The organism is Pseudomonas sp. REB1044 (assembly GCF_038813925.1).
GTDB classification, from domain to species: domain Bacteria; phylum Pseudomonadota; class Gammaproteobacteria; order Pseudomonadales; family Pseudomonadaceae; genus Aquipseudomonas; species Aquipseudomonas boreofloridensis.
In genome coordinates this window covers 2,464,703-2,522,373 of sequence record NZ_CP046139.1, presented here as the reverse complement: position 1 = coordinate 2,522,373, position 57,671 = coordinate 2,464,703, and the positions used below count along the sequence as shown (strand labels likewise).

Here is a 57,671-nt window from a genome sequence, read left to right as displayed (position 1 = left end):
ATCGAGAAAGGTCATGCTGACGACAGTGCTGGTGAGCAGGGCGAGTATCGAGGCGATGCCACTGCCCATACCGTGCGCCACAACATGGAAAGGCCCAAGCCCCAGGCGATCGACCAATGCCAGAACATCTTCGGCATGCTCCCAGAGGTAGTACCCGCTGTCTTCGCGTCGATGATCGGAGCGACCGTGCCCAATCAGGTCAGGGGCCACGATGAAACAGTCCTCCATGAGCGGCGCCAGGCGCTCGAACGAGGCCGCGTTATCCAGCCAGCCGTGCAGCGCGAGCACCGGAATGGCTCCCTGCTCTCCCCACGTGCGGACTGCCATCTCGATACCGTTGAGGTCCAGCAGGTAATCCTTGGGCATGGACTGTGTAGGCATGGCGCGCTCCCTGGCATGGCCCGACGTCCGAAACAACGCGGGCGAGGGAACCACCTTGGACCATCAGGGCACTGGCCAAAAGCCCGAACGCGACCGTCACTTAGGCAGACGCGACGCCTCCAACTAGCTATTTACCGCTCAGGCGCACGCTGCGCGGTGTTCACTGCCGCCTCCTTCGAGGAGAACCGCCATGAACCCACCCCTGCACCAACGACAAATACTCACTGCCTTGCCGCACTGGAGCACCCAACTGCATGCCGACCACGCCCGGCAACTGATGGGCAGTCAGCGCAAGCCTTATCTCGATGCGCAGGGTCAGCCTCTGGCCTGGTATGCCGCCGCGCCAGACAGCGATCAGCGCGCCCTGGACAACGCCCTTGAGCAGCGCGACGGCAGCCTGCGCGAACTGCAGGCAGCGCTGGCGGGGCTACAGGGCGTCACCGAGTTCTGCCGACCGCTGCTGCAAGCGCGTGTGCCCCGCAACGTTTCAGTGGATCGCACGTACTATCGCAGCCAAGCGGCGCGGGTAGAGCAGCCAGGGAGCTCACCGCAGCACATGGAGCACTCGCCGACTGGCAAACCGAGGCTTTTGAGCCTGCTGGAAGCGGCCCTGCACAATTTCGCCGGCCCGCTGGACACCCCGACATTTTCCACCCTGCAGATCGGCGACGATCCACGCCAGGCCCCGCCACTGAGCCTGCGCGAATTCATCACGATCTGTCGCGAGGTCGACCTGGGCCAGCGCTATCAGCAGCACCTGGCCTCGGTCTATGACGCGGCCGATGCCCAACTCATCCAGCGCTTGTCCATTCAGGCCCGACAGGATGAATTGCGCGTGCAAACACGCATTGCGCGTTTGCAAAACCACATAAGCCAGCGGGAATCGGTGGCTTTGCACGCCTTCTGCGTGGCGACTGCGCCATCGAACTGCGGCTTCACGCGGATCAGTTGCCAGCGCTTGGAACTGTTCGGCATCCCCCTGCATGAACTCCTCCTGCTCACCCTGCATGGCCCGGCTGGAAACCGGCATATCCTCTATCTGCCAGGTATCCAGACGGCTGCGCTCAGGAGTTTTGCCTCGCTGCCCGAGGCCCATGCCGACCTGGTCTGTCGGCTCAAGCAGGCGACCCAGCGCCGCGCGCTGCTCGGTCTGGCCCCACTGAGCCTGCAACCTGAGTTGGCCACTCATCTGCGTAGGGCCCTGTACAGCAACCCAAACGTCAGCGACGACAGCGCGCTGCAGCCACGTGATCAAGTGCATCTGCAGGCGCAGCTCAAGGACCTGCCGAACATGCCCTGGACACACCTGCAGCAGTTGCACCTGCAGCGGATCAAGGGCGATGCACGCTGCGTCGCCGTACCGACCGCCGACGTGGATGCTCAGGCGCGCCTGCGGCGCTTGGCGTTCTGGGAGGACATTGGCCTCAGCGTCCTCAATGTGGCGGCGGCCTTCATTCCCGCCCTCAATCCGTTGATGCTGTGGATTGCCGGATCGCAGTTGGTGGGCGGGCTGTTCTATGCCATCCAGTCCTGGGAGGCTGGCGATACCGCACAGGCCCTGGCCCAGGTCGAATCGCTGCTGGTCAACGTGGCCATCGCCGGGGTCAGCGTGGGGGCCGCCAAGGTCGTGGGTTCACGCCTGGTCGATGACCTGCAACCGATCGAGGTCAATGAGCGACCGCTGTTGTGGCGACCCGACCTGGAGGAGTACCGCAGCGCTGCGACGTTGCCGCAAACCCTTGCCCCCGACGCCCAGGGTCTGTACTGGCAGCAGGGCCGCAGCTACATCCGTCTGCAGCAGTCCATGCATGAGGTGGTGTCAGACACACAAGGCCAGTGGTACGTACGTCATCCCAGCGATGAAGGGGCCTATCGACCGCCGCTGCAACATAATGGTCGCGGCGCCTGGCGCTTGGCCTACGACAACCCCTTGGAATGGGACACCGACCAACTGCTCGCGCGCCAGGGACCGGTGGGTGAGTCACTGAGTGCCGCCCAGCGAAACGCAGCCCTGCAAATCACGGGTTTTTCGGCCGACGTGCTACGACGTCAGTTGATCGAAGGGGCCGCGCTGCCCTCCCCCTGGAAGATCTGCTGCGGCGTCTTGAGGGGCGCGAAACTACGCTGCCACAGGGCACGTCCGCCGCCGCACGGCTGAGCGCACAATTCCCGGAACTGCCCGCATGTGCATTGGACGAATTGCTCGACCACGCCAGTCCAGCCGAACGCCAGCGCATGGCTCCGAGCGACGGCAGGATGCCCCTGCGGGTGCTCGAAGAAGCACGCCTGCTGCAAGCGACGATACGCTTGAACAGGGCCATCCTTGGGCTGTTCCAACCGCACCTGGCGACCGGCGATACCGCCTTGCTGCGCAGCGGGCTCTCAGGTGGCGCAGTAACGAGCGATGCCGAGCTGTTCGCTGTCGCGGTAAACGACCGCACACGCGCAAGCCAGGTCCTAGGCCAGCAAAGGCGTCCTGGAGCGTTCCGCTCGCCGCTGCGCTTGAGTGAGGGTCGTCTCGGCTACCCGTTGAGCGGTCGAGGCACACCACTCGAGCAGTCCACCGCCGCCCAGCGGCGACTGGCGCATCTGTTTCCGGCCGCGTCACATAGCCAACTGCAGGATTTGCAGAAAACCCTGAGCGCCGCAGGCGATCTTGGTCAAGGCCTGCTCGACCTGGAGCGTCAGTGGCAAGACTTGCACCAGACCCTGCTGCGCTGGAAACACAGTGAGGCTGGCCTCTTGGAGAACGATGCCCGTATCGAGTGCGCCAGACGACTGTACCGTGCCTGGCGTCGGGAGACCGACGGCGAGCTGGTGCTGGACCGGATGACACTCGATGAGCTGCCCGAACTGACGACGGTCTTCCCGACTATCCGCCACGTGCGCATCGACAGCCTGGGCCTGTTGCGCCTGCCGGCGAAGCTGTTCGAGTGCTTCCCGGCACTTGAGTCTCTCTCGATCACCGGTAACTTCGAGATCGACAGCGCCGCATTGGCCGAGGCGCTGAAACAGGCGGTGGGCGTGCGCAAGCTGGACCTCTCCAGCAACGCCCTGACTGACCTCGGCACACTGGCGCCGGCGCTGCGTGCCATGCCGCACCTGCGTCACCTGGTGCTCAGCCGCAACGCGCTGACATTGAGCGTGGCGGACGTGGAAATGCTCGCCCAGCGACGGTTGGACAGCCTGGATCTGCACAACAACCGGATCCAGCTCGATGCCGCGACCGCCGAAGCGTTCCAAGGACTGATCGACCTGCGCGAGCTGAATTTGAGTATCAACCCACTGACGGTGGCACCCGACGTCAGCTACATGGCACGCCTGTCACGCCTCGACCTTTCCCGTGCCAATCTCGATCGCTGGCCCGATGGCCTGATCCTGCTCATGAGTCAATTGCAGTACCAACTGCGCCAAGTCGATCTCTCCTTCAATAATCTGCACAGTCTTGAGGCGCTCGACACGGTGCTGGCCACGCCCTTTGTGCGTGATGTCGCCCAGCAACGGCCAGGGCTGCGCCTGAGCCTGCACTACAACCTGATGGATGAAGCCCAACTGAGCCGTCTGCGCCGCAGCGGCCTGACGATCTACGAGCACGATGAGGTTCGGGCGTCGAATTGGCAGCAGTTCTACCTTGACGGACGTACGGATGAGCGCATCCAACTGTGGCACGAGTTGCACGGCATGCCAGAAAACCAGGCGCTGTTCGAGCAGTTGCAGATCGTGACCGACTCGGCCCAGGCGCAACGTCAGCCGCAGGCCATGAGTGCCCGTGCCTGGGCGATACTCGACCAAGCGGCCGCCGACACTCGATTGCGAGACCAACTGAACGCGGTGGCCGAGAGTTACCCAGTCACCTGTGGGGACGCCGGCACCGATGCGCTCAGCGCTCTGGAAACCGAGCTCTACCTGCATCGACTGGCCAACGACCCCACACCGCTACACAGCAAATGGCAGGCGCTGTGCAAGGTGTATCGACGCAGCCTGGTCAATCAGTTGGCCGACCGGATCGCCCTGGCGCGGACCTTACGCAAAGCGGCCCTGCAAGCCGTCGAACCTCAGGCGTCGATCCCTTCGCTCGATCCACTGGACGATCCCGAAGCGGTTCCCGATACCTGGCTGCGCCACGGCCTGGTCGATGATATCGAGATACGTCTGGCGCTGCGCCAGAGTCTGGCGGTGGTACTCGACTATCCGGAGCCTGAGGCCGGCATGCTGTACGAAAGCACTGCCAACCTCACGCCCACCGTCAGGAACAAAGTGGTCAAAGAAGTGCGGCGCCTTGAAGAAAGCTCGAGTCTACGGCGCGCTTGGCTGCTGGAACAGCCGACATGGCGGTACAGTGTGCGACGCACCCATGAGCAGGCTTTCAGCACAAGCACGGACTTCTGGCAGCCGGGTCTGGACTACCTCGACAGTTGCGTGGATGCGCTAGCGCCCAGGGTGGACCACCTATCGGCCTCGGTGAAGGCCTGTCTCGAACAGGCCCTTGGCCTGGTCTTGCCGCAAACAGGGGGACGCTTGAGCCCGGTGTCGCTCACCGATGCTCAGTACACCCAGGCCGCCAATGCGCTGCTGGCCGAGCAGCAGCGCGTGGAGCTGGGCTTGTTCGACAGCTTTACGCGTGAGGTGGAACAGGCGTGATGCATGCCCCGTTCAGCCTCGCAGATCGTCGAAACAGGGCAGCCGAGCATCGACCCTCCGCGCAGCGCTAGGCAGCGTCCTGGCCTCGCCATCTGGCCGCTCCACGTACCAATAGCAGTGCCTGATCGCCCTGGTGACGCCGACGTAGGCCAGGCGCTGCACTTCATCTTTCTGCGCAGTGTCGTAGCCTTGCGCATCGCCATCGCGAGCCAAGCCTGCCAGACGGTACAGCTGGTTCTTGTGGGGTGAGCGAGTGAGGTACTGGCAATCGCCAAGCATGAAGACGGTATCGGCTTGCAGCCCCTTGGCACTGTGATAGGTCAGCAGGCGGATTCGCCGGCAGTCATTCGACAGTTCAGACTCCACCTTAAGTAATTGCTCAATGCTCTTTAGAATCAATGTCTTATCTGATGATTTTCGAAACAGGATGAGGATACTTTCACCTTGTTCGTAATGCTCGGCCACGGTGCGGGCCATGGCCTCGTCGTCGCGCTCGAATACCTTCACGGCCGACAGCGGCAGCTCGGCAGCGGCGCCGCTGGCCCTGGCTTTTTTGCCTCCGATCGCCGGCGCACCACGCACCAAGTGCTCGGCGGCGTCGATGATGTACTGCTGGCTGCGGTAATTCTCGACCATCAACACACGGGTGTTGGCAGGTGATGGAAAGGTCTGGGTGAAGCCGATGAAGTAGTCGGGCGAGCTGCCGCGCCAGCCATAGATCGACTGCCAGTCGTCGCCCACGCACAGCAAGGAAGAATGCGCCGCCGTACGCCCCGTAGTCAGACTCGGACCGCGCCGGCGGATTTCAGCCAGTGTGGCGCGCAGCCAACTGACGATCTGTGGCGAGACGTCCTGGAACTCGTCGAGCATCAAGTGTGCCATCGGACGCAGCAGCGTATCAGGCAGCAGTCGGAGATTCTGCGGGTTGAGCTCGCCGAACAGCGCGAACATGCGGTTATAGGTCATGACCGGCGGCGACATCCCCAGCAGATGGTTTTCGAACGCCTTCCAATACAGCGCCAACGCTTCGAAAAATGACGCATCGGCATCGCCTGACGGGAAGCTCAGGTCCGCTACCGCACGCCCTACATCGAGGCCCAGGTTTTCGATGAAACCGGCAGCGGAGACGAACGCGTCGAGCAAAGGGGCCGCTGCCAGCTCACCCTTGACCTTGAACTCGAACCCCGGCCCGGCAACGGCATCCCCGGCAAGGGTGCCGGCCAGGCGTCTGGCGCTGTCGTAGTTATCCAGCCAAATCAACGGCTTGTCGCAGAAAGCTTGAAGTAACGTGCGCTTGACCGACCATTCTGCCCGCACCGACAGCTTGGCGCCGGGTCGCTGATACTGAGCACTCTCGCCGGGGTCGAAGCCCAACACGACCCAGGTGTCCTGCACTGCGAGGCGCCCATGCACGTGAAAGCGTTGCCCACGTATCTGCACGGTCTCACGGCACGGCTCGATGCCCTTGATGGGCCAAGCGCCGGCCGCGAACCACAGGTCTTCGATCACATCGCACAGCTCTTCGTCCCGCTGCGCAGCCAATTGGGTGACCTGCACGCGCTTCTGCACATCCGGATGGTCCGGATCCAACGGTTTGAGCAGCAGCGCCTCGCGACGCAAGGAGGCCACCAGTTCAGCGAAGCGTGGGCTTTCAGCGAGCAGATCGCGGTAGCACAGGTTCATGGCCTGGCGCTGGGCGTCATTCAGGCGCAGGTCGAACGCGGTACTTTCTGCCAACGCCTCGCTGCCTGCCGGCAGGTCATTGCCCAGCGTCTCGAACGCCCGCAGTTGGGAAAAGCCCGGCAGGCTGCGCACCAGCGGCAGGATGCGTGAGTGGAAGGTGCGCACCAACTCGCGGGCAGTGGCCGGTGACATCTCGACGTGCCACAGCCCGAACACCTGCACCAAGCGCTTGATAAAGTCCCTGCGCGACTCCCGGGTGAAGGTCACCACGGTCATGGCATCGAGTTCGAAGCCCAGGTAATGACGCAGCAGCAGGATGCGCAGCACCAGGGACGTGGACTTGCCCGCCCCCGCACCGGCCACCACGCAGGTGCTGGGCGTGTCGCTGAAGATCAGCTTCCACTGCGCCGCACTGGGCTGGGCGGTGGCCGGCAGGCGCTGGGCGACGTCGGCCTTGAAGCGCTTTTTCAGGTCGGCGGTGAGCGGCAGACGCCAATCGTCGAACAGGTTGTTGTCCTGCCCCGGCACGGCAGGCGTGTCATCGCGACAGTCACGAATCACCAGCACCTGACGCCCGGCTTCATAGCCTTCGGCCCGCCCACGCTCGTAGCCATCGCGCACACCGTCGGTGTGTCCGCTGCGCTGGCCAATGGCGTGACCCAGGAACCAGGAATCGCGATGCTGCGCCTGTAATCGGCTCAGTCCGCGACCCAACAGGCGCGCAGCCAGGCGGCGTAGCCACGGCAACTGCGCGGGCGGGGTCAGGTCGGGCGGCGACGATGGCGGCTGCTCGTGGGACACGGTCACTCCAGGGCTAAACGAATCAGGCGAGCATGTTCCAACGATCCGCCGAAAAGTACCAGCTTCGGCTTGCAGATCAGGCTATTAGGCGATGAAACGTAGAAAGCACAGCACATTGATCAATCAACTCAGCCGATCAATCTGAGTCGATATTTACGCTTAATTTCGATATTCAATCGGCGCATCATGGCTCCATCACGAATTAACGAGGACTCCACCATGCTGCAACTGCGCCCCTTCGAGAGCCTGGGCCACGCCAATCATGGCTGGCTCGACGCCCACCATCACTTTTCCTTCGCCGAGTACTACAACCCGCAGCGTATGAACTGGGGCAACCTGCGGGTGTGGAACGACGACCTGATCGCGGCCGGCAGTGGATTCCCACCCCATCCTCATCGGGACATGGAAATCATCACTTACGTGCGTGAGGGGGCAATCAGTCACCAGGACAACCTGGGCAACAAGGGCCGTACCGAAGCCGGGGACGTTCAGGTGATGAGTGCCGGGACCGGTATCGTTCACGGCGAATACAACCGGGAGCCGGTCGACACGCGTATTTTCCAGATCTGGATCGTGCCGGAGAACGTCGGTGGAGCGCCGTCCTGGGGCACTCGTCCATTTCCCAAAGGCGAGCGCGGCGAAGGCTTCGTCACCTTGGCCAGCGGCCGTGAGGAACCCGGCGATACCCTGCGCATCCGTGCCGATGCGCGCTTGGTGGCGGCCACCCTGCACGCTGGCGAAAGTGCCGAGTACCGATTCGATGAGGGGCGCCGTGGCTACCTGGTGCCAGCCAAGGGTGTGATCGAAGTCAATGGCGTGCGCGCCCATGCACGGGATGGCGTCGCCGTCGAAGATGAACGTGTCGTGCGGGTCACGGCCATCGAAGACAGCGAGATCGTGCTGGTGGACGTCGCCTGAGGTTCAATTCCCCCTGAATGCATGAATCCGAGGGCTGCCAGGCAGTCCTCGGATTCTTGTTGACGCTCATGCATCAGCGGCTTCAGCGGATCGCGGCATCCACCAAGACCTGCGCTTCCTGTACCAGTCGCTGCAGGTGCGCTTCGTCGATAAAGCTTTCGGCGTAGATCTTGTAGATGTCCTCGGTGCCCGATGGCCGTGCGGCGAACCAGCCATTGGCGGTCATCACCTTCAGACCACCGATGGCCTGACCGTTGCCAGGCGCGTGGCTGAGAATCTGCTCGATGGCTTCGCCTGCCAGCTCGGTGGACGTGACCTGCTCGGGCGCCAGCTTGCTCAGCAGCGCTTTTTGCCGGGCATCGGCCTTGGCCTCTACACGGGTGGCATAGGGTTTGCCCAGGGTGGCGGTGAGGTCAGCGTAGGCCTGGCTCGGGTTGCGTCCGGTGCGGGCGGTCATCTCGGCCGCCAGCAGTGCTGGAATCAGGCCGTCCTTGTCGGTGGCCCAGACGCTGCCGTCCAGGCGCAGGAACGAGGCGCCGGCACTTTCCTCGCCGCCAAAGCCGAGCGTACCTCCAAAGAGGCCTTGGGCGAAGTACTTGAAGCCCACTGGCACTTCGTAGAGCTCACGGCCCAGTTGTGCGGTGACCCGGTCGATCATCCCACTGCTCACCACGGTCTTGCCGACGGCTGCGTCCTGACGCCAGTGCGGGCGATGACGGAACAGATAGTCGATGGCCACGGCCAGGTAGTTGTTCGGCTGCAGCAGCCCGTCAGCAGTGACGATGCCATGGCGGTCGTGGTCCGGGTCGCAGGCGAACGCCACGTCGAAGCGCTCGCGCAAGCCGATCAGGCCTTGCATGGCGTGGGGCGAGGATGGGTCCATGCGGATCTGCCCGTCCCAGTCGACGCTCATGAAGCGGAAGGTTGGATCGACCTCGGTGTTGACCACTTCCAGATCCAGGCCATAGCGCTCGGCGATGGCCGACCAGTAGCGCACGCCAGCGCCACCCAATGGGTCGACGCCCAGGCGCAGCTTGGCGTTGCGAATCACCTCGAAGTCGATGACGTTTTCCAGGTCGGCGACGTAGTTGCCAAGGTAGTCATGGCGCTCGGTGGTCGCAGCCTGCAACGCCTGGGCGTAGGGCATACGTTTGACGCCGGCCAGCTCGGCCGCCAGCAGTTCATTGGCCTTGGCCTCGATCCACTTGGTCACATCGCTGTCGGCCGGCCCGCCGTTGGGCGGGTTGTACTTGAAGCCGCCGCTCTGGGGCGGATTGTGCGACGGGGTGATGACGATACCGTCGGCCAGCCCCTGCTGGCGCCCGCGGTTGTAGCAGAGAATGGCGTGGGACACCGCCGGTGTCGGGGTGTATTCGTCATCTTTGGACAGCCGCACCTGCACGCCATTGGCCGCCAAGACTTCGAGCGCGCTGGCGGCAGCCGGGGCTGACAAGGCGTGGGTGTCGGCGCCGATGAACAGCGGGCCATCAATGCCTTTTTCCTGGCGATACAGACAGATCGCCTGGGTGATGGCCAACACATGGTGCTCGTTGAAGCTCAGCTCGAACGAAGTGCCACGGTGCCCCGAGGTGCCGAAGGCCACGCGCTGGGCGGCGATGGAGGCGTCCGGGCGACCGGTGTAGTAGGCCGTCAACAGGCGGGGAATATCGACCAGCACGCTGGCGGGAGCCGGCTTGCCTGCCAAAGGACTGAGCGTCATGCAAAACCTCGAGTTCTACGGATGTAGGTGTTGGAACGCGCAGTGTACTGGGAGTTGCACGGCGGCGCGATGGCCACACGCCGCTCACTCGGCGATCTGCCACCAGGCGGGAAACATCTGCTGCACGCGCGGTTCGCTGAAGCGCTCGTCGATCAGAAACAACACGCCGCGATCCTGTTCCCCGCGAATCACCCGACCGGCCGCCTGGATCACCTTGCGTACGCCCGGGTACAGGTAGGTGTAATCGAAGCCGGCACCGAACTGACGCCCTAGGCGCGCCTTGAACTGTTCGTTGACCGGATTGACCTGCGGTAAGCCCAAGGTGGCGACGAAGGCGCCGATCAGACGCGTACCGGGCAGGTCCACACCTTCACCGAACGCACCGCCGAGCACCGCGAAGCCGACACCCTGCCCCTGCTCGACGAAGCGCGCCAGGAAAGCTTCCCGCGCCGCCTCGTCCATACCCGGGGCCTGACACCATTGCGTCACCTCGGGGTGCCGCTCGGCGAACAGCGAAGCGACCTGCTGCAGATACTCGAAACTGCTGAAGAACGCCAGATAGTTGCCGGGTTGACGATGATATTGCCCGGCGATCAGCTCGACGATGGGGGCCAGGGAGCGCTGCCGTTGCTGGTAGCGGGTCGACACTTGGCTGACGATGTGCACCTCTAGCTGCTCGGCACGAAACGGCGCGGCGACCTCCAGCCAGCCGGTGTCGGCGGGCATGCCCAGTAGATCGGCATAGAACCGTCGCGGGCCGAGGGTCGCCGAGAACAGCGTGACGCTGCGCGCGGCGGCCATGCGCGGTGCGAGCAAGCGCGCAGGCACCACATTGCGCAGCGTCAGCGTCGCCAGCCGCCGGCGCCGGGGGCCGTTGCGCAATTGAATGTCGAACAGGAAGTGTTCATCGAACAGCTCCGCCACTCGGGTGAACTGCAGGAGCTGGAAATAGAACTGCAGCACCTGCGGATCGACTTGCGCAGGCATCTGTTCCAGGTGCTCCTGGATCACCCCGGTACACTGCTGCAATGCCCTGATGAAGGCGTCGGGGACCGGCTCGCTGGCGTGATACGGGGCCTGTTGCTCTTTGTACAGGGCGTTCCATTGACGATTGAGGCGCTCCAGCACAGTGGTCAATCCGGCCGGTTTGCGTTGACGCAGCGCCATCAACTGACCCTGATCGAGACTGGCGCTGTACATGGCCCTACCGCGCTCGACCAAGTTGTGCGCTTCGTCCACCAGCACTGCCACGCGCCACTGGTTGAGCTGGGTCAGGCCGAACAGCAGCGCGTGGGCATCGAAATAGTAGTTGTAGTCGGCAACCACCACGTCAACCCAGCGCGCCATCTCCTGCCCCAGGTAGTAAGGACAGACCTCATAGGCCAGGGCCACCTCGCGCAGCGCGGCGCGATCGAGCAGCGGCACGTGCGACGCCGCCTCGCGCGCCGCCGGCAGACGATCGTAAAAGCCCTTGGCCAGTGGGCAGGACTCGCCGTGGCAAGCGCGGTCGGGATACTCGCAAGCTTTGTCCCGGGCAATCAATTCCAGCGCTCGCAGCCCAGGTTGCGCGGTGGCGGCGCTGATCTGGCGCAGTGCATCGAGCGCCAAAGCCCGGCCCGGGGTCTTGGCCGTGAGGAAGAACAGTTTGTCCAGTTGCTGCGGGACCATGGCCTTGAGCAGCGGGAACAGCGTACCGAGTGTCTTGCCGATGCCGGTGCTGGCCTGGGCCATCAGGCAGCGCCCGGTGGCGACCGCCTTGTACAGGGTTTCGGCCAACTGGCGCTGGCCCTGGCGAAACTGCGGGTAAGGAAACGCCAGGCGCTGCAAGTCGCGGTTGCGTTCGGCCTGACGCAGGCGCTGGGCCTGGGCCCAGCCAATGTAGCGCTGGCACAGCGTCTCGAAGAAACGCTGCAGATCGTCGGCCTGCTGCCGCTCGCTGAACAGCGTCTGGCGGTCGCTGTCGATGTCCAGGTAGACCAGGGTGACCTCCATCTGCGCCAGCCCTCGCGACTGACACAACAGCCAGGCATAGACCCTGGCCTGGGCCCAGTGCAGTTGACGGTGGTTGTCCGGCTGACGGGCCAAGTCGCCACGGTGGGTCTTGATCTCTTCGACGCGATTGCGCACCGGATCGTAGCCGTCGGCGCGGCCACGCACACGCAAACCTTGGTACTCGCTTTCGAGCGACACCTCCGACTGATAGCCGGGGTCGCGGCGTGCAACCACCTGTCGATGGCCTTCCATGCCTTGCTGGGCGGTGGGCGACGGGGTGAAACGCAGATCCAGATCGCCCACCTTGGCGGCGAACTCGCACAGTGCGCGGACGGCCACGCTCAGGCTCACGCCACCGCCTCGCACCAACGCACATGACACACCGCCACCGGCATGGCGTGCTCCCGACAGAACTCCAGCCAGCGCAACTGGTTGTCCTGCAGGCGATCGCCCGGCCCCTTGACCTCGATCATCTGGTAGCGCGCCTGTTCGGGCCAGAACTGGATCAGATCGGGCATGCCGGTGCGATTGTTGCGAATGTCCTGCAACAGCCGCACGAAGCAGTGCTTCAGATGCTGCGCCGGCACACAGGCCAGCGCTTGCTCGATCAGGTTTTCATTCAGCGCGGCCCAGAACACGAAGGGCGACTGCAACCCGTATTTGGCGGCGAAGCGGTCGCGGATGGTCTGGCGGTAGCGACCGTCGTCGAGTTGCGCGAAGCAGGCCTCGAACAACGCGGCGCGGCGCGTCTGGAAGTCGTCGTCGTGAAGGTCCTGCGGCGCGGCTTGGTAAGGGTGGAAGAAGGCGCCAGGCAGCGGCGCGAAAACTGCCTCCCAGCACAGCAGGCCGAACAGGCTGTTGAACAGGGTGTTCTCCACATAGTGCACCTCGCCCCCGGACTGCTGCAGATGCGCACGCACGGCGCGCTCGACGCCTTGCCCGGCACTGTCCAGAGGCAACTGCAGCTCGATCAGTTCCTGCACCGCCGAAGCCCTGCGCCGATGCGGTGGCCCGCCAAGCTTGCGGCTCAGGCGCGGCAGCATACGCGCCAGTGCCTGCACCTCCAGCGGGTTGGCTGGCGCCTGGGCCATGTGCAGGGCGAGCGCGTGCGCCCTCTCCCACTGCTCGCTGCGCTCGAACACCCGCACCCGACGAATCCGCGCCTGCGGGTGAGCGAGCCCTTCATACACCGTAGCCGCCTGCGCCCAGTCACCCAGGCGCTCACAGCGCTGGCCGATGGCATACAGCAACCGAGTGCGCCGTCGTACCAGCCACGGGTTGTCACTGACCAGACGACCCAACAGCAGCACCAGCCCCTCCGGCGCCTCGCCCTGCTCCAGTCGCTCAGCGCAGGCGTGCAGCGCCATGGCCAGATCGACATCGGCACGCTGGCGCAGGGCGCGCGAGTCGCGGCTGAAGCTGACCTGCTCGTAGCGCAGCAGCCCCAGATCGGCCAGCACGAATTCGGACCAGTCCTGATACAGGTTGCCGAAGAACAACAAGCGCAAACGGTCGCACAACGGTTGCCGGCGCCAGTGCAGGATGCGCAGCGGCGCCTCGGCGTACCAGGCGTGCAACGGGCGCTCGACCAATTCCAGCGCTTGCAGCTCAGCCAAAAGTCGCGCTTTGGTGGCCTTGGGCTGGCTGAGGTGGCCGGCGAAGCAGCACGCGAGTTCGTCCTTGCGCAGCAGCGCGAACAACTGCTCCAACGTCAGCACCGGTTCTGCACAGACCCAGCCGAGGCTCAGCAACGGCGCCAGTGCCTGGGCGGTGTCGCCGATCTCGGCATAGTGAAGGCGATCATCGCGAAACAGCTCGCCCTTGCGCATCACCATGCGTACCAGCAGGGCCTGCGCGGGCTGGGGCAGGCCTGCAAACTGTACGAGAAACGCCTGATCTTCGGCGTCGAGCAGGTCGGCATAACGTTGCTCGACCCAGCGCAGCACTTGCCGGAAGTTGTGCAGGTAATAGAACGGGTCGTCGACGGAGTGGGCAATCACGGCGAAGGATCGGAGGCTGAACGTGGAGGCACTGGTTATACATACAGATCACGGATTCTGGCAAGCTCGCCGGATCGGCGGTCATCCCGCAACCGGCTGGTCGGCACCGTGGAAGTCTGACAAGGCTCGGGCCAGGTCCGCGAGCGCCTGACCCAGTGCCGCTGCATCGTCGCCCTCCCAGCTCAGCGCCAGGCACTTTTCAAACAGCCCCTGCACACTGAACCGAGTTCCGGCAACCATCCGCAGCGCCGGACTGTGCAGGCGGGCGCAGAGGCTATCGATGTCGATGGATCGATGCAAACGGCACCATAGCGTGTATCCGCCCTGCGGCGCAGCATAGGCCAGCCAGTCACCGAGGTGGTGCTGATCCATCAACTGGCAGAGTGTCGCCATGCGCCCTCGCAGCGTCGATCGGACCTGCTCAAGCTGGCTATCCAGATCCGATCGGCTCAGCACACGCGCCAAAGCCAACACACGTCGGGGTGGAAGCCGGAAGTTGCGCCGCGCTACGGCTTCGCGCACCTCAGCATGCGGGCTGAGCAGGTAGGCGATGGGGGCTTCTGCGCCGACAATCGCCTCCAATGTGCCGTGCACCAACAGCCGGCGCGGGTCCACCCAATCGCGAAGGTGCGATGCCGGCGATCCTGTGAAACACTGTTCGCTGTCCTGATCGTTCTCCAGCAGCCAAACCCCATGAAGGCCCAGCAAGCGTGCCAACTCGCGTTGTTCGTCAGGCGAAAGCCAGCGCCCGGGCGGGCTGGCAAGGCAGGCGGGCATTACTACCAAGTGCACCTTTTCCGCCTCCAACAGCCGCGCCAGTGCGTCGAAGTCCGGCACCTCAAGGGGCCACTCCACAATCCGCATGTCCAATTGCTCAAGCACCTGAACGTCTCGTGCGCAACAGGGCGTGGCCACCAGGATCGTGCTGCCCTGCAGATTCAAGGCGTGCAACGAGGTATAGAGCAATGCCGGTAAGTCGGGCGACAGACTGACGTCTTCGGCCCGCCAGTAACGGCTTGATGAATGCGTCAGCCGCGCGGCAATCGCGCGGCGCAGCACCGCCTGAGCGACCCGCTCCTCCTGCGCCTGACCACCCAGCCGCCGCTCGTGGGCCAACAGCAACGGTTCGAGCGTCGCACAGGGTGGCGGGGAACCGCTCAACGGCACTACCTGGTGATGCACTGTCTCGTTGGGCCCCAGGTGCGCTGGTCGAGCGTAGTAGCCCGACCTGGGCACTGTATGTACGCGACCCTCGGCCTCCAGCAGGCTGTAGGCGCACTGCACGGTAGCCAGCGAAACGCGCAGCCGTCGTGCCAGATCGCGCAACGAAGGCAGACGTTCATCCTCAGTCCCCCGCACTTGCGTGATCTGCGTCAGCAGATAGCGATAGACCGCCTGATAGGCAAACTCCCCACGTACCGAACGCCCCATCAGCAGGCAATCGGCGCGGTGACGCCTACGTGCAGCATCGGTGGTAGCACCAGGCGCAGACGCGCATCGCGGCGAGCCAGTCGGTGCATCAGCCGCGCGGCCGTCGGCTCGATACGTCCGTTATAGATACCGCGCAGTTGAGCCAGGCTCAGCCCGCTGGTATCGAGCAACCACTGTACCACCGCGTCCGGGCACGGCTCGCCCTGAAGCGCCCGGTGCAGATACGGCAGCGCCACACGCATGGCCGGATGACAGCGCTGGACGAAGGCCGCCAAACCTTCGCCTCGCTCGGCGAAGGGGGCGAACAGCAGACAGGTGGACTGCACATCGTCAATGCCGAAAGCGCGCTGGAGCATGGCGTGCCCTGGCTCGCTTGCCAACCACGCGGTATCGTTGGCGCTTCCCAGCCAATGGGTGCGCAGGCGCTGCAAGTGCGCCAGATAGGCAGGATCGGAGAACGCCCCCAGAGGTGTCGGGCTGGCAGATGACGCCGCGCCGAGGCCCAGCGCCTCGACCAGACGATCATCGTCGCGCCGCTCGTTGAGCAGGTCATCGACGGCGATGATGCGCAGCGCCAATTTACCGTTACGTCCGTAAGGCACAGGATCCGGCCGCTGCAGCGGGGACGCTAGCGTACAGTGCATGCGCCCGAGCAACTCGCACAAGGCACCTGCACAGCGATGCAAGGCCGCGTCGCCCCGCTCACCGCTGACACGCATGGCGGCGCGGCTCCAGGCCACAAAGCGCTGACGCTGGCGCAAGGGCACGGCAGTGATCACGGCGCTGGGTTGCGCCACGCGCTGCAATACCGTGCGCACGGTATCGCCCAACTCCAGGTGCAAGCGACTGCCCAGCACCGCCTCAGGCTGGCCTGCACACAAGTGGCCGAACATCAGCAAGGCGTCGCGGTCGGCTTGCTGCGACTCGGCTGTACACGAAGGGTCGCGACTGAACGGCTGAACGTAGCCAGCACCTACCAGCAGCAACTCGACTCGCGGATCGTCATGCAGAAACAGTGCGCCGAAAGTTCGTTCCAGGTGATCGAGCAGCGTGTCGGTCAATGCCGGTCTGGCATTGACGACCACTTGCAGGCGAAAGGTCTCGGGGCCGCGCAAGGCAATACTCAGTTGCGCTGCCCGTAGAAACGCCAACAGGCTGACATTGCTGCGGTCGTATCCCAGCAACACCAACAGCCGGAAATCGCGCAGATACTCGACGCCGCCAGCCGACACCAGCAGCCGCTGAACCAACAACTGAACCGAGGCACGCTGGGCTTGGGTCATATGGTCGAGCAACCGCTCTAGCACTTGCTGATAGATGTAGTGCATTGCTTGATCATGGATACTGCTCATGTGTTCCACTCCATTCCTTGAGCGCAATAAAGCCTCGGGTCATCGAACTGCTGAATATGTTTGATTCAGCATTCCGGAGATTTCCTACAACTAACTAGGAAAATTTGAAGCAGCTTCTCGCAACTATTTTGGGTTATTGACGCGCCACAGCTTCAATCCCCGCGCTCGCTAGCCAAAGACTGAAGCAACCGGCCCCGCCGCAGGCGTTCAGCCTGGGTGTCACAGGGCCATTATCGGGGGTTATGCGTTGAATAACAGATACAGATGAACGTAAAAAAACCATTCAGTTAATCGTTATTCAAAGGTGACTATAAGGATTACGCCGCTTGTTTTAAGGATATGAGCCGCCGCATGAGATGCCGATGACATTGCATACATTTTAGATATCAGATACGCACTAAATGTTTGTAGGAAGTTTCAGCGCCTGACCAGCAAACGATCAGTCTATGCGCATCAATGCAAAAGCCGCCCCTGTTATCCCGCGCCCGACAGGGCACATGGTGGGATTACAGGGGCGGCTGCCGGGTGCACCCAATCAGCGCATCGCTTCGATCAGGGGGCGGCCCCCAAGTCCAGCACGATTCGTCCGCCGCACGGGCAGTCGTCCATCAGGCGGTGCGCCTGCACGAAATCATCGAAGGGAAAGACCCTGATGATCTGTGGTGTCAGCAGCTTATCGGCAGTGAACTGATTGATATCGCGCAGCGCGCGCTGCATCGCCACCTGATCCTGAGCGATGCCCAGCTCAGGCTTGCCGGTGAAGTTGCCGATGCAGTGCACATGGAACTGAATGTTCTTCTGAAACGCCGCACACGCTGGGAAAGGCGTCTGGTTGCCGCCTTGCAGGCCATAAAGCACCAGACTGCCACGCGGCGCAAGGACATCGCCGAGCAGTGACATCTGTGGACCGCCCATGCCGTCGAGCACCATGTCCACGCCCCGGCCATCGGTGTACTTGCCGATCTGCATCAGCAAGTCCTGCTCTTCGGTGACGATCACCTTGTCAGCGCCCAAGCCCAGCAGATAGTCGCGCTGCTCGGGCTCCTTGGTGGCCGCGATCACCCTCAGGTCCAGGGCCTTGCCCAACTGCACGAAAGCCGGGCCTGCGCAGTGGCTGGCATCGGTCACCAGCGCCGACTGCCCGGCCTTGGCCCGTGCCAAGTCGACATAGGCGAAATAGGCGATCAGCAGCGGCGTGTAGTGCACGCTCGCTTCGATGGGCGTCAAGTGTTCGGGGTAGCGGGTAATGGCCGTGCGCGGCAAAACGATGACATCGCCGTACACCGGATGCTCGTTCGGGCTGGTGGCCGGAAAGCTGGCGACGCGGTCGCCCACCGCGATGTCGTCGACACCCTCGCCGACCTGGGTCACCACCCCGGCCATTTCATGACCGATACCGGCCGGCAGTCGCGCGTGGGACGGCGCCAGGTTCTGCCGCCAGAGCACGTCGTACCAACTCAGGCCAATGGCCTGGACGCGCACTTGGACTTCGCCGGCCGCCGGCGACGGCTCGGGCTGCTCTTCGCAGCGCAGCACGTCGGCCGGGCCGAACTTGTGGAACCGGATCATGCGGGACATCGCATACCTCGCCTGTGTGAATCTCGTATTACCACGAACTTTATCGGGGCTTTGCCGGTTAGACCATCAGTGGCCATTAATAGTCGACATGCCTGCGATTGATCCGAGGCCGGTAAATCCGTGCAGATTAACAGCCTTTGGCCGTACTATTCATCCCGACCCACCAGAGCAAGGCGACCCGCACCGATGAATCGCAACGACCTGCGCCGAGTAGACCTTAACCTGCTGATCGTGTTCGAAACGCTGATGCACGAGCGCAGCGTGACCCGCGCTGCCGAGAAATTGTTTCTCGGCCAGCCGGCGATCAGTGCGGCGCTGTCACGCCTGCGCAACCTATTCGACGACCCGCTGTTCGTGCGTACCGGCCGCAGCATGGAGCCCTCGGCCCGCGCCCAGGAAATCTTCGCCCTGCTCTCCCCCGCGCTGGACTCGATCTCCACCGCCGTCAGCCGCGCCGCCGAGTTCGACCCCGCCACCAGCACCTCGGTGTTTCGCATCGGCCTGTCCGACGACGCCGAATTCGCCCTGCTGCCGCAGTTGCTCAAGCGGATCCGCGCCGAAGCGCCGGGCATCGTCCTGGTGGTGCGCCGGGTCAACTACCTGCTGATGCCCACCCTGCTGGCCTCCGGCGAAATCTCGGTGGGCGTCAGCTACACCGCCGACCTGCCCGCCAACGCCAAGCGCAAGGTCCTGCGCCGCAGCAAGCCCAAGCTGCTGCGCGCCGACAGCGTACCCGGCGCCCTGACCCTGGACGACTTCTGCGCCCGCCCGCACGCGCTGGTGTCGTTCGCCGGCGACCTGTCCGGCTTCATCGACGAAACCCTGGAAACTCTCGGCCGTAAACGCCACGTGGTACTGGCCGTGCCCCAGTTCAATGGCCTGGGCACCCTGCTCGCGGGCACCGACATCATTGCCACCGTGCCTGACTACGCGGCAGAGACGCTCACCGCGGCGGGCGGTCTGCGAGCCGAGGACATGCCGCTGGAGGTGCAGACGTTCGAGTTGCACATGGCCTGGCGTGGCGCGCAGGACAACGATCCGGCGGAGCGGTGGTTGCGGTCGCGGATACAGATGTTTTTTGGGGATCCTGAGAGTTTGTAGGCTCGATTAAGCGAAGAATTGCCCGTCAATGATGCCCACTGTCTTCGGAGCACCCTCCAGCACCGAACCGATCTTGTAGAGGTGCGTAGCGATGTCGATGTCGGATTTAGACCTCACTGCTCCGCCATGGAGCACCCATAAGAATGGGCTGATCAGCAATTACCGAACACTTCAAGGCTATCAGCATCAGGCTGACCAGGATCCGCTCATAATTTTTGTGTGCAGATGTAAAAAATCATAATGGCATAATGCCCTAAAAACCGGCAAAATCCACACGCCTCCAACGGATTTGAAGGACCGGTTCCCATGACATGGCCTGTCATCCTGAAACTCGATAGTGCAGTTTACTCCCTCAGCGTGGTGCAACGGGCGGTGTATTCCCTCGCTGACATCGTCGCCATCCAAGTATCGGTCGAAGACCAACAAATTGCTCTCAAAGCGCTGCCGGCCCACGCCAATCTGACACTTGCCGCGCAACACGCCAGCACGCTGATCCTCCAGCATTTGAATGACTTCGCCTTACGCGACCATATCAACCGCGAAACCGCAGGGCTGCGTGAGATTCTGGCCCGAGCCGCGCTCGCTGGATGCGGGATTTCCCAGTGACTCTGATTGCAACAGATGCCAGACACTACCGTCTATTACCCTTGCGGTTCATGCGGATGGACACAGGATCCAGCCACGACATCCTCATCACCTCCGACACGGGTGAACACTTGCATGTCAATGACGAGCAGTTACGCGCGCTCAGTCAATTCGACGTGCAAACAGGCTCTGCGTTTTACAAGGACTTGCTCGCTCGCCACTTCATTTACGAGCCAGAGCGCCACGACCCCTTTGCGCAAATGGCCGCGCAGTATCGCAGTCGTAAGGATTTCCTGTTCCAGGGTCCTGCTCTACACCTGTTTGTGGTGACCCTGCGCTGCAACCATACTTGCCAGTATTGTCAGGTTTCGCGAGCACCACTAAGCGGCTCTGGCCACGACCTGTCCGAGGAAAATGCACGCGCTGCTGTCGACCGCCTGTTCGAATCGAACGCGCCCGCTCTGACCGTAGAGTTTCAAGGGGGTGAGCCACTTCTGGCTTTTGAGCGAGTCCGCCAGATTGTCGAGTGGGTAGTCGAACGTAATCGAGTGCAACAGCGCGATATCCAGTTCGTCATCACCACCACACTGCATCACCTGACGGACGATGTGCTCGACTTCGCAGCACAGCACGATATTCAATTTTCGACTTCGCTCGATGGCCCGGCGGCCTTGCATAACGCCAATCGTCCCACGCCTTCGCGAGATGCCTACGAACGTACGGTCGAAGGTATCGAGCGGGTACGTGAACGCCTCGGTCACGATGCAGTGTCAGCGCTGACTACGCTCACCTCCAGAAGTCTCGAACAGCCAGAAGCGATCATTGATGAGTACGTGAAACTGGGGTTCTCCAGTATTTCGCTTCGGCCCTTGAGCCCCTATGGCTTTGCCACCAAAAGCGCCCAGCGCCTTGATTACCCGATTGAGCGATACTTGGACTTCCATGACAGAGCACTGACGTACTTGCTGAACATAAATCAGCAAGGCGTTTACCTGTCCGAGAGTTACACCAGTCTGCTGCTGAAGAACATTCTCACACCCTTCTCATCAGGATACGTAGACCTGCGCTCCCCTGCAGGCGCTGGTACTGCGGCGCTGGTTTACAACTATGACGGCTACGTCTATCCGTCGGACGAAGCGCGGATGTTGCTGGAGATGGGAGAAAGCGGACTGAGACTAGGTTCTGTGCAGCAACCGTTGCCTGAACTGCTCGGATCACCCGTCATGCAGGCACTGCTTGCCAGCGGCGTTGCAGAGGCACTACCGGGCTGCTCGGACTGCGCACTCGTTCCCTACTGTGGCGCAGATCCCATCGAGCACTTCGCACGTCAAGGCGACCCGATCGGACATCGGATGTTCAGCACGTTCTGCAAAAAGAACATGGGGTTGCTCAAGCAGGTCTTCAGACTACTCCGCGACGGCGACGACAATGTGCAAAAAGTACTGCTGTCCTGGTTGAGCAGACGCTCCTACAGCGATGTCCGACTTCCTGGCTACAGGGGATGATGGCGATGCTGCGAAAGGATACCCATTTCGAAATCCGGCATCTGAACGAACCAAGATTGCTCAAGGTCGTCACGCTCGATGAATTCATCGAACAAGGACTGGCCGTTTGCGCGGGACGTGTGGCGTTCGACGATCTCTTGCTTTGGCTGCCAAGCCGGCAACGTTTAGATAGCCCGCAGTTGGTCTCATTACCCGTGGGCGGCTTTCTCACACCCGAGCCGTTTATGGGCGAGCTCGAAGCTGCACAACTCCATTTGCATACGCCTAGGGACGCGGATGTTGTGCAGCCCGGAGATGTCATTGCTGTCACACCCGGCAGTACGTTGGTGCGAGTGCTCTATCGAAGAGGCTCGGACAGCAACTTGCTTTTCATGACAGATCGTTGCAACAGCCTGTGCTTGATGTGCTCGCAGCCACCGAAAGATATCGATGATCGTTGGCACATCGAGGAAAACCTTCGGCTGATCGACTTGATGGACCCAGGCGAGGAAAACCTGGGGATCAGCGGCGGAGAGCCCACGCTCTATCGCACTGGTTTGCTGGAAATCCTGGCCAAGTGCAAAGCCGTGTTACCAGATAAGTCCATCCATGTGCTCAGCAACGGACGACTGTTCCAGGACCCGAGCTGGATCCCTGCACTGACTGCTATCGCCCACCCACAACTGAGCTGGGGTATCCCGCTGTATGCCGACAACGCCAAAGATCATGATCATGTGGTGCAGGCTGAAGGAGCGTTCAGCGAGACAATGCAGGGTCTGTACAACCTGGCACGAGCAGACCAGATCATAGAAATCCGCGTCGTACTCAATCGCCTGACCACGCCTCGCTTGCCTGAACTGGCCCACTACATCTTCAGGAACCTGCCCTTCGCGCGGCATGTTGCACTGATGGGCATCGAGAGCACCGGCTTGGCCAGGAAGCACTACGAGCAACTGTGGATCGACCCGCTCGACTATCAGGAGTGGTTGAGTCAAGCCACCTACTTCTTGTCCAATCGGGGGATACCGGTTTCCATCTACAACCTTCCTCTGTGCCTGATTCCACCTGCTCTATCGCGCTTTGCCCGTCAGAGCATTTCGGACTGGAAGAATCTGTTCATAGATGCCTGCCAACACTGCGCAGCCGTCGAACAGTGTTCTGGATTCTTCAAATCCCACACCGACCGCTGGCAGAGCCGAGGTGTACGACAACTATCGACCGAGGCCTTTAGCGCCTATGCAAGGAGTGCACAGTGAAGTTACTCGACCGTTGGAAAGTCTTGATCAGCAGTATGAGCCTGCTCCCCATGGCAGGCACCGCCCTAGCCCAAGCCGGTCCCATGCCGCTGGCAGATACCGACTGGCAGCCTAGCGACAAGCTGCAACCGCCGGTATTCGCAGATACGCTTAATGCCCCGGATGCCCTGAACATCTATGCGGCACATCGCTCGCACAGTTCGCATCGATCCCACAGTTCGCACAGCTCCCACTACAGTGGCTCAGGTGGCTACAGCGCGCCTCGTGCCTACAGCCCACCTGCTACCAGCACCCGCAGCTACACCGCGCCGAGCAGCTCAACCGGCAACAGCTTTTACCAACCCTCTGGAACCGCCGGCGCGTCAAGCTCAAGTACGTCGAAAACCCGCGCGACCAATGCACAGAAAAACGACTTGGTGACTCGCGTGCAGACCGCGCTGATGGTGCGCCAGTACTATCAAGGCGCAATCGACGGGGTCATGGGCAAAGCCACGCGCGGGGCATTGATGTCCTTCCAATCCGACAGCGCGCTCACCGTGCATGGACGAATGGACACCCCTACGCTGAACGCACTGGGAATCAAGATTCCATAGCTCCGCCAGAAGCATTTACAGACGCCGTGGCGCTATGATCAAAGGTCAGATCCACGCCACGGCACCGCCCCCAACACTGCCATTGCCACATGAATCCCCTTCCCCACCACAAACACCCGATACCGAAGATCCCGCTCGCCCCCATAGGGAATCGTATCGATCCAGCTCTGCACCCCCAATTCACCCAGCTCGCGCCGCAACGCCATAGCCTCGTCTTCGCGGTCGAAAAAACCCACGCAGTGGTCATGCCGCATTGCCATGACGTGCTCAAAAAAGAACTGGCAAGCCTCTGACTCACTCGCCGATACATAAATCGGCTCAGCATCCCGCCCGCGCTCCGTATAGCAAACCTGCCAACGCCCACCCACTTGGCTCAGATAAAAAACATCGGACGCCGCGCCCCGCGAACCGATGGCGTAAAGCGACGGGTTGCAGCCTTGCGCCAATAACTGCGCGGCGAGGTCATCGACAGTCATGGCATCCAAAATGGCGTCCTCCAGTGCGAACCTGCGTCGATCTTAAATCACAGGCCCTTACACTCAATATTCCCCAAAGGAATACAAATAGGATTTTTTATTATTTTTTAAAAGAATCCGACCCCTTTATAACCCTCTGGCTACCCAATCGTTTATCCACGCCAAGCCGCGTGCGCAACTGATAAGGATCGCCATGCAACTGCTGACCCTCCCCCCTCGCCGACTCTGGCTACCTCGATCCGGGCGACCGCGCAGGTCTTCGAAGACCCTCGTTCGCAAGCGTTGCTCGCCCATTTGCAACAAGTCGCGCCGAGCGAGGCCAGTGTGCTGGTGATCGGCGAAACCGGCACCGGCAAGGAGCTGGTCGCCCGTCACATCCACCATTTGAGCCGCCGACGCGAAGGCCCGTTCGTAGCGGTGAACTGCGGGGCTTTCTCTGATTCACTGGTCGAGGCCGAGCTGTTCGGTCATGAGAAAGGTGCGTTCACCGGCGCCCTGACCGCCAAGGCTGGCTGGTTCGAGGAAGCCAATGGCGGCACCTTGTTCCTCGACGAGATCGGCGACCTGCCCATGGCGATCCAGGTCAAGCTGCTGCGCGTGTTGCAAGAGCGCGAAGTGGTGAGGCTGGGTTCGCGCAAGAGCCTGCCGATCGACGTGCGCGTGGTCGCCGCCACCAACGTGCAGTTGGACAAGGCCATCGGCGCAGGTCACTTCCGCGAGGACCTGTACTACCGGCTCAATGTGGTCAGCCTGCAGTTGTATCCACTGCGCGAGCGTCCGGGCGACATCCTGCCGCTGACCCGGCACTTCCTCGACACCTACTGCAGCCGGCTCGGCTACGGCCAGGTGCGCCTGACGCACGAGGCCGAGCGCAAGCTGTTGAGCTATGACTGGCCGGGCAACATTCGTGAACTGGAAAACGTCATCCACCACACCCTGCTGGTGTGCCGCAACGGTCTGGTGCGTGATGACGATCTGCGCTTGTCGCACCTGCGCATCGAGCGCCAGAGCTCGGTCCAGACCGCTGCACCGCAAAGCGCCGAGGATCAGTTGCTGCAGGCGTTCCATCGGTTGTTCGAGGAACAGGCGGGGGATCTGCATGAAAAGGTCGAAGACAGCCTGTTGCGCACCGCCTACCGCTTCTGCCACTGCAACCAGGTGCACACGGCCAGTTTGCTGGGCTTGAGCCGCAATATCACCCGCGCGCGGCTGATCGCCATTGGCGAGTTGGTGGTCAATCGGCGCGGCGCGCCTTCCCTGGCGCGTCCGCAGCGGACCCTGCAATTCTCGATCTGAGCGCGTGCTCGGGATCGAACGCCCTAGGCCACCGCCCGGGGCGCCACCACCTCTTGCTCAAGCTCGCGCACCAGCGGCAGAACCCGCCGACCGAAATACTCCACCTCCTCCTGGAAGTGCAGGAAACCTGAAAGGATCAGATCGACCCCCACGGCCTTGAGCGCGACGATGCGCTCGGCGATCTGCCGGGGCGTGCCGATCAGGTTGGTCTTGAAACCATCGTTGTACTGCACCAGGTCCTCGAAACTGGACTGCGCCCAGTTGCCCTCGCCTTCGGGACTGGCCGCCCCGGCGTGCTTCGCTTCGCTGGCAAAGCCTCGCACCGCCTCGGGGTCGGCCTTGGCGATGATTTCAGCCAGCACCGCCTGGGCCTCCTCCTCGCTGTCGCGGGCGATGATGAAGGCGTTGACGCCGACCTTCACCGAATGACCGTTGGCTGCCGCCTTGGCCCGCAGGTCATCGATCTGGGCCTTGATACCGGCCACGCTATTGCCGTTGGTGAAGTACCAGTCCGACACCCGCGAGGCCATGTCGCGTGCGGCCCGCGAACTTCCGCCCTGGAAAATTTCCGGGTGCGGTCGCTGCAGCGGCTTGGGTCTGAGGCTGTAGTCGTTGAAGCGGTAGAAGTCGCCGTGGAAGCTGAAGTTGTCCTGGGTCCAGATGCCCTTCAGGGCCCGAATGAATTCTTCGGAGCGCCGGTAGCGCTCGTCGTGGTCCAGCCAAGGCTCGCCGATGGCGCGAAACTCGCCCTTGAACCAGCCGGACACCACGTTCACCGCGATGCGCCCGCCGGTGAACTGGTCGATGCTTGCCAGTTGCTTGGCGGCCAAGGCCGGCGTCCAGGGTCCGGGCAGGATCGCGGCGATCACCTTGAGTTTCTCGGTAGCCGCCAGCAGCGCGTGGCTGATGGTCACCGACTCATGCTGGTTGTCGGCCCCGTAGCCTGCGGTGAAGCGAATCTGCGACAGCGCGTAATCGAATCCGGCACGTTCGGCGATCTGCGCCAGCGTGCGGTTGTAGTCGATGTCCCAATGGGTGCGCTGCTCGATCTTGCTGACGACAAGACCGCCGCTGACGTTGGGCACCCAGTAGGCAAATTTGATCGCTTGGCTCATGACGAAGTCTCCTGTGGCTCGAAAGTCAGGCCGCACTGGCGACCGCACAAGGGCTGGAGCAGCAACCGTGCCAATAGCAGAAATTATTTCAAATCAAGGACTTGTGAAAAAACGAGGTGATCCGTACTGCCCTGAAGCACGCACTCTGCTGAACCCCTGACCACCCGGCAACAGCCGCATCGACAATCACTGCTGCCTCGCTGCCAACAGTGATTCAGCAAGCTGCTGCGCGCGCCACAGCTCAATCGCCCGTCTGAATCACCAAGTTCCTGATTTAAGGGGGTTTTCTCATAGGGCACGGAGTTTGCGAGGCCACTGCCGACTGCATTCGCATCCTCAGGAGAATTGCCATGACCGCTCACGCCCACGTTCCTACGCTGTCCACCGGCACCGACTACGACACCCTCGCCGCACGCTTTCGACCCCTGTTCGCCCGCATCGCCGAAGGCAGCGTCGAGCGAGAGCGTGAGCGCCGCCTGCCGTTCGAGCCGATCCGCTGGCTCAAGGAAGCGGGCTTCGGCGCCGTGCGCGTGCCGATTGAGCATGGCGGTGCGGGCGCGTCGCTGACGCAACTGGTGCAACTGCTGATCGAGCTGGCCGAAGCCGACTCGAATCTGCCCCAGGCGCTGCGCGGGCACTTCGCCTTCGTCGAAGATCGCCTCAACGCGCATGCCAGCGCCGCCCAGGACCGCTGGTTCAAACGCTTCGTGGACGGTGACCTGGTGGGCTGCGCCTGGACCGAAATAGGCGCGGTCAAGATCGGCGACGTCCTCACCCGGGTGTCGCGCCAAGGCGACCAGTGGGTGGTCAACGGCACCAAGTACTACAGTACCGGTAGCATTTTCGCGGACTGGATCGACCTGTTCGCCCGCCGCGACGACACCAGCGCCGACGTGATCGCGGCGGTGCGGACGCGGCAACCGGGCGTCACCTTGATCGACGACTGGGACGGTTTCGGCCAGCGCACTACCGGCAGCGGCACCTCGGTGTTCGACAACGCCGTGGTCGAGCCAGAGGACATCATCGATTTCGCCACCCGTTTCAAGTACCAGACGGCGTTCTATCAACTGGTGCTGCTGGCCGTCATCGTCGGCTCCGGACGCGCTGCGGTGCGTGACTTCAGCAGCGAAACCCGTACCCGCACGCGGGTGTTCAGCCATGGCAATGCTCAGGCCGTAAGCCAGGATGCCCAGGTGTTGCAAGTGATCGGCAAGGCCAGCGGCCTGGTCTACGCCGCCGAGGCCGCGACCCTGCGCGCAGCCGAAGCGGCGCACCAGGCCTACCTGGCCCATTGGGCGGAGGCACCCGCAGCCGAACGAGACGCCAACGTGGTGGCCGAACTGACCTCGGCGCAGGCCCAGGTCGCCGCCGTGGACCTGGTGCTGCGGGCCACCAGCGATCTGTTCAACGCCCTGGGCGCGTCCAGCACCCGCATCACCCGGCAGCTCGATCGCCACTGGCGCAATGCCCGCACGGCCGCCTCGCATAACCCGGTGATCTACAAGGAGCGCATCGTCGGCGACTGGGCAGTCAATGGCAGCGAACCGCCGTATGTCTGGCAGATCGGCGGCGGCGCCCAGGCGTCCTGAACACCGACCTGCGGCCAGCGTCCAGACGACCTACAGGTAACGGGCTCAGCCGGCCGCAGGTGCAGCGCCGTTGAGAGAGTGATCGCCGAGCAGGCGCCGCTGGGTCGGCAGCGCCGGCTCGGCCTCGGAGGGTGCGGGCGCCGGCAGGCCGTGCCCGACCAACTCCAGGTGCGTCTGCCCGGCCAGGCGCACAGCCTCCGCCGCCGCCAACCGAAAAGCGATGGCCGCCGCAGGCGAGTCGTCGGCGCGGGCGCGCAAGGCGTCGGCTGCGTCGATACGAATACGCAGGTCACCGACAGCCGCAATCACCAGCGCTTCATGGCGGGCGCTCTGCCCGCGCAGGTAGTCCAGCAGCGAGGCTTCGACATGGCGGGCATGGGCCAGGTCACCACGGCCTTGAGCATGTGAAATAGACATGGAAAGGTCCTCAGTTCCAGGCATGGCGGGGTGGCGCGATGCCATTGAGCAGTCGGTTGCCGACCAGGTGATACTTCCAGCGCACCGGATCATGCAAGGTGTGGGTCCGGGCATTGCGCCAGAACCGGTCAAGCCCCTGGCTGGCCGAGACGCTGCGCGTGCCCCCAAGCTCCAGCAAACGACTGGACGCTTGCAGGGCAATTTCGGTGGACAGCACTTTGGCCTGGCCGACGATCACCGACGCCTGCGCCACCCGCGCCTCGCTGGGCTCGGCGACGGCGTCATCCACCGCCTCGCCGGCACGTTGCAAGACCGCCTCGGCGGCGTGCAGGCGCCAGGCCAATTCGCCGATCAGCGCCTGGGCCAGCGGGTCCTGCCAGGCGTGCTCCAGGCCGCTGTCGACCCAGGGGCGGGCCAAGCGCGCCACGCGCAGGGTTTCGGCAAAGGCGCCACGGGCGATGCCAGTGTCCACGGCAGCCTGGATGATCTGCGAGATCGGTCCATCGGCGGTGGGCTGCTCGTAGGCCTTCCAGGCCGGTATCACGGCGCTTGTCGGCACGCGCACGCCCTCGATGCGCACCTGGCCGCTGGCGGTGATGCGCTGGCCGAAGCCGTCCCAGCTGTCGATCACACTCAGGCCGGAGGCATCGCGGGGGACGAAGGCGATGTGCGGGCGGTCGTGTTCATCGACGCCCGCCACCGGCACGATATGGGCGAACAGCGCGCCGGTGCAGTAGGCCTTCTCACCGTTCAGCACGGCGGTGTCGCCCTCGAAGCGAATCTGCGTCTGGAAGGTGGTCACGTACTGGCTGCGCGCTTCGGAGAAGGCGTTGCCGAAGCGATAGCCCTGCAGCACCTTGGCGTAATAGGCGCGCTTCTGCGCCTCGCTGCCGGTCAGGGCAAGGTTGCTCAGCACCCCGAAGTGGTTCTGCGGCAGTTGCCCGAGTGAAGAGTCGGCGGCGGACACCGTGGCGATCACTTCACTGAGGGTGCGGTAGGACACGCCAGCACCGCCGTAGGCCTTGGGTACGGTGATCGCCCACAGGCCGCTGTCGGAGAAGCGCTCCAGTTCTGCCCAGGGCAAGCGCCGCTCACGGTCGCGTGCGGCGGCCTCGCGGGCGAAATCCGCAGCCAGGCGCTGTGCCACTTCGATGGCTTCGCTGCCGCTACCAATGACCTGCGCCGCACGCAGCGGCGCCGCGCGCGTCTGCGCAGGGAGATCGGGTGAGAGTGCAGTGCTCATGTCTACTCCTGTCGAGTCGAAGGTTCTTGAATCGATTGCCCCTGGCCACCCGCCTTGCCGCCCAGGTAGAAGTGGCGGATGTCCTCGCGCGCAGCCAGCGCTGCGGCCGTGCCTTGCCCCACCACACGACCGTTCTCGAGGATGTAGGCATAGCTGGCGTGGCGCAGGGCGACGTTGATGTTCTGTTCGGCCAACAAAAAGCTCATCCCTTCCTGGGCGTTGAGTTGAGCGACGATGGCGAAGATTTCCTCGACGATCAGCGGTGCCAGTCCCATGGACGGCTCGTCGAGCAGTACCAGGCGTGGCTGGGTCATCAGCGCCCGGCCCAGCGCCAGCATCTGCTGCTCGCCGCCGGAGGTCAGCCCGGCCTGGGTTTTGCGCTTGGTCTTCAAGCGCGGAAACCAGGCGTAGATCCGCTCCAGGTCCTGCTCCAGTTGCCGTCGCGAGGGCTTGCGCAGGAAGCCGCCGCTGCGCAGGTTTTCCTCGATGGTCAAGTGCGCAAAAACGTGACGGCCCTCCAGCACATGCACGATGCCCTGGCGCGCCAGCCGATTGGCCGCCACGCCAGCGGTATCCTGCCCCTGAAAACGGACAGTCCCTCGACTGACCCGCGCCCGATCGGCCTGGAGCAACCCGGAAATCGCCTTGAGCGTGGTGCTCTTGCCCGCACCGTTAGCCCCAAGCAAGGCGACGATATCGCCCTGCCCCACCTGCAACGAAACCCCACCCACGGCAAGAATGGCCCCGTCATAGATCACCTCGATGTCGTCCACACTCAACAGCGCCATCCGCTCAGCGCCGACATCCCGTGCCTCGATCATGTCCCGCTCCTTTTTTGCAGCGCTGCAAGCCATGCGCAGCAAGCTCACGTGTGGCTTGCCGCTTACAGCTTGCGGCTTGAATGGCTGACGATTCAGGCACCGGTGCAATCGCGTGGCGTGATGCCCTTTTGCTTGGCGTAGTCGGCGGCCTTGTTGTCGATCAGTTCGCGCAGGGTGGCGCGGTCGGCGCGTACCCAATCGGTGATCAGGTTCCAGCGTTGGCCATCCCACTGCTGGACCTTCGCCGCGCCGCCACCTTCATGGTCGCTGCACGACAGCTTCAGCGGCTGCATCAAGCCCAGGAAACCGATCGCTTTCAGGCGCGCATCGTCCAGGTCCAGGTGCTCCAGCCCCCAGCGACCTTCCTCGCCGTTGAGTGGCCGATTGCCGAAGCGCTTCTGCCCGGCGCGGATCGCCTCCACGGCGATGGCGGCGTTCACCAGGCCCGAGTTGTAGTACACGCTGCCGAAGCTGTGCGGGTCTTTCAGGTCGCTCTTGCCCGCGTCGAGGATGTGTTGTTTGAGGCGCTGGTGGATGTCGAACCCGGTGCCACCGGGGTACGGCGTCAACGCCAGGTAGCCCTTGCGCGCGGTGCCGGTGGGCAGCACGTCCTCGTCGGAGCTGGCCCAGATATCGCCGACGATGCGCTCGACCGGGAAGCCGAAGCGCGCAGCCGTCTTGATCGCCACCGGGGTCGACACGCCCCAGGTGCGCAGGAACACCCAGTCCGGCTTGAGCTGGCGCACCTGACGCCACTGCGCGGCCTGCTCGTTGCCGGGATCGGCGACGGGAATCTGGATGTTCTCGAAGCCGTATTTCGCCGCCAGCAACTGCAAAGGCCCTGGGTTTCCCGGCCATAGGCCGAGTCGTGATAGACGGTGGCGATCTTCTTGCCCTTGAGCTTGTCCAGCCCGCCTTCGCGCTCGGCCACGTAATTGATGAAGGCCGACGCCTCGCTGTAGAAGGTCAGCATCACCGGGAAGTTGTACGGAAACACACGGCCATCGGTGGCCTCGGTGCGGCCGTAGCCCAAGGTGATCAGCGGGATCTTGTCGGCCTCGGCCTTGTCGCTCAGGGCATAGGCGGCCGGCGCACCGTTGGGTTGATAGACGGCCACTGGGGCGCCGTCCAGGCCGTTCTTGAAACGCTCGTAGCACTCGATGCCCTTCTCGGCAGTCCACTCGGTCTCGCACTCCTGCCAGACCAGCTTGACGCCATTGATCCCGCCCTCCACTTCGTTGATGTAGCGCAGGTAGTCGATCATCCCGGCCCATACCGGAATGCCGCTGGAGGCGTAGGCGCCGACCCGATAGGTAGCCAGGGGAATGAACTGTTGATCGGCGCCCGCCTCGGCGCTGGCCGGCAGAAGAGCCTGACCGCCGAGCGCAAGCAGGCTGGCGAACAAGTAGCGATGCAAGGTTTTGCCCATGATGTGCACGTCTTCTTGAAGGAGTGAGAACCTCCTTTCCCGAGGCCGGGTCAAGGCATGTGAGTGAAACAGGTGAGTTCAGAACCGCAGCGGCCAGACCCGTATGCGTTGCCGCGCGGTGGTCAACAAGCGCGCCAGTCCTTCTGGTTCCTTGATCAGCAGCACGATGATCAGGGCGCCGAAGAGGATCTTCTGCAGGTTCTGCAACTGCCCGGCGTCGACGTGACCGTCGAACAGCCATTGCCCCAGGTGGCTCAGCAGGATCGGTACCAGGCTGATGAACGCGGCTCCGATGAAGTTGCCGACGATGCTGCCCATGCCGCCGATGATGATGATGAACAAGATCTGGAACGAGCGGTTGATGTCGAAGCTGCCGGCGCTGGCAGTACCCAGGTAGGCGAACGCCCACAGCGCCCCGGCGATCCCCAGGTAGAACGAACTGACAGCGAAGGCCAGGCGCTTGTAGCGCTCCACCGGGATGCCGATGACCGCCGCGGCGGTGTCCATGTCGCGAATCGCCATCCAGTTCCGCCCGACCTGGCTGCGCACCAGGTTGACCGCGACCCAGGTCAGCAACGCCACGCAGCCGAGCGTCAGCAGGTAACGCCCCCCCGGCGTGGCCAGGCTGTAGCCGAACAGTTCCAGGCGTGGGGCGCTGATGGTGCCGGATGAGGCATAGTTGTAGAACCAGGGAAACTTGGCGAACACCCATTCCAGAAAGAACTGCGCCGCCAGGGTGGTCACCATCAGGTAGAAGCCCTTGATCCGCGCACTGGGAATGCCGAACAGCAACCCCACTGCACCCGCGATCAGCCCGCCGCCCAGCAGGGCCAACGGTAACGGCAAGCCCGGCACCCGCAGCAACAGCCCATAGGTGGCGAACGCACCCACCGCCATGAAGCCAGCGGCGCCGACCGAGGTCTGGCCGGTGTAGCCGGTGAGCAGGTTCAGGCCCAGGCCGGCCAGCGACAACACGAGGAAGGGGATGAGGATCGCGTTGAGCCAATAGTCACTGCCCAGCCAGGCCAGCCCGATGAGGACGGCCAGCGACAACAGCGGTAAAGCTCGCGAGCGGCGGCGTCGGATGAGGATCACCGGCGCTTCGCCAGCGCCTGAAACAAGCGGTGAAACGGTGGCGGTCATGGCGTCATACCCGTTCGATGACCCGGTCGCCAAACAGGCCGGCCGGGCGAATGTAGAGAAAGATCAGGGCGAGGAAATAGGCGAACCAAGGCGTGATGCCACCGCCGATCAGCGGGCCGATGTAGGCCTCGGCCAGGTTCTCCGCCGCGCCGACGATCAAGCCGCCGACGATGGCCCCGCCAATGGACGTGAAGCCTCCGATGATCAGCACCGGCAGCGCCTTGAGCACCACCAGCGAGAGCGAGAACTGCACACCCTGGCGCGCGCCCCAGAGCAGCCCGGCCACCAGCCCGACCACCCCGGCCGCGGCCCAGACGATCTGCCAGATACGGTTCAGGTCGATGCCCAGCGACAACGCCGCGCGGGTGTCGTCGGCCACCGCGCGCAGGGACACGCCGATGCGGGTCTTGTTGAACAGCAGTGCAAGCACCGCCACCAGCACAGCGGACACCCCGGCGGCGATCAGGTCGAACTGGCTGACCATGATCTCGCCCAGGAACAGCGGAACATCCTCGATCCCCAAGTCCAACGCGCGCACCTGGGCCCCCATCAACCCCTGGGCCAGGCCTTCGATCACGAACGACAAGCCCAAGGTGGCCATGAACAGGGTGATCTGCGAGCGATTGACCAGCGGCCGCAGCACCAGGCGCTCGATCAACCAGGCGCCGAGGACCATCACCCCACCGTGATCGCCAGGGCCAGGGCGAACGGCAGCCCTTGCCCCAGCAGGCTGACGAAGGTCAGCGCAGCGAACAGCAGCATGGCGCCCTGGGCGAAGTTGAACACGCCGCTGGCCTTGTAGATCAGCACGAAGCCGATGGCTACCAACGAGTACATCGAACCGGCGAGCACGCCACCGATCAGGGTTTCCAGAAAGAAATTCATCCGTGCGGCGCTCCCAGGTACGCAGCGATCACCTCAGGATCGGCCTGGACCTCGGCCGGCGTACCGTCACCCACCTTGCGTCCGTAATCGAGCACCACCACATGGCTGGACAGGCCCATGACCACCTGGATGTCGTGTTCGATGAGAATCACCGTGGTGCCCAGATCGCGGTTGAGATCGGCGATGAAGCGACTCATGTCGCGCTTTTCCTGGGCGTTCATGCCGGCCATGGGTTCATCGAGCAGCAGCAACCTGGGCTGGGCGATCAGCGCGCGCCCCAGTTCCACGCGCTTTTGCAGACCGTAGGCAAGACTGCCTACCGCCACCTCGCGCCAAGGCTGAAGGTCGAGAAACTCCAGCACCGCCTCGGCCCGCTCGCTGAAGGCGCGCGCCTCGCGCCGCGCACGGGGCAAGCCCAGCGCCTGTTCGAGAAACAGGCTGCGCTGGAAGCGCGACAGCCCGGTGAGCAGGTTGTCCAGCACGCTCAGCGGCTTGAACAGCGCATTGTTCTGGAAGGTCCGGCCAATACCGAGCCGCGCCGCGTGGAAGGGGTGCGCGCGGCGCAGGGGCTTGGCGTCGAACAGCAGCTCGCCCGCATCGGCCCGGTAGACGCCGTTGAGGATGTTCAGCAGTGAACTCTTGCCGGCGCCGTTCGGCCCGATCAGGGCACAGACCTCGCCACGCCGGACGCTGAACGACAGGTCCGAGATCGCCTTCACGCCCTGGAATGCCAGCGACACATCGCGCACCTCCAGCAAGGCAGTCATGCCGCGCGCTCCAGATACTGCGCCAGCCACGCGCCGGAGACAGGCTGTGGCTGCGCCGTGTCCAAGGCAGCGCTCGGCACCTCGATGCGGCGCAAGCGCTGAAAGCCGAGCAAGCGCCGCACGCGCGCCTTCACCGCGCGGGCGAACAGCCGCTGAGGATGGGCCAAGGTCCAGTCGCACCCACGTCGCCGCCAACTGCCCGCCGGCGCCAGGCTGGCCTCGATCTCTTCGGCCAACGTCTCGACCCTGGCCGACGACAGCAGCAGCCCGGTCGGGGCTATTTCGCGACGGTCGCGGCTGGACGACTCGCGGTTTTCAGGAAACGCGACGCTGATCCCCTGCTCCAGCCAGTGCTGCAACAGGTGCCCAAGGCCGTCCTGCCACTCGGTGCCCTCGTCCACCCACAACACCTCATCACCGGCCCCCTGCGTCCAGCCTTGCCGCTGGGCAGGCGCCGCCTCGGCGACCAGCAACGCCGACAGCGGCTGCACCTGCCACAGCGCCTTGCCCAGAGTCGTGGCCTGGGCGCAGAACAACTGCAGCGGCCATTGCTCGGCCAAGCCACTGTGCAGCCAGTGCGCGAGGCTCTCGCGGCGCTGGACGAACGCGAAGCTCGGACGCGCCTGACGCAATTGCCGTTGCAACGCTTGGCCACGACTGTGCGGGCTGATCACCCGGCTGTGGCCACCCAGTTGCCGCGCGGCCAGTGCCAGCAGCAGCAGGCTCGGTTCCAGCGCACCACTCAAGGCCAGCCGCGCACCTGCGCTAAAACCCTGCTGGCGCAGGCCATCGGCCAGGCGCTCGACGTCGCGCTGCACATCGATCCAGCGCCAGGCGTGCCACGCCCCGCGACGGCGATGGCGCAGCGCGATCTGCGTCGGTCGCTCCCGGGCCCAGCGTTGCAACGCCACCAGCGCGCGGTCACTGACGGCCTCGGCGGGCGATGGGTGAAGTTCATGAAGAGTCATGGGCAGGGTCTCCTCAGGCTCATGCCAGCTCGACGCTGTCGGCGCGGGCCGGTTGCAGGTGCGCACGCAGATCGCGGTAACCGGCCGCCGGATGGTTGGACGGCAAGCGGGGGCCGTCGCCGAAGAGCTTCTCGCGCAGGGTTCCGGCGCGGTACTCGGTCTTGTATACCCCGCGCCTCTGCAACTCAGGCACCAGCAGCTCGACCACATCGCGGAAGGTTTCATGGGCCAACGCATAGGCAAAGTTGAAGCCGTCCACATCGGTGTCCTCGACCCAGGCCTGCAGTTCGTCGGCCACGGTCTGCGGGCTGCCGACGATCAGCGGGCCGAAGCCACCGATGCCGACCCAGTCGGCCAGCTCCTGTACCGTCCACTGTTTGTCCGGATCCGCCGTGGAGAAGGTTTCCACCGCCGACTGAATGGCGTTGGTATGAATGTGCTTGAGCACCTGGTCGGGTCGGTACTGGTTGAAGTCGATGCCGGTCCAGCCGGAGATCAGCGCCAGCGCGCCTTCGTAGCTGGCGTATCCCTTCAGTTCACGCCACTTGGCCTGTGCCTTGGCGTCGGTCTCGTCGACGATGACCGTGAGCAGGTTGAAAATCAGCACCTTGCGCGGATCGCGCCCAGCCTCGGCGGCGCGACGGCGGATGTCGGCCACGGTCTTCTTCAGGGTGACTTTCGACGGCGCGGCCACGAATACGCATTCGGCATGGCCCGCAGCGAATGCCTTGCCGCGACTGGACGCCCCCGCCTGGTAGAGCACCGGGGTGCGCTGCGGCGACGGCTCGCAGAGGTGAATGCCGGGCACCTGGAAGTGTCTACCCTGGTGGCGGATTTCGTGGATCTTGCTGGGGTCGCTGAAAATGCCGCGTTCGCGGTCACGCAGCACCGCGCCGTCCTCCCAACTGCCCTCGAACAGCTTGTAGAGCACTTGCAGGTACTCATCGGCGTAGTCGTAGCGCGCATCGTGGTCACTGAGCGCCTTCTGCCCCAGGTTGCGCGCACCGCTGTCGAGGTAGGAAGTGACGATGTTCCAACCAATGCGGCCCTGGGTCAGGTGGTCCAGGGTCGACAGACGGCGGGCGAAGGGATAGGGATGCTCGAAGGTCAGCGACGCGGTCAGGCCGAAGCCCAGGTGTTCGGTGACCAACGCCATGGGGGTGATGAGCGCCAGCGGGTCATTGACCGGCACCTGGGTGGCCTGGCGCAGCGCCGCATCCGCATTGCCGCCCAACACGTCGTAGAGGCCGATGACATCGGCGATGAACACTCCGTCGAACTTGCCGCGTTCCAGCAGCTTGGCCAAGTCGGTCCAGTAAGACAGGTCCTTGTACTGCCAGGCGCGATCGCGCGGATGGCGCCACAGCCCTGGCGACTGATGGCCCACGCAGTTCATCTCGAAGGCGTTCAAACGGATTTCACGTGGCATGGGGACTCCTGAGCGATAAGCCGCGCACGCTGAGACGTGCAGTTCAAAGGCTTACCAACAGGAATCGTGCCAAGTGAAAATAGCGTTCTAGAACAGTGACTTAAAAATTAAATCGACCGTGTTGGTGTGGCCCCCAGCGCAACGCTGTTGATCGGCTGCACGCCGATCAACAGCGTCCGATTCACGCGTGGGCCATACGCTCGGGCGCGCGCAGGCCTGCCACGGCGGCCAGCATCGCCTTGCGCAACCGCTGCGCCAATTCATCGCCCTCTTGCTCGGTAATGCATCACCAAGAGCGCCAACCCCAGCGAGAAAGGCCAGCGCAGCGAAGACACGCCCTACCACCAGGCGGCCCTGTGGGCCGACTACAACTTCGGCCTGTTCGGCGTGCCGCAACTGAAAGTCGGCGCCAGTGCCCGTTACAAAGGCATCACCCAGGCCTCGGGTGTCGACTCGCAGATGCTCGCCGACACCCTGTTCGACCTGCGCGCCAGCTACCAGTTGAACAAGAACTGGGACGTGGTCATCAACGCTAACAACGTCACCAACAAAGCCTATACGTACTGCGAGTTCGCCATCTGCCGCTACGGTGACGAACGCGAAGTGATCACTTCGGTGAATTTCCGCTGGTAAAGGCCTTTGAGCAGCGCAGCACGCCGCCTACGGCGGCTGCGCTTTAAATGTCAGGAGCCTGCGCTTTGTACCCCAGGCTGCGCATCAAATCCCGCGCCGTCTCGAAGAATATCTGCTTGAGGCTTTCAGCATACTCCTCGGTCAGCCGACTGGCAGGCCCCGAGATGACCAACGCCCCCATCAACTCCCCCTGCGCCCCATAGATCGGCAAGGCTATTGAAGCCGCGTGCGGATCGGTGGCGCCCCGGGAAAAGAACGGCTTCTGCAGAGCGATACCGATGTCATACGGTGCCCGCAACGCCTGCGCACCGGCTGCCTCGTCCATGGGACGCATGTCGCCGGGCTGAAGGTTCAAGCGCAGCCGGTGCGACGAGTTCACTCGGTACTGGCACATCCGGTAGGCGCCGTGCCTGACATAGAACGACGCCGTCTCGCCGGACTGCTCGGCCAAGTGATGCAGACGCGGCATGACATGCCGCTCCAGATCCAGTGCCTCTTGATACACCGTATTCAAACGCATGACCTCGCTGGCCAGTTGGTAACGGCCATCGGCCATGCGCGTGATGAGCCCGTGGGTTTCCAACGAGACCATCAAACGCATGATGGTGCTCTTGATCAACCCGGTGCGCTCCACCAACTGCACCAGACTCAGGGCGGTATCACCGATCTGGAACGCCGTGAGCACGGTCAGCACACGGTCGGCCGATGCCACACCATTGACTGCGGGACGTGGCCGCGCTTTTACCATTTGAACAACCTCGTCTGTCGAATGATTCAGTCCCCAATGGGCCAGGGAGGGGATTATCCGACAATGCCCGGTCGCACGCCAACTTTGTCCCTATAGGGCCTCACCTTCAGATTTTTTCAGACGGCGGTACTGCGCTCACGCAGCTCGCTATTCAAGATCCGGTCGTTCTCGCTGTAATCGACCGGGCAATCGATGACGTGCACGCCTGGCGTCTTGATGCAGTGCTCCAGCAGCGGCAGCAGCCCTTCGGCGCTTTCCACGCGGTGACCATTGGCGCCGTAGGCTTCGGCGTATTTGACGAAGTCGGGGTTACCGTAGTCCAGGCCGAAGTCGGTGAAGCCCATGTTGGCCTGCTTCCAGCGGATCATGCCATAGCCGTCGTCGCGCAGGATCACCACGGTCATGTGCATGCCCAGATGCACAGCTGTTTCCAGCTCCTGCCTGTTCATCATGAAGCCGCCATCGCCGCACACCGAGATCACCGGGCGGTCCGGGACACCAAGTGCGATGCCATGGCCGACGGCAAGCCGGCGCCCATCGTCGCCAAGGCGTTGTCCAGTAGCACGGTGTTGGGTTTGTGCGCTTTGTAGTTGCGGGCGAACCAGATCTTGTAGATGCCGTTGTCGAGGGCGACGATGCCTTCGGACGGCAGCACGCGACGGATGTCGGCCACCAGACGCTGCGGGTAGACCGGGAAGCAGTCGTCGTCGGCGCCTTCGATGATCTGCCACACGGCGTTGGCGATATCGCCAATCACTTCGACCTGCGGGAAGTACACCGCATCCACTTCCACCGAACGGGTGGAGGCTGCGCGGAATCGGCAAGGCATCGGTCTGCTCGGCGGCGATGTCTTCAGGCAACTCCAGGTGCACCGCGCCGGGTTTCTCTTCTTCGGCCAGGCGGAAGGCTTCGCGCATACGGGCCGGAATGTTGTCGGCCGAAGCGAACTGGTGGGTGTACTTGGTGATGGGGTCCATCATGCCGCACACGTCGATGATCTGGAATCGACCCTGCTTGGACTTCTTGATCGGCTTCTGGCCGGTAATCATCATCATCGGCATGCCGCCCAGATAGGCGTAGGCGCTGGCGGTGACCAAGTTGGTCGCGCCGGGACCCAGGGTCGACAGGCTGACGCCGGTCTTGCCGGTCAGGCGTCCATAGGTTGCAGCCATGAAGCCTGCGGATTGTTCGTGGCGGGTAAGTACCAGCTTGATCTTCGACTTGCGCAGGGATTCGAGCAGGTCGAGGTTCTCCTCGCCGGGGATGCCGAACACAGACTCGACACCTTCGTTTTCCAGGCATTGCACAACGACATCGGCGGCTTTAGCCATCTTTTTTATCTCATCTAAGGTCGGGGCTGCCTCTTGGCAGCTCTGGTTACGCGTCACGCGTCGAGAGCGGCTGATTAGAGATCATCGATCACGACGATGCGCGCACACACTGCACAAAACTTTTTTATTTGCAATTGCATTTCATTAAAAAAGTAACTACAACAGTAAAACTTCAATAATACGCAAAATTTCTCTAATAAATCTGAATAGTGCGATTTTTATAGAACGCCATTCTGCTTTTAGCGGTGTCGCGCAGGTGGTCTCGTTCATCCGCGCCGGCAGGGGCAACACAGGAGCCCCGGTGACGCCCGACGAGGTGGCCGAACAACGCAAGCCGCACTGAACCCATGCCCAAGGCTTCGGCAGGCCCGCCGAAGCCTCGGGTCAGGTGCCGATGCTATAGACCTGGCGCGCTGTACCACTGAACAAGCGATCCTTGTCGGCCTCGCTGAAGTCCATGACGACACGCTTGAAGGCGTTCCACATCACGCCATAGCTGAACATGCCCTTGTCGACCGGAAAATTACTCTCGAACAGGCAACGCTCCACGCCGAAGCTGTCGATCGCCTGCAAAAGGTAGGGCCGCCAGGCAGTCGCCAGTTGTATCGAGTCCGGCGGTTTCGGAGCCAGATGATGATCGAAGCCTGCCACCTTCATGCCCAGCCCGCCCAGTTTCATTCTGACGTTCGAACAGCATGCCAACCGTCTCAGCGCCACTGACCACTCAGCGAATACCGCCTCTCGGTGACCCGCGTAGGGCCCGATACCCAGGGGCCTCCGAGATGATCGACCACGATGGTCAGTTCCGGAAACGCCCGCGCCACCGTGAGCACCTCGTCGAGTTGGGTGTGATAGGCCCAGATATCGAGGACCAAGCCATGCCGCTGCAAGTGCGCCATTCCACGATGGAAGGCTGGATCGAGCAACACCCTGGGTGGCGGCGGCTTGGGATTGGAAATCAGACGAGGATCGGCATGCCAGGCGGTGGTATTGCGCACCCCGCGCAGGCGCGGACCGGCCCGCTCCAGCATCTGCTCCAGCACCGGCGCCACCGCGTCGCCGAGCGATAGGTCCGCTCCGCCCACGATAGCGGCGCACAGCCGCACCTCCCCCAGCAAGCCACTTGCGCTGTGGGCCGCTACGCCGTTGGCGTACTCCACCTCACCCACCGCCTGGAACGCCTCTGGACGGTCGATCGCCAGCATCGAACGGCATTGCACGTAAATCGACGCCACCAGCCGATGGCCAGAGGCCATATCGGCCAGATAGTCCTGGGTCAGGTAGCGCTGGCCAGGTCGCTCCCACAGGTGGTGATGGGCATCGATGATGGCCCGCCCAGGATCCAGAGGCGCCTCGCTGAGCTGCGCGAGCCAGTCCGGACGAATCGGAAGGTGGGGCGATCTCATGCCGGCACCGGACGCCGTCATCCCTGCATGCCCCACCGGCGCACCGTGAGCAACTCGATGCTGCGGAACACCAGCCCCTCGACCACCAGGCCGATGATGATGACCATGAGCAGACCCGCGAACACATTCGGCGTCTCCAGCGCATTGCGGTGCTGGAACACGTACCAGCCCAGGCCGCCCGAGTTGCCCGAGACGCCGAACACCAGTTCGGCCGCGATCAGGGTGCGCCAGGCGAACGCCCAGCCGATCTTCAGACCCGCCAGTATCGAAGGCACCGCTGCTGGAATCAGGATCCGCACGACCAGGCGCAGGCCGCGCAAGCCGTAGTTGCGCCCAGCCATGCGTTGAGTCTGGCTCACCGACTGGAAGCCCGAGTAGGTGTTGAGCGAAACCGCCCACAGCACCGAGTGTACGATGACCAGCATTAGGCTCTGCACACCCAGGCCGAACCAGAGCATGGCCAACGGCAGAATAGCGATGGCTGGCAGCGGGTTGAACATGGCGGTCAGGGTGGCCAGCACGTCGGTACCCAGTCGCGTGGAAACCGCCAATGAGGTAAGGATCGCCGCCAGACCGATGGCCAGGGCATAACTCATCAGCAGCACCTTGAGCGAACTGACCACTGCCTGCGGCAAGACACCGCTGAACAGATCCTGGGTCATGGCCACGAGGGTTTCACTGAACGTGGGGAACATCAGTGGGTTGTCCAGGTAGCGTGCGTAGAGCTCCCAGCACACCGCCATGGCTATCAGCACCAAGGTCCGGCGGATTCCGGCATGGGCGAACAGGCGCTCGAACACACCGAGTCTGCGCGTGATGTCTCCCACCTGTCCGGGGGCCACGGGCGCATATTCGATGTCGGCGCGGGGTTGGATGACGGGCTTATTCATGGGCTGTCTCACTGTGGCCGAACAGCATGTGGCTGATGCGTTGGTGCAACTGGGCGAAGGCATCGCTGCCCTGCTCGGAGAAACCGAAGGCGCTGGCGTCGAGTTCCGCGCGTACCTGGCCGGGATGAGGCGTGAGCACCAAGATGCGCGTGCCGAGCACAATCGCCTCGTCGATGGAGTGCGTCACGAACATCAAAGTGAAAGGCGACTGTTCCCACAATTCCAGCAATTCTTCCTGCATCCGCCTTCGGGTCAGCGCATCCAGCGCCGCGAACGGCTCATCCATCAGCAACATGGCCGGTTCCATGGCCAGCGCTCGGGCAATTGCCACCCGCTGCTTCATCCCGCCGGAAAGCTGGTGAGGGTAGGCGTCGCGAAACTTTTCCAGGCCGACCTTGGCCGCAACGCGCGCGGCGCGATCGGCCACCTCATGACGAGGAAAGCGTCCGGTGACCTGCAGGGGAACATGATGTTGCCCATCACCGTTTTCCACGGCATCAACTGATCGAACTCTTGAAACACCATCATCCGGTCAGGTCCAGGCTCGCGCACCACCTGGCCGTCGAGGCAGATCTGCCCCGCGACAGGCTCGATGAAGCCGGCCACGCCCTTGAGCAGGCTCGACTTGCCGCAGCCAGAGGGCCCCAGCAAGACGAAACGATCGTTGCGCTTGACCTCGAACGACACCTGGTGCGTGGCGGTGATGAGTTGATCGCGGGTCTTGTACTGCAACGTGACATTGTCGACGCTGAGCAGCGCGCGTGAGTCGACCTGATCGGACAAGGCAATCGCGGTTAGGCTGCTCATCAACTGCCCTCCCCGTTGGCCACCGGCGCGAAGAACACCGCTCGCCAATCGGCGGGCGCTTTCTTCAACGCCCCTGAACGCACCATGAAGTCAGCCAAGGCCATTACCCCACTCGGCTGCACGGACCACTCGCCGCTGACCTGGCGCAGCATGTCCTCGACCTGGTCCAGCGACAGACTGGACGGTTCGCTGGCCAGGAACAGTTCCGCGGCCTTGCGCGGCTCCTGGCGGATGTAGGCGTTGGCTTCGTCGATGGCCGCGACTACAGCAGCGCTCAACTGCGGATTCTTGTCGACGAAGCGACCGGTGCTGGTCAGCACGCCGCTGGTCATGTGCAGGTTCAAGGCCGAGGAGAAATCGAACAGTTTGCTGACTCGAGTATCCCGAGTCAGTTGGTAGCTATAGGGATTGGGGCCGATATAGCCTTGATACCCGCCTTGTTCACCAGGCTGGCAGTGGCGTCCGGGTGTGGCAGGCTGACCATCAGCTTGTCGAACTTGTGGATCTGGTCGGCACCAAACTGACGCTCGGCAGCCATCTGCAGCAAGAGCGCCTGCTGACCGCTGGGAGAGCTCACCGCAATTTTGTCGTCGTCCTCGAAATCGGCCAGCGACTTGATCGCATGATCATTGACGAAGAAGCCGTTGTCGCCTGCGACCAACGCACAGAGTGCCCTGATGTCTAGCGAACGACGGGTTTTCTCCCAGGCGATCAGGGTCCCCGAGAGACCGTAGCCACCAATGTCGACGTTACCGCTGATTAACGCGTCGTTGATGGCAGGCGCGCCACTGATGCGTTTGATCTCGAACATGGTGCCCGCTTGACCATGGCCTTGGCCTGCTGCTGGAACAGCCCGAGCTTGTCGGCGACCGTCACCGGCAGGTAGGCGTAGCCGTACTGGATGGCCAGGGTTACGCGTGCCTGCTCGGCGTGAGCGGCTGCGCTGATCGCAGTGAGCCCCACTGCCAGAGATAGCGCTTTGAAGGTGAGTCGGGGAAAGGCGCGCGGACGCCAGGAGGTGTCGTGCATAGCAAACTCCGGTTTGTTGTTATTTTGGAACGCCATTTCTTTAATAGATACTCATATCTTCAGGGAGTCGTCAATAGCCCTTTCCGCACGTGAAAATCTTGCAAAATGTCTTGACTTAATGATTTATTTCGAAACGATGTTGCGATAAATAAACCGACAAACGGCTGAACGTTGACACGTTCGGTCCAACCGAATGGAGCGCCCATGAGCTTCTTTTCTGCCCCGCCTCGCGTCGAAACCCAGGTATTCACCCGCCTTCCCGATCAATTCCGCGACGCGCGCCCTACCGCCTGGGCCAACGCCAATCGTCAAGGCCGAGCAATCGATTCTTTCCTCGAAGGGCCGTCTTTCGATCGGCAAGGCCGCCTGTACGTGACGGACATTCCGTTCGGGCGCATCTTCCGTATTTCACCTGCCGGTGAATGGGAGCTGGTCTGCCAGTACGACGGCTGGCCCAATGGCCTGAAGATTCATCAGGACGGGCGAATCTTCATCACCGACTACAAGCGCGGGCTCATGGTGCTGGATCCAGACAGCGGCGCAATCGAGCCTTTGCTTGAGTCGGCAGGTTCGGAGGGGTTCAAGGGGGTCAACGACCTGGTATTCGCCCCCAACGGCGATCTGTACTTCACCGATCAGGGCCAGACAGGCCTGCAGGACGCCAGCGGACGCGTATACAAACTCGACCGCCAGGGCAATTTGAGCTGTTTGCTCAATACCGTTCCCAGCCCCAACGGCATCGTCTACGACCCGAACCTCAACCACCTGCTGGTGGCCGTGACACGCGCCCAGCAGATCTGGCGAATTCCCCTGGGCAACGGCTCCATCGTCGGCAAGGTGGGTGTGTTCGCCCAGTTGCACGGTGGGTTGGGCGGGCCCGACGGCCTGGCGCTGGATGAACAGAGCAACCTGTACATCGCCCACACCGGCTTCGGCTCGGTATGGAAGCTGTCCACAGTGGCCGAGCCTCTGGAGCGGATCGTCTCCTGCGCCGGCATCAGCAATACCAACCTGGCCTTCGGCGGCGCCGATGGCAAAACCCTGTTCATTACCGAGTCCGAAAGTGCAAGCGTCCTGCAGGTGCGCACCGCCACGGCGGGACTGCCAATGTATTCACATCGCTGAGAACAGTCCGCTGGGCCACTCACAACAATCACAAAAGAGTGAACACATGACCTACCAAAACTCCCAAGCCCAGGCGCCGCTCACCGACGCCGAGGGCGAACGCCTGATGCGCCGGGTGCTGTGGCGCCTGGTGCCGTTCATTTTCGCCTGCTATGTAATCAGCTACCTCGATCGGACCAACGTGGGTTTTGCTGCGATCAGCATGAACCAGGACCTTGGATTGACGGCAACGATGTTCGGCTGGGCAGCGGGCCTGTTCTTCTTCGGCTATTTCATGTTCGAGATTCCCAGCAACCTGCTAATGCAGCGCTTTGGTGCGCGCATCTGGATTGCACGAATCATGGTCACCTGGGGCTTGATCTCGATGGCGACCGCGTTCGCCACCGGGCCGATCAGCTTCAGCATCGCCCGCTTCCTGCTAGGACTGGCCGAGGCTGGATTCACACCCGGGGTATACCTGTATTTCACTTACTGGTTCCCCGGCAAATGGCGGGCCAAGGCCACCGCTGCCTTCCTGCTGGGTATTCCTGTGGCCAACATCATCGGCTCCCCACTGTCGGGATGGCTGCTCGAGCAGCACGGCGTCTGGGGACTGAAAAACTGGCAACTACTGCTCGTGACCGAAGCCATGCCGGCCGTGTTACTGGGTATCGCCTGCCTGTTCGTCCTGGTGGACACGCCCGCCAAGGCCAAATGGCTCAACGCGCGCGAGAAAGCCTGGTTGACGCAGCGCCTGGCTCAGGAGCAACAGACCATCGGCGCCAGCCACGGCAACACGCTGCGCGCAGCCCTGACCAACCCTAAGGTGTTCACCCTGGCAGCCATCAACTTCTGCTGCATCGTCGGCTCGATCGGTATCGGCATGTGGCTGCCGCAGATCATCAAGGGGATGGGGCTAGCCAGTGGCGCGGTCGGTTTCGTCGTGGCGCTACCCTATCTGCTCGGCGCGCTCTCGATGACATTGTGGGCGCGCATGGCCAACCGGAGTCGCCAACGTTTGCCTTACGTGGTGAGCGCTTTGGCCATGGCGGCATTGGCGTTAGTCAGCGCAGCGTTGGTGAACGATAACCTGTTGAAAATCATCAGCCTGTGCGTGGCAGTGGCGAGCATTCTGTCGTTCCAGGCGACGTTCTGGGCCATTCCATCGACCTTCCTGACCGGCCGCGCAGCGGCCGGCGGATTGGCCATGATCGTTTCGATTGGCAATCTCGGCGGTTTTACCGGGCCCTTCCTGATCGGGGTCATCAAGGATGCGACCCAAAGCTTTACCCTGCCCTTCTTCGCGGTGGCGTCGATTTTGCTGATCGGCACCTGCTTGATGCTCTGGTTGGGCGACCCAGCCAGTCCTGGCAATGCCCGCGCGCAGGAGCAGACCGCCTGATCAAGCAGTGAGCGACCGCCGCGCGCGACGGCGACGCATGAGGTGCACCACACCGAGCCCCGCCACCAATGCGCCCCCGGCCACGCCCAGCGTCGCCGGGGCACCGAATTGGGCGGCCAACACCCCGGCGATCATGCCGCCCAGCGCCTCGAAGCCAAAGCGCAAAGCGATATAGAACGCCACCACCCGCCCGCGCAAAGGCCCTGGCGCCTCGCTCTGCAATTGCATATTGGTACTGACGTTGCTCAGGGTGATGCCAAAACCGAGTATCGCCAAGGCGGCCAACGCCAGCGGTAGCACGTTGGCCAGGCACAGGCCGACCAGCGACACCGCGCACAGCAACGCGCCTGCGACCGTGAACCGACCCAGCCGATGCAGCGCGCCGCCGACCGCCAACACCACGGTGGCGACGAATGCACCTGCCCCCGCAGCTCCCCACAGCCAGCCCAGGATGCGGGCATCGCCGGCGAAAACTGCCTTGGCCAGAATGGGCAACAGCGCTGTGTAGCAAGATGCCAGCAAGTTGACCAGCACCACATTGATCAGCAACTGGCGAACGCTGGCGGTGTGCCAGAGATAAGCCAGGCCTTCACGAAACACCTGCGCGGTCGAACCGCTGGCGCGCGGGCTATCACCGCCGCGCACCTTGAGCAGCCCTGCGAGCAAGGCGGTGAAACCGATCGCCGTCAGGGCGAAACAGGCCGCCTCGCCGGCCAGCGCGATCAAGCCACCGGCCAACGGCGGGCCGACGAAGCGCGCGGCATTGATCAGCATGGCATTGAGCACAAGCGCATTGGGCAAGTCCGCAGGCTCATCGACGAAGCTGCCGATCAACGCTTGGCGCAGCGGGGTTTCCAGCGCGTTGAGCAGCCCAAGCAGCAGCGCCATGCCAGCGATGAAGGGGCCATCGACCCATTCACACCACGTGGCCAGGGCCAGCACGGCGGACTGCCCCACCAGGATCGACTGAACGATGATCAGCAGTCGCCGTTTGTCGTGACGATCGATCCAGGCACCTGCCAGTGGGCCGATGAGCAGTTGCGGTATGAGCGACAGAAAGGTGATCAGACCGAGCAGCACCGCAGAACCGGTCAGGTGATAGGCCAGCCACGCCAGCGCCACCTGCTGCACCCACTTGCCTAACGTGGAGATGCCCTGGCCGGCGAAATAGATCTGGAAGTTGCGATGAGCGAGCGCCCGAATGGCCGAAGGCCAGCGGGCGCGAGGGGATGACGACAGGTGGGGCAACGATGCGAATCCTCAGTGACGGACCCACCGCCAGCATCGCCCGTCGCCTGCGACGCGCCCTGGACAAGGCGCGCCGTGGACAGGGTTCAGCCTGGCAGCAGGCAACCTTTCTTCTTCAAGGACTCCAGGACCCAGGAGCGGTCGTTGGTGCCTTGGGCAATGTGTTCCATTTGAGCCGTTTCCGCCTTGTGCTTGGCGGTAGCACGCGCGTAGACCTCAGCGACCTCATCATAAGGCACGCACAGCAGACCATCGTCATCGCCGATCATCAGATCGCCGGGGTGGATCACCATACCGTCGAGGGCGATCGGCACGTTGATCTCGCCGGGGCCGTCCTTATAGGGACCGCGGTGCGAAACGCCAGCGGCAAACAGCGGTAATTGGCCCGCGCCAATGTTGGCCGCATCGCGGATGGCGCCATTGACGACGATACCGGCGACGCCGCGCTTGACCGCATAGGCCACCATCATTTCGCCGATCAGGGCATTGGTCAGGTCGCCGCCGGCATCGACCACGATCACATCGCCTGGCTCGGCGATATCGATCGCGTAGTGCAGCATGAGGTTGTCACCTGGGCGGGCCTTGACGGTCAGCGCCGGGCCGCACAGCACGCCTTCGCGGTGCATGGGTCGCAGGCGGGCGCCGCCGGCTGTCATGCGATTCATCGAGTCGCTGACGTTCGCAACCGGTACCTCGCGATAGCGAGCAACCCATTCGTCGCCCACTTTACGAGCGCGTTCAAGCACTTGGAAGCCAATGCTCATGTGACCTACCTCTATTGGAGTTATTCGATTTCATCGGCCCGGCCGACTAGGTTTTTAGAATGTCATTTCGCTAACGGATTATCAATGGCTTTTTGAACTCGATGAAAAGCCTTATTGCCAGTTGGTACGCGCATAGTTGCAACGCCATTTCATTATGGTAGTGTTCACCCATGCCGCACCTGTACGGCCATACCGTCCCCTACAAAAACAAGGTATCGATGATGTCCCGCACCATTCTGCTGACCGGCCCAGCGTTGGCCGAAGAGGCCATGCGCCTAGCCGCCGCCCAAGGCATCCGAATCATCCCGACCACGCCCTATTTGCCGGCCGAGGAGCTGGAGGCGATCATTCGCGCCGAACAGCCCGACGCCATCGTCGTGCGCCAGGGCAGCCTGACCCGCGCCATGATCGATGCGTCAGCCAACCTCAAAGTGATCGCCAAGCACGGGGTGGGCTACAACTCCATCGACATCCAGGCTGCTGCCGAGCGCGGCATCCCGGTCTCCATCGCGGTGGGTGCCAATGCCCAATCGGTCGCCGAACACGCCTTTGCCCTGATGTTCAGCGTGGCCCGGCAGACCGCCCTGCTCGATGCGCGACTGCGCGACGGGCACTGGGACAAAGCCTCGGCCAATGGCATCGAGCTCAGCGGCAAGACGCTCGGCCTGATAGGCCTGGGCTCGATCGGCAGCATCCTCATGGACCTGGTGGCGCCGCTGCGCATGAAGGTCAAGGTCTACGACCCCTACCTCAAGCAGTTGCCGGCACGCGAGCATGTCGAGCGCGAAGAGGATTTCGATCGCCTGCTGGCCGACAGCGACGTAGTCAGCCTGCATTGCCCGCTGACCGAGACCAACCACAACCTCATCGGCGCCGCGCAAATCGCGCGCATGCGTCCCGGCGCCATCCTGATCAACACGGCACGCGGTGAACTGGTCGACACGCCAGCGCTGGTCAGTGCCTTGAGTGAGCGACGCCTCGGCGGCGCAGGCCTGGATACCTTCAACCCTGAACCACCACCGGCCGACAGCCCGCTGTGGGGACTGCCGACGTTGGTCGCCACGCCGCACGTGGGCGCCAACACCACCGAGGCCCGCGACCGCGTCGGCCTGGTGACGCTCCAGCAGATCCTCGACGTCTGGGAAGGCAAGGCCCTGGAGCCACGTTGCGTCGTCAACCGGCACCTGTTCGACAACTGATCATCCATCCCTGGCGCGCGATCGCCCGTGCGGGAGGTGCCAGGGCCAAGCCTCACTCCAGAAAAACAACAATTGGAGAGCACCATGATTTCAGTGACTTCACAGCCCAGTGAGCTCGAGCGCGCGACCATGCGCCGCGTCGCCTGGCGCCTGCTGCCGTTTCTCATCGTCTGCTACCTGATCGCGATCATCGACCGCGGCAACATCGGCATGGCTTCGCTGCAGATGAACCAGGACCTGGAACTGTCCGCCAAGGTCTTCGGTTTCGCCAGCAGCCTGTTCTTCTTCGCCTATTTCCTGGTCGAAGTGCCCAGCAACCTGGCCATGCAGCGCTACGGCGCGCGGATCTGGATCGCCCGCATCATGATCACCTGGGGCCTGATCTCCGCCGGTACCGCCTTCGTCCAGGGCGCCAACTCGCTGTACGTGATGCGTTTCCTGCTCGGCGCCGCTGAGGCCGGCTTCTTCCCCGGCGTCCTGCTCTATCTCACCTACTGGTTGCCCTCGGCCTACCGTGCGCGAATGGTGGCGTTGTTCATGGTCGCCATTCCGGCCGCCAACTTCATCGGCTCGCCGCTCTCCGGCCTGCTGCTGAGCCTGGACGGCTGGATGGGCATGCGCGGCTGGCACTGGCTGTTCATTCTCGAAGGCATTCCCGCCGTGCTGCTGGGCATCGCTTGTCTGTTCGTGCTGACCGACCGCCCCGAGCAGGCCAAGTGGCTGAGCGACGAACAACGCGCCTGGCTGACCACGCGCCTGGCCGAGGAAGCGGCGAAGAAAACCACCATTGGCCATATTTCGTTGTGGAAGCTGTTGCGCCACAAGGACATCTGGGTGCTGGCGCTGATCTACTCGGGTGCCTCTGCTGCGGGCAGTACCATGAGCGTCTGGGCCCCGCAACTGCTCAAGACCTTTGGCCTGACGTCGATGGAAATCGGCCTGGTCAACGCCATTCCCTACGGCATCGCCTCGGTGCTGATGATCGTCTGGGGTCGCAGCTCCGACCGCACGGGCGAACGTCGCTGGCACACGGCAATGACTATGTTGCTGATCGCGGCCGGCCTGCTGATGACCCTGTTCACCTCGTCGTTGCCGGCCACCGTGGTGATGCTGACCATGGTGCTGGTGGGCGCCTACTCGATGAAAGGGCCGTTCTGGGCGCTGGTATCCGGCTGGCTGTCCTCCTCCACCGCTGCCGCCGGCCTGGCGGCCGTTGGCGCGATGGCCAACCTCATTGGCGGCGGCCTGATGGTGAATGTCTACGGCGCCATCCACGACGCCACCAGCAGCTACGCGCTGGCGCTGATGCCACTGGCGGCGCTGTGCACCCTGGCCGGTGTCATGGTGTTGGTGATCGGTCGCAAACGCCAGCTCGAGCAAGCCGAAGCGGCGGCGGCGCTCGGCGCCAAGTAATTCTGCACCGTACGCATCGACGCCCACCTTCCGTCGAGGAACGTGGGCGTCGTCTTGTCATTACAACAATACAACGAGGTTTGCGATGTCTCTTACTCGTCGCCACTTTCTGCAGGTGGCCAGTGCCCTTGGCGCTGCCGCTTCCACCGGAGTGTTGGCCAAGATGCCGTTCAGCAAAGGCGAGGCGCCAGCTCGCCTGGTGCCACCTCAAGGCAGCGTCGACTGCCATATGCATTTGTACGACAGCCGTATTCCCGCCGCCGCTGGCGCCACGTTGCTGCCGCCGGACGCTTCGCTGGAGGACTATCGCCAGCTTCAGCAGCGTCTCGGGCTACGTCGCATGGTGATCGTCACCCCTTCGACCTACGGCACGGACAACCGCGTCATGCTCGACGGTCTGCTGCGCAGCCGGGGCGATGCGCGAGGGGTCGCGGTGTTGGCCAGCAGCATCACCGATGCCGAGCTTGAGCACCTCCATAAAGCCGGCGTTCGCGGTATCCGCTTCAACCTCAGCGTCGGCACCCAGGCCCTGGAAGGCATCGAAGCGCTGGCCGCCCGTGTGAACGAACTGGGCTGGAACGTCCAGGTCGCTACCGGGCCGCTGCTGCCGGAGGTGGCACCGCGCCTGGCCAAGCTACCGAGCAAGCTGGTGATCGATCACCTGGGCCACGTACCGCAGCCAGAGGGCCTGAAATCCACGGCCTTCGCCGCGCTCACAGGGCTGCTCGACGCCGGGCGCACCTGGGTCAAGCTGTCGGCGCCCTACCTGCGTTCGGCAGTCGGTGCGCCGGGTTACCAGGATGTGGGCGTGGTCGTCAGCACGCTGATCGCGCGCTATCCCCAGCACCTGGTATGGGGCAGCGACTGGCCACACCCGACGTTGGCGCCAGAGCAGAAGCCGGACGATGCAGCACTGCTGGACCTGTTGCTGCAATGGGCACCGGATGAGCGCGTGCGCACGATGATCCTGCGCGATACGCCCGTGAAGCTGTACGACTTCTAAGCAAGCGTGCCGGCCAACGAGGGCGGCCTGTCAGGGGCCTCTGTTCGTCGGCTCGGCCTTGCACCTCACACACCGCCCCTCGGCTAACCCCCTCAGCTTTCGTTCGTTCAGCCTTCGTTCAGACTGCTTGAAGAAAACCTTGATGCGACCTCGCTAGGATCCCGGCGCTTCGAGGAACCAATGGGTTCCTTGCCTTCAAGTCGGCTACCGAGGTCTGCATGACCGAGCATTTTCTACCCTTTTCTCGTCCGAGCATTGGCGAGCAAGAGATTACCGCCGTTGCACAGGTGCTGCGATCAGGCTGGATCACCAGCGGGTCGAAAAATCTGGAGCTCGAACAGCGCTTCGCCGAGTACGTGGGCGGCGAACATGCAGTTGCACTGTCCAGTGCTACCGGCGCATTGCACGTCACGCTGCTGGCGCTGGGGATCGGCCCAGGGGATGAAGTCATCACGCCTTCGCTGACCTGGGTTTCGACGGCCAACATCATTTCACTGATCGGCGCCACGCCGGTGTTCGTGGATGTCGATCGGCACACCCTGATGTGCGATGCACTGCATGTACAGGCCGCCATTACCCCGCGAACGCGGGCAATCATACCCGTTCATTTCGCCGGAGCCGCACTGGACCTGCGACCTCTGCGAGCCCTCGCAGAACAGCACGGCATTGCGTTGATCGAAGACGCTGCCCATGCGGTGGGAACCGAGTATCGCGGTGCTCGGATCGGCGCGAGCGGCACCGCCATCTTTTCATTCCACGCCATCAAGAACCTGACCTGCGCCGAAGGCGCCATGCTGGTCACCGACGACCACGCGTTGGCCGATCGCGTGCGGCGCCTGAAATTCCATGGACTGCAAGTCGATGCGTTCGATCGCTCGAGCCAAGGCCGGCGTCCCCAGGCGCAGGTCATCGAGCCAGGCTTCAAGTACAACCTGGCGGACATCAATGCGGCCATGGCGCTGGTTCAGTTGCAACGGTTGGAGGCACTCAATGCCAGGCGCCACGCGCTAGCCGAACAGTACACCGCTCGCCTGGCCGATCTGCCCGTCAAGCCACTGGCTGTTCCGACCTACCCGATCCACCACGCCTGGCACCTGTTCATCCTGCGCATCGATGAGCAGGCCTGTGGTCTGACTCGCGACGCGTTCATGGAGGCCATGAAGCACCAGGGTATTGGCTGCGGCATCCACTTCATTCCTGCACACCTGCACCCCTACTACCGCCAGGCCTACCCGGATGTTCGACTGCCGGAGAGTGAGTGGAATGCTTCGCGACTGTGCACGATCCCCCTGTTTCCCGACATGCAGGACAGTGATGTGGACCGCGTGGTTTCAGCCATCGAATACAGTCTGGAGGCAAGAACATGAAGCCGGCTGCATTCGAACTCATCTCGATCGTGATTCCGGTGTTCAACGAAGAAGCGAGCCTGCCCCAACTGTTGAGCCGAACGTTGGCTGCCTGCAGTCAGCTATCGCAACCGTTCGAACTCATCCTGGTGGATGACGGCAGTCGCGATCAGTCTTCGACGATCATGCAAGAAGCAGCCTCGGCCAATGGCAGCCCGGTGGTGGCCGTACTGCTGAACCGAAACTATGGCCAGCATGCGGCGATTTTCGCAGGCTTCGAGCAGTCTGCCGGGGACCTGATCATCACCCTGGATGCCGACCTGCAGAATCCACCTGAGGAAATTCCACGGCTGGTCGAACAAGCCGCCTGTGGCTATGACGTGGTCGGCTCGGTCCGCGAGCGCCGCCAGGACTCAGCATGGCGACGCTGGCCCTCGCGGCTTGTCAATCGAGCGGTCAAGAGCGCCACCGGGGTGGCCATGCACGACTATGGCTGCATGCTGCGCGCCTACCGTCGGCCGATTGTCGACGCCATGCTCAAGTGCCAGGAACGCAGCACCTTCATTCCCGTGCTGGCCAACAGCTTCGCCCGCCACACCTGCGAAATACGCGTCGCCCATGCCGAGCGTGAGCATGGCGAGTCCAAGTACAGCCCGATGGGCCTGCTCAACCTCATGTTCGATCTGCTCACCTGCATGACCAACATGCCGCTGCGCCTGTTAAGTCTGTGCGGTGCAGTCATGGCCAGTGCTGGCTTCGTGCTGGCCTGCGCCCTGGTGCTGTTGCGCCTGACGTTTGGCGCGGCCTGGGCCGGTAACGGTCTGTTCGTGTTGTTCGCCGTGTTGTTCATGTTCAGCGGCGTCCAGTTGCTGGGCATGGGACTGCTGGGCGAATACCTGGGCCGCCTGTACAGCGACGTCAGGGCGCGCCCACGGTTTCTGATCGAACAGGTCGTCAGAGCCAGTCCTGCCTCGCCCCCGGCGCCGACGCCGTCTGCCAATCCGCTTACTTCTACCAGAGAATCCTGACGACATGAACGTCAAAGTCGTTGTCTTTGCCTATCACGATATCGGTTGCACCGGTATCGAATCCCTTCTCGAAGCCGGTTACGACATTACGGCGGTCTTCACCCACCATGACCAGCCGCAGGAGCGGATATTCTTCGGCTCAGTGGCGCGTCTGTGTGCTGAGCGTGGCATACCGGTTTACGCCCCCGAAGACGTCAATCACCCCCTGTGGGTGCAACGCATCCGCGAACTTGAGCCGGACTTCCTGTTTTCCTTCTATTACCGGCAGCTCTTGGGCGAGTGTATCCTCGCCTGCGCCAAGCGCGGCGCATTCAACCTGCACGGGTCCCTGCTGCCACGCTACCGAGGCAGAGCACCGGCAAACTGGGCCATTATCAACGGCGAGACGCAGACCGGCGTCACCCTGCACCGAATGGTCGGACGCGCCGATGCTGGGCCGATCCTTGCTCAAGTTCCGGTAGCCATCGCCGAGACCGATACTGGTCTGAGGCTTCAACAGAAACTGCGCGCAGCAACCATCGGCTTGCTGCGCGAAAAGCTACCACTACTAGCGGCCGGTGGCCTTGCAGAGGTGCTGCAGGATGAAACCCAGGCCAGCTACTACGGCCGCCGTACAGCCGCCGATGGCCTGCTCGACTGGCAGCGCCCGGCCAAAAGGCTCTACGACCTGATCCGCGCAGTCACCCATCCTTACCCCGGGGCCCATTGCAAGAGCGGTGAGCACAAATTGCTGATCTGGGACGCCGACGTCATCCCGGGCAATCTCGGGCAGCCCCCCGGCACCGTGCTGTGCGCCGACCCGTTGCGCATCGCCTGTGGAGAAGATTCACTGGTAGTGCGTCATGCCCAACGCGGCGACCATGGCCTGTACCTTTGCGGTGCCGGCCTGGCCCGTGACCTGGGCCTGGTTGAGGGGGCGTCGCTGAGTGCGGCACACCCGCCGGCAAAACGCCCGACGCGGGTACTGATCCTCGGCGTCAATGGCTTCATCGGCAACCACCTGTCCGAGCGACTGTTGAGTGACGGCAACTACGAAATCCATGGCATGGACATTGGCTCGGATGCCATCGAACGGTTGAAGGGCAACCCACAGTTCCACTTCGTCGAGGGCGACATCAGCATCCACAGCGAATGGATCGAGTACCACGTCAAGAAGTGCGACATCGTGCTACCGCTTGTCGCCATCGCCACCCCCATCGAGTACACCCGCAATCCGTTGCGCGTGTTCGAACTGGACTTCGAAGAAAACCTGAAGATCATTCGCTACTGCGTGAAGTACGGAAAACGCGTGATATTCCCCTCCACCTCGGAAGTCTATGGCATGTGCCAGGATCCGGAGTTCGACGAGGACAGGTCGAACCTGGTCGTAGGCCCCATCAACAAACAGCGCTGGATCTACTCGGCTTCCAAGCAACTGCTGGACCGGGTCATCTGGGCCTACGGCAAACAAGGCCTGCGTTTTACTTTGTTCCGTCCGTTCAACTGGGTAGGCCCGCGCCTGGATCGCCTGGACTCGGCGCGCATCGGCAGCTCGCGGGCGATCACCCAACTGATTCTGCACTTGGTGGAAGGCACGCCCATACGTCTGGTCGACGGTGGTGAGCAAAAGCGCTGCTTCACCGATGTCGCCGACGGCATCGAAGCCCTGGCGCGCATCATCGACAACGCAGACGGTTGCTGCGACGGGCAGATCATCAATATCGGCAATCCTGACAACGAGGTTAGCGTTCGCGAGTTGGGCGAAGCCTTGCTGCGCCAGTTCGATGCGCACCCGCTACGCGGCGAGTTCCCCCCTTCGCCGGGTTCCAGTGGGTGGAGAACCGCACGTTCTACGGCGACGGCTACCAGGACGTCAGCCACCGCAAACCGCGCATCGCCAATGCACGCCGCTTGCTGCACTGGCAGCCGACCGTCGATCTGGAGCAGACCATCGCCAAGACCCTGGACTTCTTCCTCAACGAAGCGCTCCTCGAACGCGGGAGAAGCCGATGAGTCCGGTGGGATTGCGAGTCGATGTGGATACCTTCACCGGCACGCGCGAAGGCGTGCCCGCGCTGCTCGATCTGTTAGACGCCGCTGCGGTGAAGGCCACGTTCTTTTTCAGCGTGGGCCCCGACAACATGGGGCGACATGTCTGGCGACTGGCTCGCCCGGCGTTCCTGCGCAAAATGCTGCGCTCGAAGGCCGCCAGCCTCTATGGATGGGACATGCTCCTGGCCGGCACGGCATGGCCTGGGAAGTCGATAGGCCGCGAACTCGCGCCGATCATGCGACGCGCCCAGGAGGCTGGCCATGAGATCGGCCTGCACGCCTGGGATCACTATGCCTGGCAGGCCCACGCCGGCCGTTGGTCGGATCGGGTTCTGATCGATCAGGTGCGTCAGGGCAAGGAATGCCTGGAAGACATCATTGGCCAATCGGTCACCTGCTCGGCAGCGCCCGGCTGGCGGGCCGACACGTTAATCCTTTCAGCCAAGCAGGCGCTTGGCTTTCGTTACAACAGCGACTGCCGCGGCGGCGGAATTTTCCTCCCGCTGCTGTCCGACGAGTGCCCAGGCACCCCGCAGATTCCCGTGAACGTACCGACCTTCGATGAAATGGCCAGGCCTGGATTATCCATGAACAGCTTCAACGAGCTCATCCTTGAGCGTCTCACTGCCAGCCACTATGGCGTCTACACCGTACATGCCGAAGTGGAAGGCCGGAGCATGGCCGGTGGATTCGAACAGTTGCTCAAACGCGCGGCCTGGCGCGACATCGATTTCAAGCCCCTGGGGGCGTTGCTGCCAGAGGATGTCCATCGCCTACCGACCGCCCATGTCATACGCGGGGCAGTAGCGGGCCGCGAAGGTTGGGTGGGGGTTCGTCACACATGAGTCGCGTTCAACAGTGGTCACTGATCGCCCTGATCTTCGTCCTGTTCTATGCCCTGCCACTAAGCAACCACGGTCTATGGATCCCGGACGAAACGCGCTACGCGCAAATCGGCCAGGAAATACTGCTCAGCGGTGATTGGGTTTCCCCGCATTTCATGGGCCTGCGCTATTTCGAAAAGCCCATAGCGGGTTACTGGATGATCGCCGCAGGACAAGCGGTCTTCGGCGAGAACCTTGTCGGAGTACGCATCGCATCGCTACTCGCCACAGCCCTGAGCACCCTGCTGATTTTCCAACTGGCCCAGCACATCTGGCACAACCGCCGTACCAGCTGGCTGGCGGCGGCGTTC

General features: G+C 63.0%; 45 protein-coding genes and 7 pseudogenes (2 of these 52 running past the window's edge). 21 read left to right on the top strand and 31 right to left on the bottom strand.

The window, feature by feature from the left end; all coding sequences use genetic code 11:
- Positions 1-381: pseudogene (locus GKC70_RS11435) on the bottom strand (alpha/beta hydrolase); it reaches 545 nt to the left of the window's first position.
- Between the two features lie 190 nt (positions 382-571).
- Between GKC70_RS11435 and GKC70_RS11430 the strand changes: the two are divergent.
- Positions 572-2,539 carry a DUF6543 domain-containing protein gene (locus GKC70_RS11430; protein WP_342651395.1) on the top strand — a complete coding sequence of 656 codons (1,968 nt, stop codon included), beginning with the start codon at positions 572-574 and terminating at the stop codon, positions 2,537-2,539.
- Positions 2,540-2,571: 32 nt separating this feature from the next.
- Positions 2,572-5,022, top strand: a complete 2,451-nt coding sequence (locus GKC70_RS11425) for an NEL-type E3 ubiquitin ligase domain-containing protein (RefSeq protein ID WP_342651394.1) — start codon at positions 2,572-2,574, stop codon at positions 5,020-5,022.
- Positions 5,023-5,034: 12 nt separating this feature from the next.
- Here GKC70_RS11425 and GKC70_RS11420 read toward each other — a convergent pair whose 3' ends face one another.
- Entirely contained in the window at positions 5,035-7,506 is a 2,472-nt protein-coding gene (locus GKC70_RS11420) for a UvrD-helicase domain-containing protein (RefSeq protein WP_342651393.1), read from the bottom strand.
- Between the two features lie 219 nt (positions 7,507-7,725).
- On the opposite strand from GKC70_RS11420, the gene GKC70_RS11415 reads away from it, so the two are divergent.
- Positions 7,726-8,424, top strand: coding sequence for a pirin family protein (locus GKC70_RS11415; protein ID WP_342651392.1), 699 nt, complete (start codon positions 7,726-7,728; stop codon positions 8,422-8,424).
- Positions 8,425-8,506: 82 nt separating this feature from the next.
- Here GKC70_RS11415 and pgm read toward each other — a convergent pair whose 3' ends face one another.
- The 6 genes from pgm to GKC70_RS11385 form a co-directional block, all read right to left on the bottom strand.
- A complete protein-coding gene (gene pgm / locus GKC70_RS11410; RefSeq protein WP_342651391.1) occupies positions 8,507-10,144 on the bottom strand; it encodes a phosphoglucomutase (alpha-D-glucose-1,6-bisphosphate-dependent) in 1,638 nt (545 codons plus the stop codon).
- An 84-nt stretch (positions 10,145-10,228) separates the two neighbouring features.
- Positions 10,229-12,487 carry an ATP-dependent DNA helicase gene (locus GKC70_RS11405; RefSeq protein WP_342651390.1) on the bottom strand — a complete coding sequence of 753 codons (2,259 nt, stop codon included), beginning with the start codon at positions 12,485-12,487 and terminating at the stop codon, positions 10,229-10,231.
- Positions 12,484-14,136 carry a VRR-NUC domain-containing protein gene (locus tag GKC70_RS11400; RefSeq protein WP_342651389.1) on the bottom strand — a complete coding sequence of 551 codons (1,653 nt, stop codon included), beginning with the start codon at positions 14,134-14,136 and terminating at the stop codon, positions 12,484-12,486. Before GKC70_RS11400 ends, GKC70_RS11405 begins: the two co-directional genes overlap by 4 nt.
- A gap of 81 nt (positions 14,137-14,217) precedes the next feature.
- Positions 14,218-15,567 (bottom strand): aminotransferase class I/II-fold pyridoxal phosphate-dependent enzyme, encoded by a 1,350-nt coding sequence (locus tag GKC70_RS11395; protein ID WP_342651388.1) that lies wholly within the window; start codon positions 15,565-15,567, stop codon positions 14,218-14,220.
- Positions 15,567-16,919, bottom strand: a complete 1,353-nt coding sequence (locus tag GKC70_RS11390) for a hypothetical protein (protein WP_342651387.1) — start codon at positions 16,917-16,919, stop codon at positions 15,567-15,569. The genes GKC70_RS11395 and GKC70_RS11390 overlap by 1 nt, the downstream gene beginning before the upstream one ends.
- A gap of 552 nt (positions 16,920-17,471) precedes the next feature.
- On the bottom strand, positions 17,472-18,497 hold the full coding sequence (locus GKC70_RS11385) for a zinc-dependent alcohol dehydrogenase family protein (RefSeq protein ID WP_342651386.1): 1,026 nt from the start codon (positions 18,495-18,497) through the stop codon (positions 17,472-17,474).
- A 186-nt stretch (positions 18,498-18,683) separates the two neighbouring features.
- Between GKC70_RS11385 and GKC70_RS11380 the strand changes: the two genes are divergently transcribed.
- The 5 genes from GKC70_RS11380 to hxsA all read left to right on the top strand — a co-directional run bounded on the left by GKC70_RS11380 (position 18,684) and on the right by hxsA (position 23,516).
- Positions 18,684-19,598: a LysR family transcriptional regulator gene (locus GKC70_RS11380; protein ID WP_342651385.1), complete on the top strand. Its 915-nt coding sequence runs from the start codon at positions 18,684-18,686 to the stop codon at positions 19,596-19,598.
- A 306-nt stretch (positions 19,599-19,904) separates the two neighbouring features.
- Positions 19,905-20,204 carry a His-Xaa-Ser system protein HxsD gene (gene hxsD, locus GKC70_RS11375; protein ID WP_342651384.1) on the top strand — a complete coding sequence of 100 codons (300 nt, stop codon included), beginning with the start codon at positions 19,905-19,907 and terminating at the stop codon, positions 20,202-20,204.
- On the top strand, positions 20,201-21,688 hold the full coding sequence (gene hxsB, locus GKC70_RS11370; RefSeq protein ID WP_342651383.1) for a His-Xaa-Ser system radical SAM maturase HxsB: 1,488 nt from the start codon (positions 20,201-20,203) through the stop codon (positions 21,686-21,688). Before hxsD ends, hxsB begins: the two co-directional genes overlap by 4 nt.
- Positions 21,688-22,923, top strand: coding sequence for a His-Xaa-Ser system radical SAM maturase HxsC (gene hxsC, locus GKC70_RS11365; RefSeq protein WP_342651508.1), 1,236 nt, complete (start codon positions 21,688-21,690; stop codon positions 22,921-22,923). Before hxsB ends, hxsC begins: the two co-directional genes overlap by 1 nt.
- Complete coding sequence (gene hxsA, locus GKC70_RS11360) at positions 22,920-23,516, top strand: His-Xaa-Ser repeat protein HxsA (protein ID WP_295481898.1); 597 nt, start codon at positions 22,920-22,922, stop codon at positions 23,514-23,516. The genes hxsC and hxsA overlap by 4 nt, the downstream gene beginning before the upstream one ends.
- Positions 23,517-23,554: 38 nt before the next feature.
- On the opposite strand, the gene GKC70_RS11355 is transcribed toward hxsA, so the two are convergent.
- Complete coding sequence (locus GKC70_RS11355; RefSeq protein ID WP_342651382.1) at positions 23,555-24,001, bottom strand: SPOR domain-containing protein; 447 nt, start codon at positions 23,999-24,001, stop codon at positions 23,555-23,557.
- Positions 24,002-24,217: 216 nt separating this feature from the next.
- On the opposite strand from GKC70_RS11355, the gene GKC70_RS11350 reads away from it, so the two are divergent.
- Positions 24,218-25,288 carry a sigma-54 dependent transcriptional regulator gene (locus tag GKC70_RS11350; protein ID WP_342651507.1) on the top strand — a complete coding sequence of 357 codons (1,071 nt, stop codon included), beginning with the start codon at positions 24,218-24,220 and terminating at the stop codon, positions 25,286-25,288.
- 23 nt (positions 25,289-25,311) lie between these two features.
- On the opposite strand, the gene sfnG is transcribed toward GKC70_RS11350, so the two are convergent.
- Positions 25,312-26,403, bottom strand: coding sequence for a dimethylsulfone monooxygenase SfnG (gene sfnG / locus GKC70_RS11345; RefSeq protein WP_342651381.1), 1,092 nt, complete (start codon positions 26,401-26,403; stop codon positions 25,312-25,314).
- A gap of 350 nt (positions 26,404-26,753) precedes the next feature.
- Between sfnG and GKC70_RS11340 the strand changes: the two genes are divergently transcribed.
- Complete coding sequence (locus GKC70_RS11340) at positions 26,754-27,992, top strand: acyl-CoA dehydrogenase family protein (protein WP_342651380.1); 1,239 nt, start codon at positions 26,754-26,756, stop codon at positions 27,990-27,992.
- Between the two features lie 45 nt (positions 27,993-28,037).
- Here GKC70_RS11340 and GKC70_RS11335 read toward each other — a convergent pair whose 3' ends face one another.
- The 9 genes and pseudogenes from GKC70_RS11335 to GKC70_RS11295 all read right to left on the bottom strand — a co-directional run bounded on the left by GKC70_RS11335 (position 28,038) and on the right by GKC70_RS11295 (position 37,094).
- On the bottom strand, positions 28,038-28,409 hold the full coding sequence (locus GKC70_RS11335; protein ID WP_342651379.1) for a hypothetical protein: 372 nt from the start codon (positions 28,407-28,409) through the stop codon (positions 28,038-28,040).
- A 10-nt stretch (positions 28,410-28,419) separates the two neighbouring features.
- Positions 28,420-29,652 carry an SfnB family sulfur acquisition oxidoreductase gene (locus GKC70_RS11330; protein WP_116888383.1) on the bottom strand — a complete coding sequence of 411 codons (1,233 nt, stop codon included), beginning with the start codon at positions 29,650-29,652 and terminating at the stop codon, positions 28,420-28,422.
- A 2-nt stretch (positions 29,653-29,654) separates the two neighbouring features.
- Positions 29,655-30,473 (bottom strand): ABC transporter ATP-binding protein, encoded by an 819-nt coding sequence (locus tag GKC70_RS11325; protein WP_052192056.1) that lies wholly within the window; start codon positions 30,471-30,473, stop codon positions 29,655-29,657.
- Positions 30,474-30,565: 92 nt separating this feature from the next.
- Positions 30,566-31,902, bottom strand: a pseudogene (locus tag GKC70_RS11320) (ABC transporter substrate-binding protein).
- Between the two features lie 78 nt (positions 31,903-31,980).
- The gene (locus GKC70_RS11315) at positions 31,981-33,045 is read right to left on the bottom strand and encodes a branched-chain amino acid ABC transporter permease (RefSeq protein WP_342651378.1); all 1,065 of its coding nucleotides are present in this window, start codon (positions 33,043-33,045) and stop codon (positions 31,981-31,983) included.
- Positions 33,046-33,049: 4 nt separating this feature from the next.
- Positions 33,050-33,930, bottom strand: a pseudogene (locus tag GKC70_RS11310) (branched-chain amino acid ABC transporter permease).
- The gene (locus GKC70_RS11305) at positions 33,927-34,697 is read right to left on the bottom strand and encodes an ABC transporter ATP-binding protein (RefSeq protein WP_342651377.1); all 771 of its coding nucleotides are present in this window, start codon (positions 34,695-34,697) and stop codon (positions 33,927-33,929) included. Before GKC70_RS11305 ends, GKC70_RS11310 begins: the two are co-directional and overlap by 4 nt.
- Positions 34,694-35,665 carry an AMP-binding protein gene (locus GKC70_RS11300; RefSeq protein ID WP_342651376.1) on the bottom strand — a complete coding sequence of 324 codons (972 nt, stop codon included), beginning with the start codon at positions 35,663-35,665 and terminating at the stop codon, positions 34,694-34,696. Before GKC70_RS11300 ends, GKC70_RS11305 begins: the two co-directional genes overlap by 4 nt.
- Positions 35,666-35,684: 19 nt before the next feature.
- Positions 35,685-37,094 carry an LLM class flavin-dependent oxidoreductase gene (locus GKC70_RS11295; RefSeq protein ID WP_342651375.1) on the bottom strand — a complete coding sequence of 470 codons (1,410 nt, stop codon included), beginning with the start codon at positions 37,092-37,094 and terminating at the stop codon, positions 35,685-35,687.
- A 285-nt stretch (positions 37,095-37,379) separates the two neighbouring features.
- Between GKC70_RS11295 and GKC70_RS11290 the strand changes: the two genes are divergently transcribed.
- Positions 37,380-37,727: a TonB-dependent receptor gene (locus GKC70_RS11290; protein WP_342651506.1), complete on the top strand. Its 348-nt coding sequence runs from the start codon at positions 37,380-37,382 to the stop codon at positions 37,725-37,727.
- A 43-nt stretch (positions 37,728-37,770) separates the two neighbouring features.
- Here GKC70_RS11290 and GKC70_RS11285 read toward each other — a convergent pair whose 3' ends face one another.
- From GKC70_RS11285 to GKC70_RS11240, 10 genes and pseudogenes are all read right to left on the bottom strand, one after another.
- Positions 37,771-38,475 (bottom strand): helix-turn-helix domain-containing protein, encoded by a 705-nt coding sequence (locus GKC70_RS11285; protein WP_342651374.1) that lies wholly within the window; start codon positions 38,473-38,475, stop codon positions 37,771-37,773.
- A 116-nt stretch (positions 38,476-38,591) separates the two neighbouring features.
- Positions 38,592-39,304: pseudogene (locus GKC70_RS11280) on the bottom strand (thiamine pyrophosphate-dependent enzyme).
- 214 nt (positions 39,305-39,518) lie between these two features.
- Positions 39,519-39,806, bottom strand: a pseudogene (locus GKC70_RS11275) (thiamine pyrophosphate-binding protein); the annotation flags it as partial.
- Positions 39,807-40,190: 384 nt separating this feature from the next.
- Positions 40,191-40,523: an amidohydrolase family protein gene (locus tag GKC70_RS11270; RefSeq protein WP_342651373.1), complete on the bottom strand. Its 333-nt coding sequence runs from the start codon at positions 40,521-40,523 to the stop codon at positions 40,191-40,193.
- On the bottom strand, positions 40,514-41,212 hold the full coding sequence (locus tag GKC70_RS11265) for an amidohydrolase family protein (RefSeq protein WP_342651372.1): 699 nt from the start codon (positions 41,210-41,212) through the stop codon (positions 40,514-40,516). The genes GKC70_RS11270 and GKC70_RS11265 overlap by 10 nt, the downstream gene beginning before the upstream one ends.
- A 17-nt stretch (positions 41,213-41,229) precedes the next feature.
- Positions 41,230-42,102, bottom strand: coding sequence for an ABC transporter permease (locus GKC70_RS11260; protein WP_342651371.1), 873 nt, complete (start codon positions 42,100-42,102; stop codon positions 41,230-41,232).
- Positions 42,095-42,909, bottom strand: a pseudogene (locus GKC70_RS11255) (ABC transporter ATP-binding protein). Before GKC70_RS11255 ends, GKC70_RS11260 begins: the two are co-directional and overlap by 8 nt.
- The gene (locus GKC70_RS11250; protein WP_342651370.1) at positions 42,909-43,241 is read right to left on the bottom strand and encodes a hypothetical protein; all 333 of its coding nucleotides are present in this window, start codon (positions 43,239-43,241) and stop codon (positions 42,909-42,911) included. The pseudogene GKC70_RS11255 and the gene GKC70_RS11250 overlap by 1 nt, the downstream one beginning before the upstream one ends.
- Before the next feature lie 56 nt (positions 43,242-43,297).
- Positions 43,298-43,720, bottom strand: coding sequence for a hypothetical protein (locus GKC70_RS11245; protein ID WP_342651369.1), 423 nt, complete (start codon positions 43,718-43,720; stop codon positions 43,298-43,300).
- Entirely contained in the window at positions 43,669-43,938 is a 270-nt protein-coding gene (locus GKC70_RS11240; RefSeq protein ID WP_342651368.1) for a hypothetical protein, read from the bottom strand. The genes GKC70_RS11245 and GKC70_RS11240 overlap by 52 nt, the downstream gene beginning before the upstream one ends.
- Before the next feature lie 204 nt (positions 43,939-44,142).
- Here GKC70_RS11240 and GKC70_RS11235 point away from each other — a divergent pair, with 204 nt between their 5' ends.
- The gene (locus GKC70_RS11235) at positions 44,143-45,063 is read left to right on the top strand and encodes an SMP-30/gluconolactonase/LRE family protein (protein ID WP_342651367.1); all 921 of its coding nucleotides are present in this window, start codon (positions 44,143-44,145) and stop codon (positions 45,061-45,063) included.
- A gap of 46 nt (positions 45,064-45,109) precedes the next feature.
- Positions 45,110-46,444, top strand: coding sequence for an MFS transporter (locus tag GKC70_RS11230; RefSeq protein ID WP_342651366.1), 1,335 nt, complete (start codon positions 45,110-45,112; stop codon positions 46,442-46,444).
- On the opposite strand, the gene GKC70_RS11225 is transcribed toward GKC70_RS11230, so the two are convergent.
- Both GKC70_RS11225 and GKC70_RS11220 read right to left on the bottom strand, forming a co-directional pair.
- Positions 46,445-47,647: an MFS transporter gene (locus GKC70_RS11225; protein WP_342651505.1), complete on the bottom strand. Its 1,203-nt coding sequence runs from the start codon at positions 47,645-47,647 to the stop codon at positions 46,445-46,447.
- A gap of 131 nt (positions 47,648-47,778) precedes the next feature.
- A complete protein-coding gene (locus GKC70_RS11220; RefSeq protein WP_342651365.1) occupies positions 47,779-48,456 on the bottom strand; it encodes an RraA family protein in 678 nt (225 codons plus the stop codon).
- Between the two features lie 221 nt (positions 48,457-48,677).
- Between GKC70_RS11220 and GKC70_RS11215 the strand changes: the two genes are divergently transcribed.
- From GKC70_RS11215 to arnT, 8 genes and pseudogenes are all read left to right on the top strand, one after another.
- Positions 48,678-49,655: a hydroxyacid dehydrogenase gene (locus GKC70_RS11215; RefSeq protein WP_342651364.1), complete on the top strand. Its 978-nt coding sequence runs from the start codon at positions 48,678-48,680 to the stop codon at positions 49,653-49,655.
- 84 nt (positions 49,656-49,739) lie between these two features.
- Complete coding sequence (locus GKC70_RS11210) at positions 49,740-51,068, top strand: MFS transporter (protein ID WP_342651363.1); 1,329 nt, start codon at positions 49,740-49,742, stop codon at positions 51,066-51,068.
- A gap of 85 nt (positions 51,069-51,153) precedes the next feature.
- A complete protein-coding gene (locus GKC70_RS11205; RefSeq protein WP_342651362.1) occupies positions 51,154-52,071 on the top strand; it encodes an amidohydrolase family protein in 918 nt (305 codons plus the stop codon).
- Positions 52,072-52,289: 218 nt separating this feature from the next.
- Positions 52,290-53,438, top strand: a complete 1,149-nt coding sequence (arnB, locus tag GKC70_RS11200) for a UDP-4-amino-4-deoxy-L-arabinose aminotransferase (RefSeq protein WP_342651361.1) — start codon at positions 52,290-52,292, stop codon at positions 53,436-53,438.
- Positions 53,435-54,445 (top strand): glycosyltransferase, encoded by a 1,011-nt coding sequence (locus tag GKC70_RS11195; RefSeq protein ID WP_342651360.1) that lies wholly within the window; start codon positions 53,435-53,437, stop codon positions 54,443-54,445. The genes arnB and GKC70_RS11195 overlap by 4 nt, the downstream gene beginning before the upstream one ends.
- Before the next feature lie 4 nt (positions 54,446-54,449).
- Positions 54,450-56,437, top strand: a pseudogene (arnA, locus tag GKC70_RS11190) (bifunctional UDP-4-amino-4-deoxy-L-arabinose formyltransferase/UDP-glucuronic acid oxidase ArnA).
- Positions 56,434-57,321, top strand: coding sequence for a 4-deoxy-4-formamido-L-arabinose-phosphoundecaprenol deformylase (gene arnD / locus GKC70_RS11185; protein WP_342651359.1), 888 nt, complete (start codon positions 56,434-56,436; stop codon positions 57,319-57,321). Before arnA ends, arnD begins: the two are co-directional and overlap by 4 nt.
- On the top strand, positions 57,318-57,671 hold the beginning of the coding sequence (gene arnT, locus GKC70_RS11180; RefSeq protein WP_342651358.1) for a lipid IV(A) 4-amino-4-deoxy-L-arabinosyltransferase. Its footprint extends 1,287 nt past the window's final position; only the first 354 of its 1,641 coding nucleotides appear in the window; it begins with the start codon at positions 57,318-57,320; its stop codon lies off the right edge, out of view. The genes arnD and arnT overlap by 4 nt, the downstream gene beginning before the upstream one ends.

Coding starts and splice junctions, on each gene's coding strand:
- GKC70_RS11430 (WP_342651395.1), top strand. CDS start 572: ATGAACCCACCCCTGCACCAACGACAAATACTCACTGCCTTGCCGCAC.
- GKC70_RS11415 (WP_342651392.1), top strand. CDS start 7,726: ATGCTGCAACTGCGCCCCTTCGAGAGCCTGGGCCACGCCAATCATGGC.
- pgm (WP_342651391.1), bottom strand. CDS start 10,144: ATGACGCTCAGTCCTTTGGCAGGCAAGCCGGCTCCCGCCAGCGTGCTG.
- GKC70_RS11395 (WP_342651388.1), bottom strand. CDS start 15,567: ATGGGGCGTTCGGTACGTGGGGAGTTTGCCTATCAGGCGGTCTATCGC.
- GKC70_RS11390 (WP_342651387.1), bottom strand. CDS start 16,919: ATGAGCAGTATCCATGATCAAGCAATGCACTACATCTATCAGCAAGTG.
- GKC70_RS11385 (WP_342651386.1), bottom strand. CDS start 18,497: ATGTCCCGCATGATCCGGTTCCACAAGTTCGGCCCGGCCGACGTGCTG.
- GKC70_RS11380 (WP_342651385.1), top strand. CDS start 18,684: ATGAATCGCAACGACCTGCGCCGAGTAGACCTTAACCTGCTGATCGTG.
- hxsD (WP_342651384.1), top strand. CDS start 19,905: ATGACATGGCCTGTCATCCTGAAACTCGATAGTGCAGTTTACTCCCTC.
- hxsC (WP_342651508.1), top strand. CDS start 21,688: ATGGCGATGCTGCGAAAGGATACCCATTTCGAAATCCGGCATCTGAAC.
- sfnG (WP_342651381.1), bottom strand. CDS start 26,403: ATGAGCCAAGCGATCAAATTTGCCTACTGGGTGCCCAACGTCAGCGGC.
- GKC70_RS11340 (WP_342651380.1), top strand. CDS start 26,754: ATGACCGCTCACGCCCACGTTCCTACGCTGTCCACCGGCACCGACTAC.
- GKC70_RS11335 (WP_342651379.1), bottom strand. CDS start 28,409: ATGTCTATTTCACATGCTCAAGGCCGTGGTGACCTGGCCCATGCCCGC.
- GKC70_RS11330 (WP_116888383.1), bottom strand. CDS start 29,652: ATGAGCACTGCACTCTCACCCGATCTCCCTGCGCAGACGCGCGCGGCG.
- GKC70_RS11325 (WP_052192056.1), bottom strand. CDS start 30,473: ATGATCGAGGCACGGGATGTCGGCGCTGAGCGGATGGCGCTGTTGAGT.
- GKC70_RS11315 (WP_342651378.1), bottom strand. CDS start 33,045: ATGACCGCCACCGTTTCACCGCTTGTTTCAGGCGCTGGCGAAGCGCCG.
- GKC70_RS11305 (WP_342651377.1), bottom strand. CDS start 34,697: ATGACTGCCTTGCTGGAGGTGCGCGATGTGTCGCTGGCATTCCAGGGC.
- GKC70_RS11300 (WP_342651376.1), bottom strand. CDS start 35,665: ATGACTCTTCATGAACTTCACCCATCGCCCGCCGAGGCCGTCAGTGAC.
- GKC70_RS11295 (WP_342651375.1), bottom strand. CDS start 37,094: ATGCCACGTGAAATCCGTTTGAACGCCTTCGAGATGAACTGCGTGGGC.
- GKC70_RS11285 (WP_342651374.1), bottom strand. CDS start 38,475: ATGGTAAAAGCGCGGCCACGTCCCGCAGTCAATGGTGTGGCATCGGCC.
- GKC70_RS11265 (WP_342651372.1), bottom strand. CDS start 41,212: ATGAGATCGCCCCACCTTCCGATTCGTCCGGACTGGCTCGCGCAGCTC.
- GKC70_RS11260 (WP_342651371.1), bottom strand. CDS start 42,102: ATGAATAAGCCCGTCATCCAACCCCGCGCCGACATCGAATATGCGCCC.
- GKC70_RS11250 (WP_342651370.1), bottom strand. CDS start 43,241: ATGACCAGCGGCGTGCTGACCAGCACCGGTCGCTTCGTCGACAAGAAT.
- GKC70_RS11245 (WP_342651369.1), bottom strand. CDS start 43,720: ATGTTCGAGATCAAACGCATCAGTGGCGCGCCTGCCATCAACGACGCG.
- GKC70_RS11240 (WP_342651368.1), bottom strand. CDS start 43,938: ATGCACGACACCTCCTGGCGTCCGCGCGCCTTTCCCCGACTCACCTTC.
- GKC70_RS11235 (WP_342651367.1), top strand. CDS start 44,143: ATGAGCTTCTTTTCTGCCCCGCCTCGCGTCGAAACCCAGGTATTCACC.
- GKC70_RS11230 (WP_342651366.1), top strand. CDS start 45,110: ATGACCTACCAAAACTCCCAAGCCCAGGCGCCGCTCACCGACGCCGAG.
- GKC70_RS11220 (WP_342651365.1), bottom strand. CDS start 48,456: ATGAGCATTGGCTTCCAAGTGCTTGAACGCGCTCGTAAAGTGGGCGAC.
- GKC70_RS11215 (WP_342651364.1), top strand. CDS start 48,678: ATGTCCCGCACCATTCTGCTGACCGGCCCAGCGTTGGCCGAAGAGGCC.
- GKC70_RS11210 (WP_342651363.1), top strand. CDS start 49,740: ATGATTTCAGTGACTTCACAGCCCAGTGAGCTCGAGCGCGCGACCATG.
- GKC70_RS11205 (WP_342651362.1), top strand. CDS start 51,154: ATGTCTCTTACTCGTCGCCACTTTCTGCAGGTGGCCAGTGCCCTTGGC.
- arnB (WP_342651361.1), top strand. CDS start 52,290: ATGACCGAGCATTTTCTACCCTTTTCTCGTCCGAGCATTGGCGAGCAA.
- GKC70_RS11195 (WP_342651360.1), top strand. CDS start 53,435: ATGAAGCCGGCTGCATTCGAACTCATCTCGATCGTGATTCCGGTGTTC.
- arnD (WP_342651359.1), top strand. CDS start 56,434: ATGAGTCCGGTGGGATTGCGAGTCGATGTGGATACCTTCACCGGCACG.